Source organism: Betaproteobacteria bacterium (genome assembly GCA_016720925.1).
Classification (GTDB): Bacteria; Pseudomonadota; Gammaproteobacteria; order Burkholderiales; family Usitatibacteraceae; genus UKL13-2.
In genome coordinates this window covers 57,672-115,342 of sequence record JADKJR010000022.1, presented here as the reverse complement: position 1 = coordinate 115,342, position 57,671 = coordinate 57,672, and the positions used below count along the sequence as shown (strand labels likewise).

Annotated in this window: 54 protein-coding genes, 3 tRNA genes and 2 pseudogenes (1 of these 59 only partly in view); 24 read left to right on the top strand and 35 right to left on the bottom strand. The window is 57.1% G+C overall.

Going from position 1 to position 57,671, the window contains the following annotated elements; translation table 11 throughout:
• Positions 1-26: 26 nt before the first annotated feature.
• The 8 genes from IPP88_20665 to IPP88_20630 all read right to left on the bottom strand — a co-directional run bounded on the left by IPP88_20665 (position 27) and on the right by IPP88_20630 (position 5,540).
• Positions 27-563: a hypothetical protein gene (locus IPP88_20665; GenBank protein ID MBL0125019.1), complete on the bottom strand. Its 537-nt coding sequence runs from the start codon at positions 561-563 to the stop codon at positions 27-29.
• A gap of 17 nt (positions 564-580) precedes the next feature.
• Positions 581-901 (bottom strand): hypothetical protein, encoded by a 321-nt coding sequence (locus tag IPP88_20660; protein ID MBL0125018.1) that lies wholly within the window; start codon positions 899-901, stop codon positions 581-583.
• 4 nt (positions 902-905) lie between these two features.
• The gene (locus IPP88_20655) at positions 906-1,271 is read right to left on the bottom strand and encodes a hypothetical protein (protein MBL0125017.1); all 366 of its coding nucleotides are present in this window, start codon (positions 1,269-1,271) and stop codon (positions 906-908) included.
• A complete protein-coding gene (locus IPP88_20650) occupies positions 1,216-1,410 on the bottom strand; it encodes a hypothetical protein (GenBank protein ID MBL0125016.1) in 195 nt (64 codons plus the stop codon). Before IPP88_20650 ends, IPP88_20655 begins: the two co-directional genes overlap by 56 nt.
• An 855-nt stretch (positions 1,411-2,265) precedes the next feature.
• On the bottom strand, positions 2,266-2,529 hold the full coding sequence (locus IPP88_20645) for a hypothetical protein (protein ID MBL0125015.1): 264 nt from the start codon (positions 2,527-2,529) through the stop codon (positions 2,266-2,268).
• A gap of 14 nt (positions 2,530-2,543) precedes the next feature.
• Positions 2,544-3,755, bottom strand: a complete 1,212-nt coding sequence (locus tag IPP88_20640) for a hypothetical protein (GenBank protein MBL0125014.1) — start codon at positions 3,753-3,755, stop codon at positions 2,544-2,546.
• Between the two features lie 480 nt (positions 3,756-4,235).
• Positions 4,236-4,841, bottom strand: a complete 606-nt coding sequence (locus IPP88_20635; protein ID MBL0125013.1) for a hypothetical protein — start codon at positions 4,839-4,841, stop codon at positions 4,236-4,238.
• A gap of 369 nt (positions 4,842-5,210) precedes the next feature.
• Complete coding sequence (locus tag IPP88_20630) at positions 5,211-5,540, bottom strand: hypothetical protein (GenBank protein ID MBL0125012.1); 330 nt, start codon at positions 5,538-5,540, stop codon at positions 5,211-5,213.
• A 328-nt stretch (positions 5,541-5,868) separates the two neighbouring features.
• On the opposite strand from IPP88_20630, the gene IPP88_20625 reads away from it, so the two are divergent.
• Positions 5,869-6,507 (top strand): hypothetical protein, encoded by a 639-nt coding sequence (locus IPP88_20625; protein ID MBL0125011.1) that lies wholly within the window; start codon positions 5,869-5,871, stop codon positions 6,505-6,507.
• 74 nt (positions 6,508-6,581) lie between these two features.
• The gene (locus IPP88_20620; protein ID MBL0125010.1) at positions 6,582-7,130 is read left to right on the top strand and encodes a hypothetical protein; all 549 of its coding nucleotides are present in this window, start codon (positions 6,582-6,584) and stop codon (positions 7,128-7,130) included.
• Between the two features lie 126 nt (positions 7,131-7,256).
• On the opposite strand, the gene IPP88_20615 is transcribed toward IPP88_20620, so the two are convergent.
• The 8 genes from IPP88_20615 to IPP88_20580 form a co-directional block, all read right to left on the bottom strand.
• The gene (locus IPP88_20615; protein MBL0125009.1) at positions 7,257-7,793 is read right to left on the bottom strand and encodes a glycine cleavage system protein R; all 537 of its coding nucleotides are present in this window, start codon (positions 7,791-7,793) and stop codon (positions 7,257-7,259) included.
• Positions 7,794-7,983: 190 nt separating this feature from the next.
• On the bottom strand, positions 7,984-9,534 hold the full coding sequence (locus IPP88_20610) for a LysM peptidoglycan-binding domain-containing protein (protein ID MBL0125008.1): 1,551 nt from the start codon (positions 9,532-9,534) through the stop codon (positions 7,984-7,986).
• 323 nt (positions 9,535-9,857) lie between these two features.
• Entirely contained in the window at positions 9,858-11,180 is a 1,323-nt protein-coding gene (locus tag IPP88_20605; GenBank protein MBL0125007.1) for a TldE/PmbA family protein, read from the bottom strand.
• Between the two features lie 14 nt (positions 11,181-11,194).
• A complete protein-coding gene (locus tag IPP88_20600; protein MBL0125006.1) occupies positions 11,195-12,649 on the bottom strand; it encodes a TldD/PmbA family protein in 1,455 nt (484 codons plus the stop codon).
• Positions 12,650-12,967: 318 nt separating this feature from the next.
• Positions 12,968-13,219, bottom strand: coding sequence for a class I SAM-dependent methyltransferase (locus IPP88_20595; protein ID MBL0125005.1), 252 nt, complete (start codon positions 13,217-13,219; stop codon positions 12,968-12,970).
• Between the two features lie 106 nt (positions 13,220-13,325).
• Complete coding sequence (locus IPP88_20590) at positions 13,326-14,009, bottom strand: hypothetical protein (protein ID MBL0125004.1); 684 nt, start codon at positions 14,007-14,009, stop codon at positions 13,326-13,328.
• A 26-nt stretch (positions 14,010-14,035) separates the two neighbouring features.
• Positions 14,036-14,683: a SagB/ThcOx family dehydrogenase gene (locus IPP88_20585; GenBank protein MBL0125003.1), complete on the bottom strand. Its 648-nt coding sequence runs from the start codon at positions 14,681-14,683 to the stop codon at positions 14,036-14,038.
• Between the two features lie 78 nt (positions 14,684-14,761).
• A complete protein-coding gene (locus IPP88_20580; GenBank protein ID MBL0125002.1) occupies positions 14,762-15,010 on the bottom strand; it encodes a hypothetical protein in 249 nt (82 codons plus the stop codon).
• A gap of 487 nt (positions 15,011-15,497) precedes the next feature.
• Here IPP88_20580 and groL point away from each other — a divergent pair.
• Positions 15,498-17,115: pseudogene (gene groL, locus IPP88_20575) on the top strand (chaperonin GroEL).
• A gap of 72 nt (positions 17,116-17,187) precedes the next feature.
• Here groL and IPP88_20570 read toward each other — a convergent pair.
• A complete protein-coding gene (locus tag IPP88_20570) occupies positions 17,188-17,580 on the bottom strand; it encodes a TraR/DksA family transcriptional regulator (protein ID MBL0125001.1) in 393 nt (130 codons plus the stop codon).
• A gap of 129 nt (positions 17,581-17,709) precedes the next feature.
• Positions 17,710-18,591, bottom strand: a complete 882-nt coding sequence (locus IPP88_20565; protein ID MBL0125000.1) for a L,D-transpeptidase — start codon at positions 18,589-18,591, stop codon at positions 17,710-17,712.
• 280 nt (positions 18,592-18,871) lie between these two features.
• Between IPP88_20565 and IPP88_20560 the strand changes: the two genes are divergently transcribed.
• A complete protein-coding gene (locus IPP88_20560; protein ID MBL0124999.1) occupies positions 18,872-19,318 on the top strand; it encodes a host attachment protein in 447 nt (148 codons plus the stop codon).
• 336 nt (positions 19,319-19,654) lie between these two features.
• Positions 19,655-20,410 (top strand): helix-turn-helix domain-containing protein, encoded by a 756-nt coding sequence (locus tag IPP88_20555; protein MBL0124998.1) that lies wholly within the window; start codon positions 19,655-19,657, stop codon positions 20,408-20,410.
• Between the two features lie 29 nt (positions 20,411-20,439).
• On the opposite strand, the gene IPP88_20550 is transcribed toward IPP88_20555, so the two are convergent.
• Complete coding sequence (locus IPP88_20550) at positions 20,440-22,569, bottom strand: PAS domain S-box protein (GenBank protein MBL0124997.1); 2,130 nt, start codon at positions 22,567-22,569, stop codon at positions 20,440-20,442.
• A pseudogene (locus tag IPP88_20545) lies at positions 22,562-23,315 on the bottom strand (response regulator transcription factor). Before IPP88_20545 ends, IPP88_20550 begins: the two are co-directional and overlap by 8 nt.
• Positions 23,316-23,520: 205 nt before the next feature.
• Here IPP88_20545 and IPP88_20540 point away from each other — a divergent pair.
• Entirely contained in the window at positions 23,521-24,123 is a 603-nt protein-coding gene (locus IPP88_20540; protein ID MBL0124996.1) for a hemerythrin domain-containing protein, read from the top strand.
• An 80-nt stretch (positions 24,124-24,203) separates the two neighbouring features.
• On the opposite strand, the gene IPP88_20535 is transcribed toward IPP88_20540, so the two are convergent.
• The 9 genes from IPP88_20535 to IPP88_20495 form a co-directional block, all read right to left on the bottom strand.
• The gene (locus IPP88_20535) at positions 24,204-24,476 is read right to left on the bottom strand and encodes a hypothetical protein (GenBank protein ID MBL0124995.1); all 273 of its coding nucleotides are present in this window, start codon (positions 24,474-24,476) and stop codon (positions 24,204-24,206) included.
• A gap of 139 nt (positions 24,477-24,615) precedes the next feature.
• Positions 24,616-25,833, bottom strand: a complete 1,218-nt coding sequence (locus IPP88_20530; GenBank protein ID MBL0124994.1) for an acyl-CoA dehydrogenase family protein — start codon at positions 25,831-25,833, stop codon at positions 24,616-24,618.
• Complete coding sequence (locus IPP88_20525) at positions 25,830-26,918, bottom strand: phosphotransferase (protein MBL0124993.1); 1,089 nt, start codon at positions 26,916-26,918, stop codon at positions 25,830-25,832. Before IPP88_20525 ends, IPP88_20530 begins: the two co-directional genes overlap by 4 nt.
• Entirely contained in the window at positions 26,911-27,603 is a 693-nt protein-coding gene (locus IPP88_20520) for a histidine phosphatase family protein (protein ID MBL0124992.1), read from the bottom strand. The genes IPP88_20525 and IPP88_20520 overlap by 8 nt, the downstream gene beginning before the upstream one ends.
• A gap of 405 nt (positions 27,604-28,008) precedes the next feature.
• Positions 28,009-28,491, bottom strand: coding sequence for a hypothetical protein (locus tag IPP88_20515; protein ID MBL0124991.1), 483 nt, complete (start codon positions 28,489-28,491; stop codon positions 28,009-28,011).
• Between the two features lie 4 nt (positions 28,492-28,495).
• Positions 28,496-28,795: a hypothetical protein gene (locus IPP88_20510; GenBank protein ID MBL0124990.1), complete on the bottom strand. Its 300-nt coding sequence runs from the start codon at positions 28,793-28,795 to the stop codon at positions 28,496-28,498.
• A gap of 230 nt (positions 28,796-29,025) precedes the next feature.
• Complete coding sequence (locus IPP88_20505) at positions 29,026-30,924, bottom strand: DUF3488 domain-containing transglutaminase family protein (protein ID MBL0124989.1); 1,899 nt, start codon at positions 30,922-30,924, stop codon at positions 29,026-29,028.
• On the bottom strand, positions 30,925-31,914 hold the full coding sequence (locus tag IPP88_20500) for a DUF58 domain-containing protein (protein MBL0124988.1): 990 nt from the start codon (positions 31,912-31,914) through the stop codon (positions 30,925-30,927).
• 10 nt (positions 31,915-31,924) lie between these two features.
• The gene (locus tag IPP88_20495; GenBank protein MBL0124987.1) at positions 31,925-32,860 is read right to left on the bottom strand and encodes a MoxR family ATPase; all 936 of its coding nucleotides are present in this window, start codon (positions 32,858-32,860) and stop codon (positions 31,925-31,927) included.
• Positions 32,861-33,001: 141 nt separating this feature from the next.
• Here IPP88_20495 and IPP88_20490 point away from each other — a divergent pair, with 141 nt between their 5' ends.
• The 15 genes from IPP88_20490 to pgsA all read left to right on the top strand — a co-directional run bounded on the left by IPP88_20490 (position 33,002) and on the right by pgsA (position 46,918).
• Positions 33,002-33,919, top strand: a complete 918-nt coding sequence (locus IPP88_20490) for a histone deacetylase family protein (protein MBL0124986.1) — start codon at positions 33,002-33,004, stop codon at positions 33,917-33,919.
• 168 nt (positions 33,920-34,087) lie between these two features.
• Positions 34,088-35,881: an elongation factor 4 gene (gene lepA / locus IPP88_20485; GenBank protein MBL0124985.1), complete on the top strand. Its 1,794-nt coding sequence runs from the start codon at positions 34,088-34,090 to the stop codon at positions 35,879-35,881.
• 319 nt (positions 35,882-36,200) lie between these two features.
• Positions 36,201-37,001 (top strand): signal peptidase I, encoded by an 801-nt coding sequence (gene lepB / locus IPP88_20480; protein ID MBL0124984.1) that lies wholly within the window; start codon positions 36,201-36,203, stop codon positions 36,999-37,001.
• Positions 37,002-37,045: 44 nt separating this feature from the next.
• Positions 37,046-37,426: a DUF4845 domain-containing protein gene (locus tag IPP88_20475; GenBank protein ID MBL0124983.1), complete on the top strand. Its 381-nt coding sequence runs from the start codon at positions 37,046-37,048 to the stop codon at positions 37,424-37,426.
• Positions 37,427-37,448: 22 nt separating this feature from the next.
• Entirely contained in the window at positions 37,449-38,138 is a 690-nt protein-coding gene (rnc, locus tag IPP88_20470; GenBank protein ID MBL0124982.1) for a ribonuclease III, read from the top strand.
• Entirely contained in the window at positions 38,135-39,022 is an 888-nt protein-coding gene (gene era / locus IPP88_20465; GenBank protein ID MBL0124981.1) for a GTPase Era, read from the top strand. The genes rnc and era overlap by 4 nt, the downstream gene beginning before the upstream one ends.
• A gap of 61 nt (positions 39,023-39,083) precedes the next feature.
• On the top strand, positions 39,084-39,818 hold the full coding sequence (recO, locus tag IPP88_20460; GenBank protein MBL0124980.1) for a DNA repair protein RecO: 735 nt from the start codon (positions 39,084-39,086) through the stop codon (positions 39,816-39,818).
• Positions 39,815-40,564: a pyridoxine 5'-phosphate synthase gene (locus tag IPP88_20455; protein MBL0124979.1), complete on the top strand. Its 750-nt coding sequence runs from the start codon at positions 39,815-39,817 to the stop codon at positions 40,562-40,564. Before recO ends, IPP88_20455 begins: the two co-directional genes overlap by 4 nt.
• On the top strand, positions 40,561-40,938 hold the full coding sequence (locus IPP88_20450; protein MBL0124978.1) for a holo-ACP synthase: 378 nt from the start codon (positions 40,561-40,563) through the stop codon (positions 40,936-40,938). The genes IPP88_20455 and IPP88_20450 overlap by 4 nt, the downstream gene beginning before the upstream one ends.
• Before the next feature lie 11 nt (positions 40,939-40,949).
• Positions 40,950-41,981: a beta-N-acetylhexosaminidase gene (nagZ, locus tag IPP88_20445; GenBank protein ID MBL0124977.1), complete on the top strand. Its 1,032-nt coding sequence runs from the start codon at positions 40,950-40,952 to the stop codon at positions 41,979-41,981.
• Positions 41,978-43,105, top strand: coding sequence for an elongation factor P maturation arginine rhamnosyltransferase EarP (gene earP / locus IPP88_20440; GenBank protein MBL0124976.1), 1,128 nt, complete (start codon positions 41,978-41,980; stop codon positions 43,103-43,105). The genes nagZ and earP overlap by 4 nt, the downstream gene beginning before the upstream one ends.
• Positions 43,106-43,196: 91 nt before the next feature.
• Complete coding sequence (efp, locus tag IPP88_20435) at positions 43,197-43,751, top strand: elongation factor P (protein ID MBL0124975.1); 555 nt, start codon at positions 43,197-43,199, stop codon at positions 43,749-43,751.
• Positions 43,752-43,815: 64 nt separating this feature from the next.
• Positions 43,816-44,481, top strand: coding sequence for a uracil-DNA glycosylase (locus IPP88_20430; protein MBL0124974.1), 666 nt, complete (start codon positions 43,816-43,818; stop codon positions 44,479-44,481).
• Positions 44,482-44,487: 6 nt separating this feature from the next.
• A complete protein-coding gene (uvrC, locus tag IPP88_20425) occupies positions 44,488-46,305 on the top strand; it encodes an excinuclease ABC subunit UvrC (GenBank protein MBL0124973.1) in 1,818 nt (605 codons plus the stop codon).
• A 37-nt stretch (positions 46,306-46,342) separates the two neighbouring features.
• Positions 46,343-46,918 carry a CDP-diacylglycerol--glycerol-3-phosphate 3-phosphatidyltransferase gene (pgsA, locus tag IPP88_20420; protein MBL0124972.1) on the top strand — a complete coding sequence of 192 codons (576 nt, stop codon included), beginning with the start codon at positions 46,343-46,345 and terminating at the stop codon, positions 46,916-46,918.
• A 22-nt stretch (positions 46,919-46,940) separates the two neighbouring features.
• Here the strand turns inward: pgsA and IPP88_20415 are convergent, their stop codons facing one another.
• A complete protein-coding gene (locus IPP88_20415) occupies positions 46,941-50,630 on the bottom strand; it encodes a PAS domain-containing protein (GenBank protein ID MBL0124971.1) in 3,690 nt (1,229 codons plus the stop codon).
• A 158-nt stretch (positions 50,631-50,788) separates the two neighbouring features.
• On the opposite strand from IPP88_20415, the gene IPP88_20410 reads away from it, so the two are divergent.
• The 3 genes from IPP88_20410 to IPP88_20400 all read left to right on the top strand — a co-directional run bounded on the left by IPP88_20410 (position 50,789) and on the right by IPP88_20400 (position 51,203).
• Positions 50,789-50,864: transfer RNA gene (locus tag IPP88_20410), tRNA-Gly, on the top strand.
• An 82-nt stretch (positions 50,865-50,946) separates the two neighbouring features.
• Positions 50,947-51,020 (top strand) — tRNA-Cys (locus IPP88_20405).
• A 92-nt stretch (positions 51,021-51,112) separates the two neighbouring features.
• Positions 51,113-51,203 (top strand) — tRNA-Leu (locus IPP88_20400).
• A gap of 428 nt (positions 51,204-51,631) precedes the next feature.
• Here the strand turns inward: IPP88_20400 and IPP88_20395 are convergent.
• The 5 genes from IPP88_20395 to IPP88_20375 form a co-directional block, all read right to left on the bottom strand.
• Positions 51,632-52,831 carry an EAL domain-containing response regulator gene (locus IPP88_20395; protein ID MBL0124970.1) on the bottom strand — a complete coding sequence of 400 codons (1,200 nt, stop codon included), beginning with the start codon at positions 52,829-52,831 and terminating at the stop codon, positions 51,632-51,634.
• A gap of 281 nt (positions 52,832-53,112) precedes the next feature.
• Complete coding sequence (locus tag IPP88_20390; protein ID MBL0124969.1) at positions 53,113-54,804, bottom strand: HAMP domain-containing protein; 1,692 nt, start codon at positions 54,802-54,804, stop codon at positions 53,113-53,115.
• Between the two features lie 203 nt (positions 54,805-55,007).
• Positions 55,008-56,297 (bottom strand): protein kinase, encoded by a 1,290-nt coding sequence (locus IPP88_20385; protein MBL0124968.1) that lies wholly within the window; start codon positions 56,295-56,297, stop codon positions 55,008-55,010.
• Between the two features lie 147 nt (positions 56,298-56,444).
• Positions 56,445-57,485 (bottom strand): tRNA 2-selenouridine(34) synthase MnmH, encoded by a 1,041-nt coding sequence (mnmH, locus tag IPP88_20380; protein ID MBL0124967.1) that lies wholly within the window; start codon positions 57,483-57,485, stop codon positions 56,445-56,447.
• Between the two features lie 41 nt (positions 57,486-57,526).
• On the bottom strand, positions 57,527-57,671 hold the 3' end of the coding sequence (locus IPP88_20375; GenBank protein MBL0124966.1) for an arylesterase. Its footprint extends 476 nt past the window's final position; the window shows 145 of its 621 coding nt (coding positions 477-621); the start codon falls outside the window, past its right edge; it ends in the stop codon at positions 57,527-57,529.

Here is a 57,671-nt window from a genome sequence, read left to right as displayed (position 1 = left end):
GCGAACCGCGCATCGATCACTACGCGTCAGCCGTCGCCGCGATGGCATCCCTGAAAGCGCAGCATTGGCAGTCCGCTGGGTACCGATTTCGGAATGAGTGGGCACAGCTCGCGCGCTTTCGCGCCATCGTCAAGAAGGCTGTCGCGAACGAATTTCACGAGGTCGTTGAATTCGTTTTCAGACAAGCGCACCGGCGTGGCGAGCAGTGGATCGATGCGTGCCAGCACTGGTTCAATCGGGCCAAGGCGATGGCGAAGATCCTTGTCGACGCCAGCGCGTGACGCGTCATATTGCCGCGCGGACTCGTACACATTCAGATGGTGCCGAATTGCATCCTCGATGCGGGTAAATGCGCCATTGTGAAAAAAGGCAGGTTGTAGTGCGGCATTGCGAAGTGGTGAACTGCGGAACTTGTAGCGGTCATTGGGATTGCCGGTGATTTGCTCCAACCCGAAATCCTCGTCCTCACCCGGGCCGTCGTAGATCATGTTGCTCTTGCTGACGCCGAATTCCGGCGCGATCTGCGGCACACCGGCCACGTGCATTTTGAAGTCGCTGAACATTTCGTTCGACGTTCCGCTCACCGCGTGATGACAGCTTGCGCAATTGCCTTTACCGAAAATATGAGCGCCCCGCGTTTTTCCCGGGTGGACATCGCAGTCACCTGGCCGCGGGCAAACATGTCGATGGGTGCGTCCGCGAGTGTCAGCGAGAATTCGAATTCCGCGATTGCGCGGCCGAACATCGTGAAGTCTATTGGTGCGCCTCCCGCGACCGCCGGGAACAGTGCGCCGAAGCGCCGGCGGTACTCTGCATTGCCATTGAGGCGCTTCAGGACTTCCTGGCGAATCGGCTCATTCCGAAAGCCGGATGAATCGGGAAGCGGAACCGGGCCGCCCAGGCCGTCATCGAATTGATCGAAGCGCGGTCAATCGTGTACCCTTCGTTCCGCTGAGGCCGGCGACTTCGACCAGTTCGGTTGGGGGAATGTGCGCCTGTGCAATCAGCAGATGTTTGACGACCGGATCGTTCGCGGGGAACTGGCTTGCGCCTTCAGGAGCGGGGAAAAGAAAGCCTTGCGAGTTGTCGAATGGGTTACCCGATGGCGCGGAAAATCGGCCGTTCCACATGAGGGCAGGGTAGAACACCGTGTTCACGACCGACGGCGTGCGGCGTTGATTGCGCGGGCCCTTACGATCCGGGCCAACGACCAGATTACTCTGCACGCCGATGGCGATCGACTGTGTCGCCAAATCCACTTGCGGGCGCATGACAACCGGCGCAGGTATTGTCGTTGTTCAGCCCGCCCGAGCGGTCAAAGAAGAGCAGTTGGCCGAGTTCGGCAAGACGCGGATTGATCGCGCGACCGAGACGCGCCCCGGAAGCGTCGAATCGATGCGGCCGGTAAATCCGGCCTGCTGCAGAACAGACTTCAACATCGCGTTGAGTTTTGCGTTGCCGGACACGTCGTCGTCAGCACGTACCGCGACCGCCGGAGCGAGCGCGACTGCCAGGATCGCGCAAACCTTCGTCGCCCACTTGAAAAGCCTGAATGAGTAGCGATTCTGCGACGCAAGGGCGGTCTACAGGGTGCTCAATGCAGAAGTTTGGCGAAGGGTCATGATTCTGCTCTTGGGTTGTGGGGACGAGTTTCTTTGTTTCTTGGTATTTGGGACAATTTTCCAAAGTAATATTGAGTGATGTCAAGCTATTTTTTTTTGCCGACAGCTAACTTGAAGCTTCCAAGCGCCGCGCCGTCTAATGCTTGCATGAAGTCCCCCATCGGGAATCCATAAACCCACCGCCTTCAGGCGACGGGATCAATATGGTGGGGTGAAAGGTCACTAGACCCGGAGGCACACGGTCTGGACCGGTAAGAACCACTTGGTGGAGATGTCCGTCTGTGCCGCGGCGGTCAAACGGGACGAATCAAAACCGAAGGCGCCGGAACACTTCAAGAATTTTTGCAGCCTGCCGAGAGACGACCCTCACCGCCTTGAGCCGTAACGTAATGCCATAGCCTCAAGACGGGAGCGATCACCATGAACATGTAATAGCCTTCATGTTCCGCGGTACCGCGCACGGCAACTTTGAATGTTGCTTCGTTCAGCGAATGGGATCTTTATGAGGGGCAATCGAAGCAGACCCACAGAGTCGCTTCAGTGATTCGTGAGCGCGAATTTTCATCGAAAACCCAGCATCCACGGGCGTTTCGAGGCGAGTTGTGTCTGGAAGCCGCGCCAGTGCTTGCGTTTTAAGTCTGCTTCACGGCGCCAACGCGGTCCCCGACCGCGCCTTAACCATCGACAAGTCCGCAGCGTCTATCGCACCAGACGCATCGAGGTCCAGCATGAAATTGGTGCTGCCCAATGTCTGGCCTGATCGCGCTTTCACGCCGCTGATATCGCCCGCCGTGACCGCGTGCGAACCATTGACATCGCCAACCAGAAATCCCATCGAAGCGGCGACGTCGCTGCCAGAAACGTTGATATTGCTTAGCGTGATCTTGGCGCGCCGATTGTCCGGCACGCCGGTGAGCGTGACTACGACTTCATTTCCGGGATTGCCGGGATCGCGAATGTTGCGGAACCGACTTCAATCAGGCCGGTGGCGTCTTTCGACGTCACGCTGCCCACGGAGCTTATCGGACCATCGAACTGGAAGACGATGTTGTGCGCGCTGCCCATGGCGCGCGGCTCAACGGTAACGGCCCCGCTGATGTCGGTGCTCGCGGCGATGAGAATGTCATTGACGCCTGCCGCTCCATGTGTCTTGCGCGATTTTACGGATACCAGCGCGGGGGTGATGGTCACGGCGGCAGCGGTCATTACGCCGCTGACGACCGGCCCGGTCGCGACGGCCTTGGCACCGTTGGTCAGGGCGCTTAGCGGCGCACCATCGAAAACGGTTTGCGCGTTCATGACGATCGGCTGATTACCCATCACGAAACCGGTGGGCGTGACATTGGCCGCAAGGCCCTGCACCAACCCGAGTTGCATGTCGGTGCTGGCGAGAACCGAGCTTTCAATGGATACACGATCCGCTACGAGCGTGCCGACGACCGGTTCTATGGTCGTTCTCTTGACTTCGACGTACTTCCCGTTCGCCAGCGTGCCAGGTGCACCGTGGGACAAATCGGCTGTGCTGTAGTCCACCACTTGCGACGGGCCGATCACGAACGTTGTTCCGGTCACATTACTGATGATGCCACGCAATTCGTACTTGATCAGCGACGCCTTTTTCTCCACGCGCGACGCGGTATAGCTGCCGTCGTTGGCGTTAAAGAAGCCGCTCACTTCAACGACATCGCCCGCATTGATCGCGGCGAGATTCGCAACGTTTTCGTAAAAGGTTTTTCGATCCGTGTTGATCACCAGGCCGAGGATGTTAAGGCGGCCGTTTGTGCCGTTGATCACTGGCGTCGCATCGACCGTACCCTCGATATCGCCACCGAATTCAACCAGCGTCGCCGTACCGGTCAATCCGCCCGAATTGACGGTTCCTTCCACACGCACCGCCATGCCCAGTTTCAGTTCGCTTTCGGGCCGATTCGGAACGCCATTGATGATGATGTTGGCGCCGGAGATGAAGTACTCGACGCCGTTGACGTAGATGCTGGCGAAATCGGTGATGACGCCGAAGGAGCGGCGGAGCCGCCTGCGCCTCCACCGGGCAAACCTTTGACTGAATGCAAGCAAATGCAAGCGCAATGTAACAACGACTACGTTCCGCGTGCTTTTGCTAACGAATTTCATTGGTGCGATTCGACTCAGAGTTCGCGGGAGAGGATATCGCAATTGCAAAAGTTAATGCGGCGATGATCTGTCTACGGGGCAGCTAGCGTTGCAAGCGATGGTAAATTGATCCGTGGTCAACTAGAGGATGACCAATTTTGTAAGATGGATTCGCGAACGACAACGGGCACCTGTTCATTTGCTTTGCTCGGTGGTTTTGGCAGCAGTTTCGGCTCCAGCCTCCGATCATTCCGTAGCGTTCAAACGTGCCGGTCCGTATGACGCGAAGAACAGCGCCGCCGATATCCAGGTATCGAATTTGGTGCATCAAGTCTCGATCAAGACTTGTTAAGTTGATTTCGCGAAAATTTTTCTGATCGCCGTTCGTCCATGCTAGTTGGCCAAAGATCGCGCGACACAGTCAACTGGCGTCAAGTCACGGAATGTTGTAGAACTGGGCAACATCTCGATCTTTCGCTGCGAAGATCGCCTTTGTCTCCGCTAGACGCTAGAACGTTGTCGGCAAAACGATCTGCTGAAAAGCGTTGCTCCGGCGTCCAAACCGAAATTTGCTAACAAAGTTTGCCTGTTTTCCGCATCTGGCACGATTGTGCCTCTGGATATAAGTTCAACCTCACCGCTATCAAGTTTTCGCACCACGCCCACCCGCAACAGCTCATCAAGCACCGCACGCACTGGCATATCACCGCTATAGCGTTTAACTAGCGACGCGAAACTCCGCTCGCCCTCCAGCGGCAACGGGGCTGCATGACTTGCACTGTCTGCTTTCGGATACTCATGCCGCCACGCGGTCACGACTTTTTCCGCGCGATTGAATGACTCGATTGCGCCGGTGTTGTCTTCGACCGTCATCGCCTGCAGGCGCGCGACTTCCTTGCGATTGAGCCCCGTGATTACGGAGATGCGTGATGCGGTCTGCTTCTTGTTCGCCAACGTGAAGTCCTTTTCGGCCACGTCCACGTACACCCACCTTGCGAGATCCGCAAAAGTTTCAAAAGGCACGCTGTGGTGCAAAAGCAGCCGAACCAGCGGCCTCAGCAACCGAAGTACTGCAGCGTGCAATGTGCGCTTGATATCGTTATTCATGTTTTGGGAATATTATCCCATCACGCTAGTTAGTCAAGTGAAATTTTCATTCAAATCAAGTGCCAAGCAAGTAAATACGAAAGTTTTCTGCACGTTCAGTGGCGTCGGCGTGATTACTTTCGTGCTTTGTTGCCGGCTGCGCGTAGCGCTGGCAACGACAGTTAGCCCAGTGACCGTCTGGTCTTCCGGCAACCGATCGCCGTATTCGCAGGGACGCTGCAGGATTGGGCTTTGGCCGGGCGGGCAGCCTGAATTCGTTGAAAAATGGGGAAAATCTTCGAAAGACCGCATTTGAATTCGGCTTGCACACGCCCATGCGTGTTGGGGTTCGTCGATTGATGGGTAGACAATAGGTGACAAATCAAATACTTACAATATTTCTTGGGATAAATCAAAAATAAGCTTGACACTTTGGGAAAATAATCCCAAAGTACGGTCGTGATGTGGATTTCTGGCTAGATTCAAAAACACGCGCAGCCTGTTTTCGTACTGGCTCGCCGGGGTGCTGATGATGCGCCTGGCCATATCCGCCAAGGCCGCGGCCGTGACGACCCACCCGGTGACAACCGTGGACGCACCTTGCGGCAAGGTGCGGACGATCCCGCCGGACACATCCGTAAAGGTCGTGGCCGCGATGACCCACCTGGCGACAATCGTGGTCGCACCATGAAACAAGGTGCGGATGATCCGGCCGGACACATCCGTAAGGGTGGTGGCCGCGATGACCCTGCGAACCACGCATAGGTCATAGCAACTGTTGTGCGCTCCGGCAGGAATCAGGAATAGTGCGGTCGCCCCCAATCGCAACCGGCCTGCCGGAGAAGTTTTCCGTACTCCGCAAGCAAAAATAATCAGGACGGCACCGAACATGTTGAAAAACATTTTTCGAGCACGATACCTTTGGCTGGGCCTCGCGGCGTGGCTCGCGCTGCTCTTCCATCCGGCAATGGCGTCGGACATTGCCATCAACGTTTCCAGCGGGTTCGACTATTCGTCAGGCAAATACGGCGACACGGACAAGACTCGGTTGCTGGTGATCCCCTTTTCAGTTTCAGCCGAAACCTCCGCCTGGATCGTCGGCGCCAGCATGCCGTATCTTCAGGTTCGCAGTGATGACAACGTTCGGGTGACCGACTCAGATATTCTTGTCGGCAGCAGTGCATCGGATAACGATCAGATCAAAACAATTCGCGGCGCAGGCGACCTCGCCACCTTCGCAACCTATAAAGTGCCGGAAACCGACGCGGGCTGGCTGATTGATCTTACCGGACGCGTCAAGTGGCCAACGGCAAGCCGCGCAAAAGGATTCTCCACCGGCAAGATTGATTACGGCGCGCAAATCAATCTTGCACGGCGCGTCGATCGCTGCACCCCCCATGCGAAGGTCGCCTACCAGGTGCGCCGCGGTGAAATCGATGATGAACTGAGAAACGGCTGGGCAGCAAATGCCGGTGTGAAATACAGGCTGAACGGCACAAGCGATATCGATTTCACCTATGACTACCGCCAGCCATCTTCTGCTTTTGGTTTCAAACAGTCCGAACTCAGTATCGCGGTCGGACTCAAGGTTTCAGCGAATTGGCGAGTGGTGCTCTACGGCGTCAAGGGTTTGGCTGACGGCAGCCCGGAGTGGGCCGTGGGCGCCTCGATCGAGGTGCGCAATTGAAGCACTGCAATCATCCAATCACGCTGACCCGCCTCATGCCGATGCCTATCCACTGCGGGCAAGGGAAGAAAACAATGGACATGCATCTGAATTCCACTTTCCTGATACCCCGTCGGTCGAGCGACCGGCGCCGGCCGGGCAGTTGCGAAGCCACCGATTTTTCGTGCGTGTCGCGAAGATCCGAACGTTCGCGTCAGACACAAGCCGGGTTCGAAATACGCAATAGCATTGGAAGAATGACGCACGGCATCGAGATCGAGCTTAGCGGTTTGAGAGAGGAAGACGTTTTCCGCGCTTATTACCTCAATCGGCATGGCATGCCGGATGTCACCCGAACGCGAACGTCGATTCGTGTGCGATTGGAAACGCTCCGCCGGTCGGCTGTTCATTCGCTTTCACAGACGAACATTGTGCGCAATGAAACGGCGGCGCGCCCGTCGCAACCATTCATGTGGGAATTCGCGCTATTTGGCGGCGGCGGAAGTGAACGATTCTGTCTCGAAATGAGCACGCTTGAAGTCATCGCGACCTACCGGTGGTTGGTCGCGGCGGATTCAACCAGCCGCATACTCGTCCTTGAGAGTACGCCGGCGTTCACCCATGATTCCCGAAGCGGCGAATGACAGGCTGGCCCGATTTTCTTTCTGTCGCGTAGTACTGCTGTTGATCGCCATCAATCAAGTCAGGCCGTTCGTCAGTTGAAAGGTTCCGCAGGCTTTGCCATGCGCCGGTACTTGCTATTCATGCCACTATTGCACCGCCGCCTTGGTATCATCCAGCGACATATCAATCATCAGTTCATTGGCCAGGCTTTCGAGTCCCTGCCGAAGTTCATCTTCATCCAGTGCCTGCGGTACCAAAAGCAAGGCCTTCATCTGAAACATCTGCCCGCCCGCCATCGCGCCGCTGGCGATATGTGTTTCCAGTTTCTCGATGCTGATCTGGCGCTGAGCCAACTGACTGGAAATACTGTGGATGATGCCGGGTCGGTCATGTCCGACAAGATCGAGTTTGAGCCGGCGTGTTGAAAGCGGTTTGGCGGCGCTGGCGCCCTTGGTGACGCTGACGTGCATCTGCGGCGACTCCAGCGCACGCAACGCCGCAATCAATGCGTCACATTTTTCGGGGCGAACTTCCAGCTGCACGATGCCGGCAAACTGACCGGCAAAATTGGACATCACGCTGTCTGCCCAATTGGCGCCGAATTCAACGGCCTTGTCGGATAGCGCGCTGACGAGACCGGGACGATCCGGGCCGACGAGTGTAACGACAAGAGAAGTAGTCATGGTGGCGGATCCTTGTGTTGGCGCGACAAGTCAATTCAAGGCAATCTCATCGACTGCGTTCAGGGACATTATCGCGCTTCCGGCTGAGCGAATCCATGCGTCCTGCCGCCACATGAATCGAGCAATGGAAGCGAGAGCACGATAACCAGCGTCAGCGTTTCGTGTACCCAAGGCGGGGCTGCGTGCAGCGCTATGCCGCGATACGGATTTTGAGCCCCGGCTGAATAATCGTGCGACCCGTAAGCTTGTTCCAGCGAAGCAGGTCATCCAGCTCAACGCCGAACTTGATCGCAATGGCAAACAAGCTGTCACCGCTGCGAACGGTGTAGGTGCGTGGCAAAACCGGTCTCGACTTTACCGGTGCGCTGACCCGCACCAGTGCCGGCTCGCGTGCGGCGATAACCGTCGATGCGTTCGCATCGAAACGCACGATCTGACCCACCTGCACGCTGTTTCCTGAGAGGCCGTTTCGGGACTTGATCTGATCAATCGATACGCCGAATCTCCTGGCAATCGAAAATAGCGTGTCGCCGTTCTCTACCCGATAGGATGCAGGCATCGGTTCTGCCATGCCACCGGGTACGGGTGCTACCTGGGATGCCAGTATCGGCGTCGCGCTTGCCGGCGTATCGTCGGCGGCTAGCGCCCTTGGCGGCTGAACGCTGTTGCCGGAGCTGATGGTTTCAATGGCTGCGACAACCGTTGCTTCTGATTTTGGTTCAACGGCTTTTACCGCAGCCGGTGGCTGCGAAGCTTTTAGTGCCGTCTTCTTGTCCAGCGTCGCATTGATGATCCTCGCTTCCTTATGCATCGGCACCATGAATGATGCCGGCTGCGAAAACTTGCCCTTTCTTTCCGGCAGCGAACGATTGGTCGCGCGCAGGTAGGACGCGGTCAATCCGTAACGCCTCGCCACGGCCTCAATCGATTCCCCCCGTTTGGCGCTGGCGGCCTGCCACGAGACCAGCGGCCCATCGAGTGAGCGATACAGCGCCATATTTTCCCGGAAAGTCGCCGCCTTATCGGCGGGCACCAGGAAATAGCCGGTGCCTGACGACGCAACCGGCTTGTTGAAGGCCGGATTCAGCGCCGCAAATTCATCCTCCGGCATTTCCGCGAGTCGAGCGGCAAGCTTGACGTCGATCTTGGCGGGGGCAGCGACCTTGCTGAAATAGGGGCGGTTGTCCATGGAATCCAGCTCGATTCCATAGCTGCCTGGCGCCAGCACGATGTTCTTGACCGCAATGAGCTTGGGCACGTAATTGCGGGTTTCGGGAGGCAAATTGAGGCTGAGATAATCCGTCGGCAAGCCTTTGCGCGCATTCTTCTGGATCGCGCGTGCCACGCAGCCTTCGCCGCAGTTGTAGGCCGCGAATGCAAGCTCCCAGGAATTGAACATGCCGTGCAGCCTTTGCAGATAATCCAGCGCCGCGTGCGTGGAAAGGAGCACATCGCGCCGATTGTCGGCCATCCAGTCCTGTTTCAGGCCAAAGTGTTTGCCGGTACTGGGAATGAATTGCCACATACCCGCGGCCTTGGCCCGCGAATTCGCCTGCGGGTTGAAGGCGCTCTCAATGATCGGCAGCAGCGCGACTTCCGTTGGCATGCCGCGCCGTTCGATTTCTTCGACGACATGGTAGAGATACTTGGATCCGCGATCGACAAAGCGCTGGATGTATTCCGGGCGGGTCGAGTACCACTGTTCATGGTTCTGGACCAATGGCGTATCGAGTTCTCCCATGGCGAATCCGCGCCGGACCCGCTGCCAGAGGTCGGCATCGCTGATGGGCTTTGCAGGTACCAGTTCTGCCAGTGGCGGTTGTGCGGGTGGCGCCGCGTCGACGACGTGGGTTGCCGTCGGATGGGTCCCTGCCGGAACGTTAGCGGCGGGTCGGCGAACGCATCGTGTGAGACAAACGAGGCAAGGAATGCCGACATCGCGCACCCCAGAACACGCAGGTCCCAATGCTCAGGTTTTTGATTAAATACATTCTTTAAACATTTGTTTTATAACAAAATAACAATAACACAAATCTTACGCTTCTCGCAGAATGGACGCCTCCATCATAACGTCAATGCAAAGTCTTTGACTAGGGCGCCTGGCAAACGTGCCGAGCCCGTTGACCGTTCGCCGTAGGTTCCGGAATCGAGGATTAACTCGCGTTCTGCGGTGAGCGCAAGGAGATTGTCACCGAGCACGCGATAGGCGGAATCATCGAAGCGCATGACGTTGAGCGGCGCCTGGATCACACCTTTTTCCACCCAGAAAGTGGCAAACCGGGTCATGCCCGTCATGCGGCAAGCACGCCGGTCGGAAAAGTTGAGATAGTGAAGATTGCCAATCAGAATGCCGGTGCCCAACGTTTTGAGCACGTCATCGCGATGCATGTAACCCGCCGCCATTTCCAGCGCCTCGGGTGCCTCGGCGCTGTTTGCGCCATTGGTTTCGAGGGCGAACTCACGCGCGGAACGCGGACTGACCAGTGCCCCGGCGTGGTGGCCGCGGGAGATCAACGGCACGGTCGCCGACTTGATGAACCCGTCCGCCTGAAAGCCGGGCGCGATGCCATCCTGGCTGTTCTCCTGCAAATCAACGCTCGCGTTCAAGGCGGCCGAGCCGTCTTCCAGCTTCAGCAGCGGACTTTGCTTGTTGCGCTGCGTTTTGATGCCGAACGCTTCCCAACTCAACAGGCCGAGAATTTCATTCATGGCGGACGGCGCCAGATAGGCCCGGTACTGCCCGGGAGCGAGCTGCTTTGGGGCCCGTTTCAGGACGGCCAGCTGTTCGCTGCTCGCGGCCATTTTCCGGGCAAATTCCCCGCCATCCCAATGTGTGCCTGCGTAACTGTTCTTCACCGCCTTGTCTGCGGCGTGGTACAGGCACCACTCGAAATTGAAGTTATCCACCCGATGCCAGTTGCGCTGTCCGAGCGAATTGGCAAAGCCCTTGTAAATCGTGCCGGCGGCATAAATGCCGACCAGGTCCTTGCCCTGTCCAAGTGTCACGACCTGGTCGAGAATGTCGGCATCGGAGGCCAGCCCCGATTCGCCGATGCGCTCGGTCGATTGCGGGATCTGGTTAAAGAGCAGATAAGGATCTTCCGGCAGGTCGGCAAGGTCGCGCCGCAACGCATCGAGCGCCGCCAGGACGAGTCCACGATCGTCTTCCCGCTGTCCGGAAAGCGTCAGATGCGATTCCGCCCGGCGCTGTTGCGCGATCAGCGAAAGCGTCAGTCCGGTTTGCTTGACTGAACCGGCTTGCCGGACGAGGCACTGGTTGAAACGCACGAAGTTTGATTCCTCGGCGGACAGGTACGCGAGATAGGTCTCTTCACTGCGGGTCTGTGTGCCGATGAAATCAGCCAATTGGTAGAAGTAGGTTTGCATTTGAGTTGTTCTGGTTATGCTTCGGCGCCGAACACATCGATGTTCGCGAATTTGCATGCGGGACTGGCGTGTCCGACGCGAATGACCTGGTTGGGTTCGCCCTTGCCGCAGAAAGGCGTGCCCATCACTTCCTGTGTGGCGGCGTTGCCGACCATCGCGAGCGAGCGCCAGAATGTTGCGGAAATGCCGCGGTAGTTCGGGTTCTTGACGATGTGACCGAGCTTGCCGTTCTCGATCACCTGGCCGATTTCACAGCCAAACTGGAATTTGTTGCGCGAGTCGTCGATCGACCACGAGACGTTGGTGCGCATCAGCACGCCGCGTTCGATGGAGGCGATCATGTCATCCAGCGCGCTCGTGCCGGGCTCGATATTGAGATTGGCCATGCGGTCGATCGGCGCGCGGTTCCAGGAACACGCCCGGGCGTTGGCGACACCGCGCAGGGCATGTCCCGCCTTGAGGGCGCGTGCCTGCGAGATGCTGCCCCCCAGCGGGCGCTGCAGGATCCCGTTCTGAATGACGTACGCTTTCTCCGCGCGGGCGCCATCGTCGTCGAATGCAAAGCTCGCGAACTGCTCGGCCATGGTCGGATCATAGGTCACGTTTAGTAGCGGCGAGCCGTATTGATAGCTGCCGAACATGTCGAGCGTCACAAAACTGGTGCCGGCGTAGTTGCGTTCATCACCGAGGATGCGATCCAGTTCCAGCGGGTGACCGATGGATTCATGAATCTGCAGCATCATCTGATCCGGCATGAGGAGCACATCCATCTTGCCGGATGGGCAATTGGGTGCCGTGAGCAGCGCGAGTGCTTCTTCTGCAGTACGTTTGCCCGATCCGGGAAAACCCGAACGGGCGACAATTTCAGCGCCACCTTGCTGGCAAAAGCCGTTGTAGCGGCCGCCGAAGGAGCGCGTTTGCGCTTCACCGCCGGCAAATGCCGTCACCGACAGGGCGGGCACCATGAAATCGAATTCCTGCTCGATCATCCCGCCATCGGCAGTGACATAAAGCTGTTTGGTATGGGTGGTCCAGAAGCTTGCCGACCAATCTACTATCCTGTCGTCGATCTTGCATTGCGCGGATTCGGCCTTGAGCATGTCGATTTTTTCGCGCTTGCTGGAGAGCGCCGGCTGCTGCAATCGTGTTTGATAACGCCCCGCTGCCGCCGGCATGGCCAGTGTTGAATAGTCGATCACGCTCCGCCCGGCAGTCAGCCGCGCCCACTCGTGGGCGCGCGCAACGGCGGCGCGCAAGCCGGACTCTGAAAGATCGCTGGTCGCGGCATACCCGTATCCGCCCTTGTCAAAGATGGAAATCATCACCCCGCGATCAACGCAGGTTTGGGGCGGCTCAGTGACGTTTTGGCGAACGTTTAATTGTTCGGTGGTTTCTTCAACAAAACGCAGCGAGCAGAAATCGACTGCCGGGACAACGCGCTTGAAGGTGGATTCGAATGAGGCGGTCATGGGCGGACATCCGGGCTGAGAGTAGTGTTAGGGAAGGGCGTTGGGCCAGGAAATGCTGCGATTGAAAGGGATTGCAGCGGCGACGCGGCCAATCGTTGCAGGTGGTGAAACTGGAGGAAGGACGCTGACTTAAATCAATTTTAACATCGAGTCGGGGAGAGCCGGTCGCAGGTGACGTCGCGGGCAAAATGCGGCAGCGCATCCCCGCATGCCATGCGTTGCGCAATTTGGACGGCGCGACACAGCGCGCCGAATGTTGTCCGGAATGCGCGGGGGCTACAGATCGCATCAGAACTCAAGCATTGGCGCGCCCCCTGGCTACTTTTCGCCTGAAACACCGCGCCAGTGCTTGAGATTTAGCGCGGTTTCGATCCGCAGGCGGATCGCCCGCAAAACGGCTGCCCGATGCCGAAGCGCTTCGGCACGCGTCGCATCGTGCGGACGCAAAACCTCCACACCCCATATTCCGCATTGGACGTTCTCCATCCTTCGATCGACATTGCCGACCGTAACCAGTTCGCCGTCTGGAAAGACATATCGATTGCTGAAGTTGTCCGTGACGGGTTCCACCGTTCCTCGTCGTGGGGGAAGACATGGTTCAGGGTTCGCTGAGATCCTTGAACTGACGGCAGATCTCAAGCAACGCGCATGACCAGCGTTTGCAGTGAGACACCGCCTAAAGTAGCCCGCCTTTTGTCATCGCCTCGACAACGGCGGTGGCAAAACCCTTGACGTCGCCTTCGACATTGCTGCCGGCATCGGTGTGGGTTCGCACGGTCCAGCGTATCTTCCCGCTTGCAACATCGATAACCGTGGTGCTGGCGAGATAGCGTTGGGTGACGCGGACGTCGGCACGGCGATACAAATAGGGCCAGTAGTACCGGTACCAGCCGTCGTACAGGCCGTACCATGGTACCGGCGGTTCATCGATAGTCAGCCTCGTAATGTGTTCGTGGCCGACGACCGCGCTGGACAGAACAGTCGCCGCACCTTGAAGCCGTGCCGCATCAAGGATTGCCTTGTTTCCGTCGGCGACAAACTCACCGTGAACAACTTCATAGCTGCGCGTCACGTCAATGCCGCGCGCGGACAATTGTGCCCTGAGTTCATCTTCATAAACACGGCGCATGGTCTGGTCGCTGGTCAAGCCGACGACGAGAACCTTTCCTTCAATCTTGCGGGCGGTGAAGTCAGGATTGGACCACTGCACATCGACCGTTGTCGTCGCGCAGCCCGCCAATAGCATGGCCGCCACGAACACGCGACTGGTGGCAGCGAATGTTCGCCGGGAGACCGCGTCGATCAACCCAAGCCCGGCTGCGGCAGTACGATCCCCGTTTTTCCGCCTGAAATGATTCATGATTTCTCCTTTGAAGATGTCGCTGGTCACGACGGCGGCGTACCGCCTGACAGCGCGGCGGGATAACCAACGGTTTGTGAAAGCAGCAATTGGTGGTCAGGTGTGAGCGCCATGGCTTTTGCCAGCGCGTCGCGGTCGATCCATGCCCGAATTACCGTGGCGAGTCCGGCGGACGCACAATAAAGGTAGATGTTTTGCGCAATGGCCCCGGCGGCGACCGAGGCGTAAGACTGGCGCTGCGCGGCCGGCACCATGTAAATCAGGTCAAGCGGTGCATCGTCAACAAAATCCTGGTAGCCGGTCACGCGCCTGACGTCCTCGGCACCGGTCATCCGCAGCACATGCGCATGCGGGTCGTAAAGATATAAGCCGGAAGGCATTGCCGCATAAAGGTCAATCTCCTGCGCGTTCATCGCGGAAGGAGCGGTGCGGCCGGTGTCACTCTTCCGGTTAATTCCAAATCCTGCCCAAAGCAGATTCGATAGCACCTGTGGCGGCAAAACCTCTTGCAGAAACTCACGCCTGGATTGCCGTTGTCGAAGCGCGTCCAGCAGCGGCATACCGCCTGTTGTCTCGGGAGCGGGGAGCACAATGGTCTGCGGCCCGTCACCGATTGCGGGAAGGGGCCGCATTTTCCCCATCAGGCCCAGTGCAACTTTCGTCAAAGTACTCATCGGCGACATACCTTTTCGTCATGATGAGATGCGGATTGTAAGAGCGCGCTACTTCCTGTTTTGCGTTTCCTCAAGGAATCAGTTGAAGCCTGCCGGTACCGGACGGGAGCAGCCTTCCGAATCCCGCTCGTATTTTTCACGCAGACGCGCAAAGCCCTTCCGATACGCCTCCGCATCCCCAAACTCGAAGAAGCACAAGTGTTGCCGCGCGATGATCTCTTGCGCGAATTGCACACGTTTGCCACGGATCACAAACTCGATTTCCTCCCGTTTCTTTTGAAGCTCGTTTTCCCGCTCCTCATGCAGTCGGTGGATGCGGATGAGCAAGTCATCAATGGCTTTGGACATGTCATGCTTTTGAGGAATCGTACGGGGTCAGGTACGGGCGAAAAAAAGACTCGCCGGCCCTCACGGGCCGGCGAGCCGAGTGGAGCTCCCTTATCCAGTTTCTCAGGCTGAACAAGTCTGAAGGCCGTCTCCACCTTTGCCAATCCCATGGAATCTGCACATGGAATCCGCAAACTGACCTGGTAGCGACCAAGTCCCCTCACCTCAGTGCCGGGATTCGGAATTACCCGTCATCCACAACACGCTTTCAGAATAGTGCCGATCGATAACCCGCCTTTGCGTTTCGTCAAGATCCGTTCGTTTACTGCCTGCCAGGACAAGTCGTACTCGTCCTGACGGAGTCCTTTCGCAAATCACCGCATTGCCAGGTGGTCCCCGCTTCGCGCTGCTTTGACCATCATCAAATCCGCGGAGCAGAGTTCACCTATGCTTTTCTCCTGCTGTCTTTCACTCATCAGGAGGTTACATGTCCGCGAAGAAACTGCTGTTTGGCGACGAGGCACATGCGAGTTTGCTCAAGGGTATGACCACGCTGGCCGACGCGGTGAAAATTACGCTGGGGCCAAAGGCGCGCACGGTGGTGCTTGAGCGCTCGTTTGGCGCACCGACCGTGATCAACTCCGGCGTCATCGTCGCAAAGGAAGTGGAACTTGAGGACCGGTTCGAAAACATGGGCGCACAGATGTTGCGCGAAGTAGCGTCGCGGACATCCGAAATCGCGGGTGACGGGACCACGACTGCGACCATACTCGCCGCGGCCATGGTCAAGAAAGGCATGAAATATGTATCCGCCGGGATGAATCCCGTCGATATCAAGCGCGGGATGGATCTGGCCGTGAACACGGTAGTCGCGGAATTGCACAAGCTGGCGAAGCCGTGCGACAGTCCGAAGGAGATCGAGCAGGTCGCCGCCATATCAGCGAACAACGACCGGTCAATCGGTGAAATGATTTCCGCGGCCATGGCGCGCGTCGGGCGCGAAGGTGTCATCACAGTGGAAGAGGGCAAGGGCCTCGCCAATGAACTGGACGTGGTCGAGGGCATGATGTTCGACCGCGGCTTTCTCTCCTCATATTTTGTCAACAACCCCGAAAAGCAGAACGTCGTGCTTGAAGATGCATTGATACTGTTGCAGGACAAAAAAATCCTCTCTGTTCAGGAATTGCTACCGATGGTGGAACATGTGGCCAAGCGCGGCCAGCCGCTGCTGGTGATCGCGGAAGATGTCGAAGGAGAAGCGCTGGCAACCCTGGGTGGTGAATACGCTGAGCGGGGTGGTCCGCGCCTGCGCCGTGAAGGCGCCGGCATTTGGCGATCGTCGCAAGGCAATGCTGGAAGATATCGCCATACTGACAGGAGGAAAAGTCATTTCCAGTGAGGCAGGGCGTTCGCTGGAAAAGGCCACGCCTGAAGATCTCGGCCGGGCTCGCCGCATTGAGATCGGCAAGGACAGTACCACCATCATTGGCGGTGCCGGCGACGCGCAGGCTATTGCCGCGCGCATTGCGCAGATCAAGCAACTGCTTGAAGACGCCACCAGCGATTACGACAAGGAGAAGCTGCGTGAACGCATGGCGAAACTGGCGGGCGGGGTGGCGGTGATAAAGGTCGGCGCCGCGACCGAAACCGAAATGAAGGAACGCAAGAGCCGCACCGAGGATGCGCTGCACGCCACGCGAGCTGCGGTGGAAGAGGGCATATTGCCGGGCGGCGGCATTGCCTTGCTGCGCGTCCGGCAATCACTGGATGCACTCAGCGGCGACAACGATGACCAGCGAGCAGGGGTTCAAATCATCGTCAGCGTGCTCGACGAGCCATTGACGCAGATTGTCCGGAACGCGGGGGTAGAGCCATGGGTGGTCATGCAGCGAGTCCTGGAAGGCACCGGCAGTTTTGGCTACAACGCTGCCAACGGCGAGTATGGTGACATGTTCCAGATGGGGGTGCTCGATCCGTGCAAGGTCACCCGCTCGGCGCTGCAGAATGCGGCATCGATCGCAAGCCTCGCGCTTACGGCAGATTGCATGATCGCCCGGCTGCCGGAGAAATCGCGGACGGCAAGTGAAAGTGCGCTGGAAAGCTGAAGCGCTACGCGACTCGACGCGGCAAGGATATCCGCGAGGTACCCGCGGCTACATCCACCAGCAGGACCTGGGTTAGCGACGCCGCTGCTTCGGAGTTTGCGCGTGCTTGTCCGCGCAATGAATGCACAGGATCGCGGTGGGCTGCGATTGCAGCCTCTTCAGGCCGATGTAATGCCCGCATTCCTGGCAAGCGCCATATGTGCCCGCCCGAATGGCATCCAGGCTTTTCTCGATTGCGTTCCGCGTTGCGACACAACCGAGTATGAGGGGAGGAGCATGATCAATCGAGGCGTCGGCAACCACCCCGAAGTCGGTGCCTTCGCGATACCCGGTTGCGCCATTCTGGCCAGACGCGCGGTGGCTGAATTCTTCCAGCAGCAGGTTACGCACATCGCATTCCTCTTTTTCCAGTTGCTGCATCAGTCTCGATACCTCACTGTGCGTCAGGCCATTCATTGCGCGCATGTTCGCTTCTCCGTGGGTTGCTGTCGGCGGGATGTTCAATGTCGAAAATGTTATCGGCGATTTCTCGATGCGACTTGATAATTCTCAAACGCGCGGCGCCCGACTGTATCCGGCAATGACCGACGTCGATCAAGGCGAGGCGTGACGGGCGATCCGCCGTTTTGCGCGGTCCGCCGGCAGTGGCGCCCATGCGGGCCGCTTGCCGTGATCGGACTCCACGATCACCAGATAGCGTCCCGCCTGCGGTGAGCTGATGCGGTCGGCCCGCAATACCCAAAGCCGCTGGCCGCGCGCGACCGCGCTTTCATAGTTGGCATCGAGTACACCATAGCGATCCAAGAAAGCCGTCAGCGTTGAAGGAATGCGGATGCATCCTTTTGAATGGGCCAGTCCGAGTTGGCCCTCCAGCACGTCCGGATCGGTGGCATGCATCTGCAGGCGCATCGCGCTCTGGCCGCCGGAACCCCACCCGCGCTCCGCGAGCGTCCAGCCAAAATCAAACACGCGCATGCCTTTGCGTCCGTATCCGCGAATGCCGAATTCGTTCTTCGTGCCCTCGGCCCTGAAATCAAGGTTGTCCAGCGAATGCTCGAACACGCCGAGCGGCGTGCGGAAGTGATCGAATGCGCCTGGCTTTCCAGTCGACACCGGCGATGCGCCAATGAAGGTCCAATCATGCGGGACGGAACGCCAATAGATCAACAGCGCCTGAATATTCGGGTTCCGGTCGACGATTGCGAAATACTGCGCGGGCAAATCGCCCAGTCCGAACTGAACGATATTGTCTTCAAGCCGTTGGGCATAGGCCGATTGCTCGTCAACCGGCACGTCCAGACGCATGTCCACTTCACGCTCGAAGATCCGGGCAAGCTGAGCGACGCCCGGCTCGGGCAACCCGAATGCCAGTCCCGCACTTGTCACCGTCACGCAGAGGCCCGTCAGGCACAAGGCGAGGATAGCTGTCCGGTATTTGTGGTTCATCGCTGTGCGCCGCCTCTCGGCTAACGACATTAGCGCGGCGTCCAGGCAAGGGGCTTGCCCAATATCAAAGTCCTTGCCGATCCCTGCCTGATGAACTGGCACGCCTGGGCTTGCGAAATGTCAAATCCTCCAACGCCACGATCGATAGCATGGAAACACATGGACTTTCTTCGCTGATTCATGCTGGCGCTTTCTGCGGGAACATCGGCTGCGTTCCGGATGTTTGCGAACACTGGCGCACGACGGAAGCCGGACGTGATTTGACCATCGTGACAATGACGCTGCATTCGACGAATTGAAGGAGCAAACAATGGACAACAAAGACAAACCGAGTACCTGGATAATCCTGGCGAACTCCGCGAGAGCCATTCTGGTTGAAGACCGTGGCGCGGACAGCGCGCTGATTGTTGTCCACGTATTTCGAAATCCAGCAGGGCGGATGAATGCCGCCGGCCTTGTTACCGACCAACCAAGTCGTGCGCAAAGTCCGACCGGAACGGGCACATCGCTGGCGCCACGTACCGATCCACACCGCAACGCCCGCGATCATTTTGCAGCGGAATTGGCGAAACTGCTTGCGGAAAGCCAGCGGCGCGGTGAGTTTTCAAAACTGGTGGTGGCTGCCTCCAATCCATTCTTCGGCATTCTGCTGCACCAGCTGGATCCGCACGTCAAAAAGGTGGTGGCTCGGACTATCGAGCGTGATTTCATCAATGTGCCGCTGAACAGGTTACGTGAAAGGCTTGCGGAGGCCTGACACGGCTTACGGGATCCTCGAAATTCGAGGCGCCACGCACTGATCGGCACGCATAAGATTGCCGGTGATGTGCAATGCTGAAAGCAGCATCGGTTGCAGTCGTCACAATGTCGGGCGAGTGGCTGTCGGCAATATCAGTAAGTAATTGATTGGCTGATGGTTTTATCGCCTCCGCGACTTTACCTGTGAGGCGCCAGCGGCGGCGTTACCCACTGTTACAAAACGTTAGTGTCGGTTCATAGTTCGATGATATGCGCCTCGTAACGTGATCACCGTGGCGACAAGAAATTTGTGCGCCACGGGTTTTCACGTAGCGCCCTCGAAAGGAGAACCGTCATGCACGCCGAACAAGACTTTCTACAGCATCGTCCAGATACTTTTCATCCCGGTCTTGTCCCTGCGTTTGAATACTCGCCGGCGGTCATGGAGTCAATCAGTCCCGGTTGCAACTTGGCCAGGTTGCTGGGTTCCGATTTTCCAATTGCCCATCGACGCCTGAAGCAGGGCGACCTGCTATTTCGCGCGGGCGGCGATTTTCATTCCCTCCACGTCCTCAACGCAGGTTTCGCCAAGACCAGTTACGTATCGGAGGACGGCAGGGAGCGGACCACCGGTTTTCATTTGCGGGGAGACATTCTTGGCCTGGATGCCGTTGCAACGGGCACCTACGAATGCGATGCCATTGCCCTGGACATCTCCGACGTACTGTCGATTCCCTATGACGCCTTGATTGCGCGCGGCCAGCGCGACGCTGCGGTGGCACGCGAACTACATCGTGCATTTGGCAGCGAAATTCGCAGCGACCGGGAGCAGATGCTGAGCATGGGCAGCCTGCACGCGGAGGGCAGGGTGGCCGCCTTTCTTCTGGAGATGTCCCGGCGCTTCGGCTCGCGGGGATTCTCGGCGACAAAACTGCAATTGCGTCTGACCCGCAATGAGATTGGCAGCCTGATCGGCCTGAAACTGGAAACCGTCAGCCGTGCACTTTCACGATTTGCGCGGCTCGGCATAATCAACGTTCACCTTCGCGAAATCGAACTGCTGGATCGCGACGCGTTGCGGGACGTCGTCGCCATGTCGCAATCGCACTGACGTCGGCCTCGCGTCCGACCTTGGCGGGGTCAAGACAGGACAAATCGGGTTCCGGCGCGGCGATCGCCCAGAAGTGTTTCGATGCGCGAAATCAGTTCCGCGAGCTGGTATGGCTTTGCCAGGAATAGCGCCGGCCCAAGGTCGGCTTCGTCCAGCTTGCCATGTGCAAATCCCGACGTGTAGAGGACAGGCAAACCCGGTCTGATTTTCAGCGCCTCGGCGGCAAGCTGCGGGCCTGTCTCGCCCGCGCCGAGGACGACATCGGTGAATAAAAGGGAGATCGGCTCCGGTCCCGCCAGATACCACATCGCTTCCGCCGTGTCTGAAGCCCGCAAGACACGATAGCCGGACCGTTCAAGCAGGACTTCCGTCAGACCAAGTACCTCCAGATCGTCGTCCACAATCAGTATCGTCTCCAGTCCGGGTGGTGATTGCCGCTGGTGGCGTTGGATATCCGCTTGCGCGACGGACGTGGACGCGCGTCGATCGGCGCAGGGGAAATAGAGCTGCACTTCTGTTCCATGTCCGGGTCTGCTTTTTATCCTTATCGTGCCGCTCGATTGTCTGACAAACCCGTGGACCATGCTGAGGCCAAGGCCGGTGCCTTTTCCGATTGGCTTGGTGGTAAAAAACGGCTCATACACGCGACGCATGATCTCGGGTGACATGCCTTGGCCGGTGTCGGATACGCTGATCAGCACATAGAGTCCCGGCGCCAACTCGTGGCCGACATCGGGCGTGTCCTCGCGCAGCGTGGTGGGTGTTGCCGTAATGTACACGTGTCCGCCGTCCGGCATCGCATCGCGGGCATTCAGTATCAGATTGATGATTGCCGTGTCGAATTGCAGGGGATCGGCCAGGCAAGACGGGCAGCCGGGGGCAACCTGCAAATGCATCTCGATTGTCTCGATGATTGTCCGTTGCAGCATTTCGATGATCGCCGCAAGCGCGTTTGCCGGATCGATTGCGCCTGGCGAAAGTGACTGTCTGCTCGCGATCGTGAGCAGCTTGTGCGTCAGCTCCGCTCCCCGTTTGGACGCGCGCTGCGCGGAGTCCACCAGTTTCAGGAACTCGCCGGCACCGGCGCGTTCAATCGCCTCCCGCAGCATTTGCAGGTTGCCCAGCACGATTGTCAGGATGTTGTTGAAGTCGTGCGCGATACCTCCCGTCAACTGGCCGATGGAGTCAAGTCGCTGTGAAAAGGCCAATTGCGATTCAACTTCGGCGCGCACGAATGCGCTGACAATTACATTTCCCACCGCCTGCATGAAATAGAGTTCGTGCTCGCCAAACTGGTCCGGCTGCCGGGAATAGGTCACCAGCAGGCCGACTAGCCGCGTTTCGGTGGCAAGCGGCACTCGCAGGCTGCTACCGAGACCAAGCTCTCGAGCCAGCAAGGCATCCGCGCCGGTTTCGTTGCGATAGTCGCGAATGATGCGGGGTAGCTCCCTGGCGAGCGGGTCATTCGCTTCAATCCTGACGATGGACGAGGCTTCCAGCCGGCTCGCGTGTGCCGCGGAGACGCCATGGATGATTCGCGGACGGAGCTCATCACCGTGGAGCGTCCAAAAGACGATGACGATGTCGGCAGACAAGGTTCCGACAATGAAATCCGGCACGCTTTCGAGCATTTCATCGATACCCTTGGACCGCAGCGCGAGTGCGCCCACCTTTACCAACTGTGAACTGTAATGCGCACGCTTGGTCGCCTCCCTGAAACGCAGGGTAAAGGTCAGATCGCGAATCGCCGCCGCGACCTGCGTTTCGTGGCCAATCTTGATGTGGCTTAGCGCAATTTCCAGCGGAAATTCGGCGCCATCGCGCCGCAGGCCGACCAGTTCGCGTTCAACACCCATCGACTGCGGCTGAGTATGCTCGTGAAAATGCTGCCGCTGTTGCGGATGCCCTTCTGCAAATCGCTGCGGAACAAGCCGCTCGACGAGGGCGCCAACAAGTTCCGATCGGGGCCATCCGAACATCAGGCAGGCCTTTTCATTGGCGAACGTGATCACACCCTGTCGGTTCACGACAAGCATGGCGTCCGGAAGCGACTCAAACAAAGACGGATAGAGGGCATCCGACCCTTCTGCGAACGCCGTACCCTTATCAGTGCCTTTATCAGTGCCCTTAACCGTGCCTTTGGCCACGCCTTTAGCCACGCTTTGCTCCCGGCCTGGGCGGGCGCGATACCTCCGCGATGAACTGGTATCCCAGCCCGCGCACCGCCTTGATGATGCGCGGCTGCTGCGGATCGTCGTCGAGTTTCTTGCGCAAGCGGCCGATTTGCACGTCGATGCTGCGATCGAACGGACCGGCATCGCGGTTGTGGATGATGTCCATCAGCTGGTCGCGGCTCACGACGCGCTGCGGCCTTTCGACCAGCGCCAGCAGCAGATCGAATTCGCCACGCGTGAGCGTGACCTCGACATCGTCCGGGCTTGCAAGGCGGCGCGCGCCCTTATCCAGCGTCCAGCCTTCGAACAGGTATTTGGCCGACTCGCCATTGCCGTCAACCGCGGCCGGCAAGGCCTCATGGTTTTCACCCGAGACGCGCCGCATGACGGTTTTGACCCGCGCCAGCAGCTCGCGCAGGTCAAACGGCTTGGTCACATAATCGTCCGCCCCGACCTCGAGACCGACCACCCGGTCGATCGTTTCTCCGCGACCGGATACGATAATCACCGGGCCGTTCCAGTGTTCGCGCAGGTAGCGGGCGAGGTCGAGTCCGTCTTCGCCTGGCAGGCCCAGATCCAGGAGCACCACGTCGATTCCGCCGTCGGCGACAGCCGCTGCGCATCGCGTCACCTGTCTGCACGCAGGTCACGTGGAAGCCATATTGGCTGAAATAATTTGCAATGAGCTCGTTGACATCGATGTCGTCATCGACACAAAGCAGGTGGGGCATGCGGACGGCATTCATGCGGGCTTTGGAATGAGTTGTTCTTGTTCGTTAAGGTCTGTTTACCAATTGTCACCAAGCCTTGCGCGCGGGACACAAGGCATTTCCTACTTTAATCCTAATATTGTTCCGCAATACAGGAAAATCAAGCTTTCGGCGTGCCGACGGTGTGGTACTTGGAACTGTTGCCTGAGTGAGTGAAGGCACGGTCTTGATCCCCAGAATCCAAAAACGAAATTCCGTATTCCCCATTGAATTCGCGCTACAGGAGATATGTGCACAGCACCGGCATCTGGCGTGTGTGCTGGCGGAACTTGAGCTTCAGGCGGCGGCCATTGCGAAGGGAAGATTGCCTGCGGATTTGCGTGCCCTGTCGGCCCTGTTGCGTTATCTCGACGTGTTCGCGCATGGCGTTCATCAGCAGACGGAAGAGGATTTCCTGTTTTCCGCCATGGAGCAATGCGGGGCACCACCCCATGTCGTCGATGGCGCCATGAACGTTCACGGTACGGCCTTGAACAAGATGACAGCGCTGATGGCTGAATTTGCGGCCTGCCGGTGCCAGCCTGATTCGTCCAATAGCCGCTTCGCGCAACTGTTGCCGGAGCAGATTTCCCTGGAATTCGAGCACATATCGTACGAGGAAAGCGTGGTGCTGCCATGCGCCATCGAATTGCTTCCGGCGGACGAATGGCCGCCAATCGCCAAGGCTTTCCGGTCCCATGACGATCCGCTGTTCGGCGCGCATCCTGCGCCGGAGCTTGCATCACTTCACTACTTGCTGATCGACCGGCCGGATTCGCTGCCTCACTGACTTCAAGACTCAGGCCCGAATCGCGCCTGCGCCGGAATGCACCTGCCGGGAGAGATGGTGAATCAACTGTGCACCAAACTCTAGTACTGGAGCGGCTTCTGGCGGTATTGTGCCTCAAACGCCGCGCCAGTGCTAGAGGTTGAGCGATGGATTCGATCCGCACGAGAATCGCCCGCGAGCCGGCTGTCGCATGCAGAGCGCTGCGCGGCCTGCATGGATGCCAAGCCGCTTGCGTCTTGCCGAGATCCCGCCGCTCCCACCGCAATATCCTGCCGACGTTTCCCGGTCAGCGCGCGCCATTTCTCGACGACCGCGCGCTGCCCGGCCATGCGGTCGCAGTTGGAAATGCGCATGCTGGAAAAATCCAGCGTGATTGATCCGCGAATTGAACATCGTATTCACGGCCGGCAACACGTTGACTGCATGCCAAGCGTCCACCCGCCGCCAATCCGTGGCAGAAGATGTGATGCATCGGCGGCGCGCAGACGATGATCAGTGCCGGTATTTGCCGATTTCCCACTTGGCCAGCGCGGCGCGATGCACCTCATCCGGGCCGTCGGCGAATCGCAGCGCGCGCGCCGCGGTATAGGCATAGGCGAGCGGAAAATCATCAGACAACCCGGCGCCGCCGTGCGCCTGGATCGCCCAGTCGATCACCTGCTGGGCAACGTTCGGCGCGACCACCTTGATCATCGCGATCTCCGTGCGTGCCGCCTTGTTGCCGACGGTGTCCATCATGTACGCAGCCTTCAGGGTCAGCAGTCGCGCCTGGTCGATCATGCAGCGCGACTCGGCGATGCGTTCATGCCAGACCGACTGCGCGGCGATCGGCTTGCCGAACGCGACGCGTGACGTGAGACGTTTGCACATCAGTTCCAGCGCGCGCTCGGCAAGGCCAATCGCACGCATGCAATGGTGAATGCGCCCCGGTCCGAGCCGGCCCTGGGCGATTTCAAAACCGCGTCCTTCGCCGAGCAGGATATTTTCCTTCGGCACCCGCACGTTGCGGAAAGTCATTTCGCAGTGCCCATGCGGCGCATCGTCGTAGCCGAACACGGGAAGAGGGCGGTCGACCGTCACGCCGGGCGTGTCGGCGGGCACGAGAATCATTGATTGCTGCACATGCCTGCCCGCGTCGGGATCGGTCTTGCCCATGACGATGTAGATCTTGCAGCGCGGATCACCGGCGCCGGAAATCCACCACTTCTTGCCATTGATGATGTAGTCGTCGCCGTCGCGGACGATGCGCGTTTCGATGTTGGTGGCATCGGACGACGCAACGCCGGGTTCGGTCATGGCGAAGGCAGAGCGAATCTCGCCGGCCAGTAACGGTGTCAGCCACTGCGCTTGCTGCGCGGGTGTGCCATAAGTGGCAAATACTTCCATGTTGCCGGTGTCCGGCGCGGAGCAATTGAATACTTCCGGCGCCCAGTGCACGCGACCGGTGATCTCGGCCAGCGGTGCATATTCCAGATTCGTCAGGCCCGCGCCCAGATTCGGCTGCGGCATGAACAGGTTCCACAATCCGGCTGCCTTTGCCTTCGGCTTCAATTCCTCGATGATCGCGGTCGGCGTCCAGCGCTTGCCGGCTAGAGTATTGGCTTCCACATCGGCATGAAAACGATGCTCATTCGGATAGATGTGTTCATCGAAAAACGCGTTCAAGCGTTTCTGCAAATCGATGACCTTGGGCGAGTAGTCGAAGTTCATGGTGCCTGTGTTCCTTTGATCAGTTTTTCAGCGATTTTCCAGCCCAGTTCGGCCAGTGGCCTTGCGGCCTTGCCCATCGCCAGCGCCTGCGTGGACGCCGCGGTGCCATCAACAACGCGTTTCATGATCCCTTGCAAAATGCCGGCCATGCGGAACATGTTGTAGGCAAGGTAATACTCGAAGTTGTCGATGCCCGGACGACCGGTGCGCTGGCAATAGGTCGCCACGTACGAATTGAAATCGGGAATGCCCAGCGCCTGCAGGTCCAATCCCGCCAGCCCGCGAAATGTATTCGGCGCCACGTGCCACGCCATGCAGTGATACGCGAAATCAGCCAAGGGGTGACCAAGCGTGGAAAGCTCCCAGTCGAGAATCGCCAGAACGCGCGGTTCAGTGGGGTGGAAGATGAGGTTGTCCAGCCGGTAATCGCCGTGGACGATCGAGGTTTCATCGCCCGGCGGAATATGTTTCGGGAGCCAATCGATGAGCTGGTTCATCGCTTCAATGTTTTCCGTCTCCGAGGCGCGATACTGCTTGGTCCAGCGGGCGATCTGCCGTTCGAAATAGTTCCCGGCCTTGCCGTAATCGGCGAGGCCGATGGCGGCGTAATCGACCTGGTGCAGGCTGGCGATGACGCGATTCATTTCATCGAAGATCGCCGCGCGTTCACTGGTCGTCATGCCCGGCAGGGCGGGGTCCCACAGCACCCGCCCGGCGACAAACTCCATGATGAAAAACGCCCGGCCGATCACCGATTCGTCCTCACATAGCGCATGCATTCTCGCGACGGGGATGCTTGTTTTCCCCAGCGCATCCATCACTTTGAACTCGCGCTCTATCGCATGCGCGGAAGGGAGCAATTTCGCCGCCGGCCCCGGTTTCGAGCGCATCACATAGGTTTCGCCGGGTGTAATCAGCTTGAAAGTCGGATTGGATTGCCCGCCCTTGAATTGCTCAATACTAAGCGGCCCCTTGAAACCCGCCACATTTTCCGTCATCCAGCCTTCCAGCGCGGCGGCGTCAAACTGCTGCCTCGCGGATACCGGCATGGTGCCGGCGAAATGTTCAAAGCCCTGATCAGACATTCGCCTGTTCTCCCATTTTTCGTCGATATTTTTCGTATTGGTCGTGAAGTGTTTCCATGGTCGTTTGGCGGTTTCCCGGCTGCAGCCAGTCGAGGGGCGAGAGATTGACCATGCGCAATACCACGTCCACCCGCGCCGTACCGATATCGAGCACATTGATGCACGCGGGACTTTGCTCGAAGGCGCCCAGCAATTGCCGCTGCCCGGTGACGAGGTAGGAGAGGATCGCGCGATTGACCGCGCCATGCAGCACCAGCAACAGGCTGTCCCAGTTGGCATCCGCGCGCAGGGCGTCGATCTCCGGCAGCACGCGATCCAGCATCTCGCCGACGCTCTCACCGCCCAGGAACTTCACGTCCTCGTCAACCACCCCGTCGGTCAGCGCGGTGAAGCACTGCAACAGATCGCGTTCGGTAATGCTCGCAAGGCGTCCGCCACGGATTTCCTGCAAGCGCGGTCGCTGCTCGACGGGTCCGTGATGGCCGATGGCTGCCAGCACGTGCTGCGCCGTTTGTTCCGTACGCGCAAGCCCGCTGGTAATCACGCGATCGAAGGTGACGTCGTGTTCCGCAAACAGGTTGCCGGCCGCGCGCGCCTGTTCGATGCCGAGCTCGTTCAGCGGCACCGTCTCGGGTGGAACCGGTTTTCCGTCGGGCATGAAATAGGTGACGCTGCCGTGACGCATCAGGTAAATGCGGCGGCGGCCAGGCGTCGGGCTGAGTGTGGACATGGTGGGTGCAGGCACTATAAGAAGTAGGGAAGAAACTCGCGAGAGGTTATGTATGGCACGTCAATATTTATTTTCTTTTTCAGCGCCGAAAACTTGATTCCATTCTATCGAGTTTTTGCAATTATCCCGGCCATGCTGCTGGTTGGTGCATGCCGACTCGAAGACGTGGATGAACTGAAATGCACCGGCAATCGAATCGCCGACATGCGCAAGCTGTGATTACGTGACATGAATAAATTTCATTCACCCAAGTTGCGCGCCCGACGTGGCTTTTCAGCGTACGCCAGCGTGCCCTTTCGTCATCGCGAGACGCGAGGTTTCAATATCAAATCGAGCAATCGTGCAAGCGCGGCAATGCCGTCAAACGACGTGCGCGATGATCTTCCATGCGGCATTGCGGAAGTCCTCGGCTTCTGATTCGTCAATCGTCAAACGGATCAGCTTGTAGCTGGAGTCGATGGCGGTCAGCAGTGCTTCACGCGATGCTCCGGCCTCCTCCAGTTTCTTGACGACCTTGGCCGATTGCTTGCCGAGAACGCTCAGTGCCATTGCCTTAAGCGCTTCAAGCTGGGATTGATCGATCGGGCCGGTCGCGGCGGTATTTCCCATCGCGACAATGGGTGCACTTTTGCCGCGAACCGCCACCAGCCCGTTTGCGAGCAGTTCGATCAGAGCCGTGCGAAATTCCGGGATGACCGAGCCTTTTTCTTCCAGTTGCGCGACCGTCGAGCGGCCATCGACGAAGATCAGCGCGTGGCGCAAGGTTCGCGAAAGCCCATGATCCCTCTGGCTGAGTGCCTCCATGCCAAGGGGCGTCTTGCTGAGGACCGCGTTCGGATCCATCGTCTCAGCCCGCGAGTTCCTCGATGATGCGATAAATCAGCTTCACCGTAATCACGACGTAAATGGCGCCAAACAGGAAGATGAGTGCGACGATCAATCGCATCAGGTTTGGCGGCAGCATGCCGAAGAACGGCGTGACCAGGTAGCCCAGCGTGAACAGGACGACGAGCGCCGTCAGCGTCTTCCAGGTTTTGCCGACCACACCACCCGGAACGCTTCCACCCAGCGAAAACACCAGCCAAAGGCAGTAGAACATCACCAGTATGGCCGCAACGCTGATCATGATGCTGATATCGAAGTTCATCGTCTTTTCTCCCTGTGGGTCACATACGTCACTGGCCGGACCGCTCGCCCGCCAATCCGCTTCGCGATATCTTATCGCGCCAGGCTTTCCACCGTAACGCCCTAAATCAATGAGCTTTGACCTGCGTCAAAGGATGCGGAGGTTATTGATCTGAACGATCGGCCCGGCCGCGCCGGCCGGCCGCGCCGCAGGCGGCAGCTGGCAAATCCGTCTGGTCATGCGGCCCTGCATCAGGGCGCGTAGCGCAGCGCAACATAAGCCTCCAGCACCGGGCGCGCACGAACGGCAAGCGCAGGCCGCTCGCGTGCGAGCCGCGAGAGCAGGTCCATCGGCCCTTCACTGGGCGCACGGGAAACCCCGGCCTTGGCCAGCTTGGCGCAAAACCGCGCGTACGCCGCGACGACCGGCTCCGTGCGCGTTCGATAAATCTTCATCAGGAGAATTAGCCCGACAACCCCGCTCGATGAGACCATGCCGACGATCAGCCAAATGGCGAGTTGCCGCCAATCCATGTCGCGCACGCCTAGCCAGGATTCGAATGCGAAGCGCTGGCGCTCCTGATTGAATCCGACCACCCATTGGTTCCATTGGCTGTTGACCGCGTCCCAGGTAAATCCGATCTGCTTCAACAGGCCGAACCGGTCTGCCTGTATCAATCCGTTGAGCACACCCTGCGGGCCCAGCGCCTCGGTCATGCCGCGATTGATTCGCAGCGGCGAGACGGCAAAGGTCGGATCGGCGCGCACCCAGCCCAGGTCTTCCAGCCAGACTTCGGACCAGGCGTGCGCTTCGGATTGGCGCACCACCAGTTGGCGGGAAATGGGGTTGACCTCGCCGCCCTGATAGCCGGTGACGACGCGCGCGGGAATGCCGGCGGCGCGCAGGATCAGGACGAAGCTGCCGGCATAGTGTTCGCAGAATCCCTTTTTGGTATCGAACAGAAACTCGTCGACCGGATGAAGACCGAGACGAGGGGGTTCGAGCGTGTATTCGAACTCGCTGTTGTAGCGCGCCATCAGTTTTTCGATCAGCACTTTCGGATCGGGATTGTCTTCGCGCAGTTTCTTCGCGTAGGCGATGGTTCGCGGATTGATGTCTTCGTTGTATTGGAGATAGGGGCGCAGCGCTTCCGGCGGCAGATCAGTGCCGACGCGGTAACGCAGGTGTGACGACATTTCGTAGGACCGGAGGCTCGTTACCAGGCCGAATGAGCGCAGTTGAAAATCGCCCAGAATACTGGCTTCGGGGGGCGCGGCGGCGGGAAGGTCCAGTGCAAACAACCAAGGTTTGTTGCTGGGTTGAAGCGTGACGCGGTATTTGACGGGGGGCGACAGCGCATCGTATTGAATGCGCGGCGCGGCACGGACCGGATACATTTTCCACGAGCGGCCAACCTGCCGGCCGAGCACCGGCCCGCGCCAATACAAATCCTGCGTTTCCGGTACGGCCGCATCGAAATCCACGCGAAATGCCACCGCATCCGACAGCGAGAGCTTGCTGATATCGCCCGGTGACATTTCATCGGACAGACCGCTGCCCGCCGAATCAGCGCCCGGCATGCGCCACAACGGGCCGGATAGCCGCGGAAACAGGAAAAACAAAACCAGCATCAACGGGATCGCCTGAATCAGCAGCCAGAAAGCCGGGACCAGCCGTTCCCGAACGGTGGCCTCGGTATTGATGCGATTGAATCCCACGAGCGTGGCGACGAAAATCCACACGCAGGCGAGCATGTAAAGGCCCATCAGGATGGTTTGGGAATACAGGAAGTTGGTCATCGCCAGGAAGAAGCCCAGGAAGATGGCGATGACGACATCGCGCTTCATGCGCATCTCGAGGACCTTCAGGCACAACATCGCAATCAGCAATGTCACGCCGACCTCGCGGCCGATCAGTTGCCGGTATTCAACCAAGGCACCGGCAGCGACCGCCACGGCAAGCATCGCCATGATCCACCACGGCGGCGTGCGCAGTCCGCGGCGGGCAATCCACCAGCGCGCGAGTCCCGCGCCCACACACACAGCGCTCACCCATATTGGCAAGCGCGTGACGTGCGGCGCGATGACAAACGCCATAGCCGCCAGCAACCACGTGATGTTGGCAAGTGTCAGGGCGCCCTGGTTGAGCATCTACATCGGCTCCAACGTGGGCTCCAAAATGCCGTACAAGGCCAGCGCCTCCAGACACTCATCACGATGCCGGCTCCCCGCTAGTGGACGCACAACGCGATTCGGCAACCGAAGGCCGTAGGGTACTTGCGCGCGTTCTGCTTCCATGACCCACCACGTCAGGCGCGAAAGCCGCTCCTCCACCGCCAGGCCCTGCAACATTTCAAAATCCAGCCACAGATCGGCGCTGGCAGTGGCGCCAAATTCCTTCACCAGCAGGCCCTGGCCGCGGGCTAACGCCTTCCAGGCAATCTGGCGCAAGGTATCGCCCGGCCGGTAGGCACGCAACGACTGGAATTCTTCGTCGCCGCGAATCGGGATATTGCCTTGGCCGGTGGCATGCGCGTCCAGCGGCAGCGCACCCGCACCCGGATCGGGCCGCGGATAAACGAGGCAGCGCGTGCCAAAATCGACGTATGACCAGGCGTGGAAAAGGCCGGTCGGATATTCGGTGAAGATTTCCACGCGATCGCATTGCAGCCGGCCGCGCCGCTCTGCGCGCATTGCCAGATGCAGGGTCGTGCTGCCGCTTTCACCGACATCGGCAAAGACAGGTTCGGCGGCAACGAGCCTTGCACGCTTCGCGCCCAGGGAAAATCGTGGCATGCCGGGATTGGTGAATACCAGCGCAAATTGCGCGGTATCGCCGGCAAACACCGGCTCAACTTTGCCTGGGCTGATGGACAGTCTCGCCAGATTGCGAAAGGTATGCAGCATCGACACGCCGCCCATGCTGGCCAGCAGGAATGTGAGCAGGAAGCCCAGCGACAGGCTGTAGTTGATCGAGGCGATCAGCAGCAGGATCAGTACGAACGCGAAGAAATAGCCTGTGCGGGTTGGCAGGATGAAAATCCGCCGCTGCGTCAAAATAATCGGCGGTTGTTCCGGAAAACGCGCGCGGAAAATCCAGTCGGAAATACGCTGGCGAAGACTGAGATTGATGCTGGCCATCAACTTCAAATCAGGGAATCGCGACCGACCGAATCAGCTCCATCGCGGGATCGAGGATTTTTGCATCGCCATTCGCGACTGCACGCAGGCGGTGACCGACCACCGCCGGAATGATCGTTTGCACGTCTTCCGGCAAAACCTGCTTGCGCCCGGCCATCAGTGCCCAAGATTGCGCGGCACGCAATATGGCCAAACCCGCGCGGGGCGACAGGCCCATCTCGAATCGCGCCGAATCGCGCGTGTAGTTCACCAACGCCTGCACATAGTCGATCAACGCGTCGGACGCAAAGACCTGTGCGACCTCCTTTTGCAGCAACAGCAGGTCTTCTACCGTCATCGCCGGCGTGATTTTCGCAATCAGTTCACGGCGATCTTCACCTTTCAGTAATGCGCGCTCACCGGCCTGATCGGGATATCCCAGACGAATACGCATCAGGAAACGATCGAGCTGCGATTCCGGCAGCGGAAAGGTGCCGACCTGGTGCGAAGGATTCTGCGTGGCAATGACAAAAAAAGGCTCCGGCAGTTTCATGGTTTTGCCGTCAGCCGTCACCTGGTGTTCTTCCATCGCTTCGAGCAGGGCGCTTTGCGCCTTGGGCGAAGCGCGATTGATCTCGTCAGCCAGAATGACCTGCGAAAAAACCGGCCCCGGATGAAAGCGAAACGTGCTGGATTCGCGATCAAAAATAGAAACGCCAACGATATCGGCAGGGAGCAGATCGCTGGTGAACTGGATGCGCTGGTAATGCAGCCCCAACATGCTGGCGAGCACATGCGAAAGCGTGGTCTTGCCGACACCGGGCACGTCCTCGATCAGCAAATGCCCCCGTGCCAGAATGCAGCACATCGCCATGCGAATCTGCTGGTCCTTGCCGAGGATGATCTTGCCCGCTTGCTTCAGGACATTGGTCAGTGGATGGTTCACCGTTTGTTTTTCGAAAAGCATGCGCGTCATTGAATGATTGGAATGATGGAGATTCTACGCTGGCCCGCGCAGCCCAATTTCTTGGATGCTGCCATTGCGCCGCGGTCCCGACTGTGACAGGCTTATGTTCACTTTGATTCCCGACGGGCTGCGAACGAAATCATGACGACCGCTTTTATTACCCATCCTGACTGCCTCAAGCACGAAATGGGCGCACACCACGCGGAGAGCCCGGCGCGCCTGCAGGCGGTTTATGACGCGTTCAACGAATCGGGTTTAATGTCCCGGCTAAAGGTGGTGGAGGCGCCGCTGGCGACACGTGCGCAACTCGCGGCAGCACATGCGCCGGAATATGTCGATGCCATTTTCAATGCCTCGCCGCATCATGGTTACGCATACCTCGACCCGGACACCTCGATGAACCCGCATTCGCTGGCCGCCGCTTGCCGTGCGGCGGGCGCTGTCGTGAAAGGCATCGACATGGTCATGGCGGGCGAAATCGACAACGCGTTCTGCGCTGTCCGCCCGTGCGGGCATCACGCCACGCACAATCGTCCGATGGGGTTTTGCATTTTCAATAACGTGGCGGTAGGCGCCAAACACGCCTTGCAGGCGCATCAGTTGGCGCGCGTTGCGATCCTCGATTTCGACGTACATCACGGCAATGGCACGGAAGACATTTTTCACGAAGACGATCGGGTGATGCTGTGCTCGAGCTTTCAGCATCCCTACTATCCAGGTACCGGTTCAGACTCCGCGAACGCACACATCATCCCGACGCCCCTGCCGGCGCGAACCGGTGGCGCAGCATTCCGCGCCGCGATCGAAGCAACATGGTTCCCGGCTCTTGAACGTTTTCAACCCGAGCTGATCATCATTTCGGCCGGCTTCGATGCGCACGCCGACGATCCCCTGGGTTACCTGGAATTGCATGAAGACGACTACGTTTGGATTACCAGTCAAATTCGCGAAATGGCGAGCGAATTTGCCGAGGGACGAATTATTTCGGCGCTGGAAGGCGGATACAACTTGCCTGCGTTGGGACGCAGCGCGGTTGCCCATGTCGAGGCATTGCAATAGCGTCAAAACCGTCGTAACTCCATGACAAACTTCGCGATTTTCCTCGCGAAAATGCCTGCCATGCCGTAAAATAGCGGGCTGAACAGGACTCCAATAAAGGGCACCCCGGGTGCCCTTGTTTTTGTGGGTCGCCAAAGCAGCTCATCGGGCATGACAACGCATAAACACATGAATCATATACGTAATTTTTCCATCATCGCGCATATTGACCACGGTAAATCAACTCTCGCTGATCGCATCATCGAACGCTGCGGGGGACTGTCATCGCGGGAAATGGAATCGCAGGTACTAGATTCAATGGACCTGGAACGTGAGCGCGGCATCACCATCAAGGCGCAAACAGCCGCGTTGAAATACACGGCGAGAGATGGAATTACCTATGATCTCAACCTGATCGACACGCCCGGCCACGTCGACTTTTCCTACGAAGTGTCGCGTTCGCTTTCTGCTTGTGAAGGCGCGTTACTGGTTGTGGATGCGTCGCAAGGCGTCGAAGCGCAGACGGTGGCGAATTGCTATACCGCCACCGACTTGGGTGTCGAAGTCACGCCGGTGCTTAACAAAATCGATTTACCCAGTGCCGATCCCGCCCGCGTGATCGAAGAAATTGAAGACATCATCGGTATATCCGCGGCAGGTGCCGTGCAGTGCAGCGCGAAAACCGGGCTGGGCATCGAGGATGTGATCGAAACCGTTATCGCCAAGGTGCCGCCGCCAAAAGGAAATGTGGATGCGCCGTTCAAGGCGCTCATCATCGATTCGTGGTTTGACAACTATGTTGGCGTGGTCATGCTGGTTCGCGTTGTTGACGGCGTATTGAAGGCAAAGGACAGGATTCTGCTGATGGCGACCGGTGCGCAGCATCTGGTCGAGCAGGTCGGTGTATTTACGCCACGTTCGCAGGTGCGGAGCGAGCTGTCAGCAGGCGGCGTGGGCTTCATCATTTCCGGCATCAAGGAACTGAAAGCGGCCAAGGTTGGCGATACGGTGACGCTGGTGGACCGGCCCGCCTCGGCGCCGCTACCCGGCTTCAAGGAGATTAAGCCGCAGGTGTTTGCGGGTTTGTATCCGATCGAATCGAACCAGTACGATTCGCTGCGCGACGCCCTCACGAAATTGCAGTTAAATGATTCCTCGCTTCGCTTCGAACCCGAAACCTCGCAGGCGCTGGGTTTTGGCTTCCGCTGTGGTTTCCTCGGCCTGCTGCACATGGAAATCGTGCAGGAGCGTCTGGAGCGCGAGTTTGACCAGGAACTCATCACCACCGCACCCACCGTGATCTATCAGGTCATGCTCCGTGGCGGCGAGGTCATCGAAATCGAGAATCCATCACGGCTGCCGGAAATCTCGAAAATTGAAGAAATTCGCGAGCCGATCATTACGGCCACCATGCTGATGCCGCAGGAATATGTCGGCACCGTCATGACGCTTTGCAACCAGAAGCGTGGCCAGCAGATTGACATGGAATATCACGGTCGCCAGGTCATCCTCAAATACGAGATGCCGATGAACGAAGTGGTCATGGATTTCTTCGACAAGCTGAAATCCTCCTCGCGCGGTTATGCTTCGCTGGACTACGAATTCAAGGAATACCGTGCATCGGACCTGGTCAAGCTCGATATTTTGATCAACGGCGAAAAGGTCGACGCGCTGTCGCTGATCGTGCACCGCGCGAACAGTCAGTATCGCGGCCGCGATCTGGCGGCGAAAATGCGCGAACTAATTCCAAGGCAGATGTTCGATGTCGCCGTTCAGGCAGCCATTGGCGCCAATATCATCGCGCGGGAAAACATCAAGGCGTTACGGAAGAATGTGCTGGCAAAATGCTACGGCGGCGATATCTCGCGCAAGCGCAAACTGCTGGAAAAGCAGAAGGCCGGCAAAAAGCGCATGAAGCAAGTGGGTAATGTGGAAATTCCGCAAGAGGCTTTCCTGGCCATTCTGCAGGTTGAAGGCAGATGATCTCCATCGCCACTGGTACTGTTAAATCGCGTGTTCGTCGCATCCCGACTTCCAAAAATTCGGTTCCGGGGCACAATCGGGCAAATATTTTCTTGAAGGCATCGGCAAATAAATGAATTGGGAAACTATCGGTTGGCTGGCATTGGGCGCGAGCGGACTCCTCATCGCGGCCAGTTTTTTCATCAGCAAGAAGACTGCGTCGGCTGGTAGCAAGCCACCGGGCGACGGGGAAAAAGTTCATCCGTTGCATGCCTGGCTCGAGATCGCCTGGCCTGTCTTCTTCATCGCCGTCATGGGAATGCTGACGCTGAAGGAAGTCATGGGGTTTGCGGCGGTCCTGCTGTTAGCGACCACCATTACCGGGGTGGTCTGGGGCATCGACAATATGATGTTCAGATCCAGGCGCGCCGCCGAAAACGAGCCTATTGTCGTGGAAATGGCGCGGAGTTTTTTCCCGGTCATCCTGATTGTCTTTTTGCTGCGCTCATTCCTGTATGAGCCCTTCAAGATCCCCTCGGAATCGATGTTGCCGACACTCCAGGTGGGTGATTTCATTCTCGTCAACAAATTCACCTACGGCGTACGGCTGCCAGTGATCAACAAGAAAATCGTTGAAACCGGCTCTCCCCAACGCGGCGATGTCATGGTCTTTCGCTATCCCCCGGACCCGACCAAGGATTTCATCAAGCGCGTTGTGGGCATTCCAGGCGACAAGATTGCGTATACACAAAAGCACCTGACGATCAATGGCAAGCTGATCGAAACCGAGAGCCTGGGCACCGCGACAGAAGTGGACAAGGGTCTTGGCTTTCGGCGTTTTGAGTCGTTCCGCGAAAAGTTTGGCGAAAAGAACCACAAAATCATCGTCGATGCGGACATGCCAGGCGTACGCCTTGGCGGCGTTCGTCAGTTCCCCAATCGCGGCAATTGCGAATACAATAATGACGGTGTTGTATGCACGGTTCCGGACGGGCACTACTTCATGATGGGCGACAACCGCGACAACAGCGACGATAGCCGGTATTGGGGTTTTGTCCCGGAGCAAAATATCGTCGGCAAGGCCGTCTTGATCTGGATGAATTTTGGTTCGTTCAAGCGTATCGGGTCATCGATAGAGTAATTTGCACGGCAACCTGACAACACCTATTCGTTTCAAGGATCCTCATGAAATCACCACAGAGAAATCTTCACAACCAGCAGGGCATGGGTTTTATCATGCTCATCTTTGTTTTTGCGGTGTGTGCGGTGGTCCTGATGCTGGGGTTAAAGCTCTTTCCGGTCTACAGCCAGTTGTTTAATGTTAAGTCGGTTTTCAAGGCCATGGCCGCATCAGAGGAAGTCAAAACCGGGACGGTTGCGGATATTCGCAAGAGTTTCGAGAAGCGCGCGACTATTGGTTACGTTGAAGTGATTACCAAGGAAGACCTGGAAATTACCAAGGAAGGCGGCGAAACTGTTGTCACCGCCGCCTGGCAAGAGAAAATACCGCTTTTTACCGGCTATACGTTGGTCGTTGACCTGAGTGTAAGCACGGCAGATAAATAGCCGGGGCCGAAATGAGCCCTAATTGAGCGCCAGCGCACTTGAAACCCGGCTCGGACACCAGTTTGCCGACGCTGCGTTACTTAAACAGGCGCTCACCCACCGCAGTTTCGGTGTTCCTCACAATGAACGGCTGGAATTTCTTGGTGATAGCGTATTGAATTGCGCCATAGCGGCATTGGTATATGCCCAATACCCCGACATGCCCGAGGGTCAACTAAGCCGGCTGCGCGCCAACCTGGTCAACCAGGCTTCCCTCGCCGCGATCGCGATTAACCTGGAACTGGGCGATTTATTGCGCTTGGGAGAGGGTGAACACAAGACTGGTGGCAACGGCCGCCCCTCAATTCTCGCGGATGCCGTGGAAGCACTGCTAGGGGCCATATTTCTGGATGCCGGATTTGATAAGGCGGCAGCGACCGTGCGATTGCTATTTGCGGCGCGGCTCGAATCCGCGGACGAGGGCAGTCCTGCGAAGGATGCCAAAACCGCATTGCAGGAATGGTTGCAGGCACGCCGGTTGCCGCTGCCCGAGTACACCGTTCTCAAAATTGAGGGCGAAGCGCACCGTCAGAAATTTCACGTGCGATGTGAAATCCCATCACAAGTGGTGACGGCCATTGGGCAGGGGCACAGCCGCCGCGCGGCTGAGCAAGACGCCGCGACCCAGGCCTTTGCCATGATTAATGAACAATCCAGTGGAAAAACACGATGAACCCGGCATTTCGATGTGGCACGGTGGCAATTGTCGGCAGACCTAATGTGGGGAAATCAACCTTGCTCAATCATCTGATTGGCCAGAAGGTCAGCATCACCTCAAACAAGGCACAGACGACCCGCCATCGCATCACCGGTATTCTTACCGATGAGCAGACACAATTCTTGTTCCTGGACACCCCAGGATTCCAGAAGACCCATGACAACGCATTGAATCGCGTCCTGAATCGCACGGTCAGCCAGGCGGTCAGTGATGCTGACGTCGCGCTTTACATGGTGGAAGCACTTCGATTTTCCGACGCTGATGAGCCCGCGCTCAAGCAGTTATCCGGCTTCAAGACTGTCCTGTTGCTGGTGAGTAAATGCGACAAGGTCAAGGACAAATCAAAGCTTATGGTTTTCCTGAAAGAGATGCAGACCAAGGCGAACTTTGCGGCGATCATTCCCGTTAGCGTGAAACAGCAAAAATCACTTGAAGAACTCAAGAAGGTCATCCGCAGCTACCTGCCGGAAAGTCCACCCGTGTTTGGCGCGGAAAGTTTTACTGACCGGTCCGAGCGCTTCATGGCGACCGAATTCATTCGCGAAAAAGTCTTTCGGCAACTCGGTGACGAACTACCCTATGCGGCCAACGTGATTATCGACAAATACGAAGAAGTCGGTAATTTACGACGTGTCTTTGCCAGCATCATCGTCGAGAAAGCCAGCCAGAAAGCAATATTGATCGGCGAAAAGGGTGAACGCCTGAAGCGCATCGGCACCGATGCGCGCAAGGACATGGAAACAACATTCGGCGGCAAGGTCTACCTTGAATTGTGGGTGCGCGTCAAGAAAGGATGGGCAGATGACGATGCGCTCGTCCGTCAATACGGGTATGAATGACCTGCCTGCAGATAATGTTCCGGAAACACCTCCCAAGGCTCCAAGACCGACGAGACCTGCAATGGGCGAAACGGATCGCGCGTTCGTTCTGCACACCTATCCGTATCGCGAAACCAGTCTGATTGTCGAAGCCTTTACCAGTTCGCATGGCCGCGTCGTACTGGTAGCGAAAGGCGCGAAGCGTCCCCGTGGCGCGATGCGTGGACTTTTGAACCCGTTTCAGGCGCTGATGCTGGACTGGTTCGGCAAGTCTGAAATGAAAACCCTGAAGACGGTCGAGCAGGAACGCATCATCCCGCAACTCTCGGGTTCGGCGCTGTTGTCCGCGTTCTACATGAATGAGTTGCTGCTAAAACTTACGCATCGCGAAGATCCACATGAGGGGCTGTTTGATGCATATGGCGACGCAGTAAGCTGTCTGGCCGGATTGTCCCTTGGCAAGAATGGCGTCCGCGAAATTGCCGTCGTTCTCCGGCAGTTTGAGGTCAGGCTACTGCAGGAACTCGGCTACGCGTTGCAACTGACGCAGGAAGCCGATTCGCTCGTGCCGCTCGATCCATCGGGATCGTATGTGTATCAGGCCGAACGCGGGCCGGTGCGATGCGAAATGGCGCGGCTATCGTACAACGAGGATGCCTTACAATTGGCGGGTAAAACCCTGATTGACATGTCAAACAATGACTATGGCGATCCGCAGACACAGGCACAGGCAAAACAACTCATGCGCAAAATGATCAACCATCTGCTGGGCGACAAGATTCTTCACACCCGTAATCTGATGCGTGAGTTGAAATGATTGAACTTGGCGTCAACATCGACCACGTCGCCACGATCCGGCAGGCGCGGCAAACCTACGAACCCGATCCAGTGTGGGCGGCGGTGGAAGCGCATCTGGGCGGTGCTGATGGAATTACCGTGCATCTGCGTGAGGATCGTCGGCATATCCAGGATGCCGACGTGCGGCGCCTGCGCGAACTCACCCACATCAAGCTCAATCTGGAAATGGCGGCGACCGATGAAATGGTGAATATTGCGTGTGCGCTCAAGCCCGAGATGGCGATGCTGGTACCGGAAGGCCGCCATGAAGTAACGACGGAAGGTGGTCTGAATATTGTTGGCCAGGAAGACCGGCTGAAGGCGGCGGTTGCTCACCTGACCGACGCCGGTATCGTTTGCAGCGTTTTTATTGACGCGGAGTTGCGGCAGGTGGAAGCTGCCTATCGTATAGGCGCGAAAGTGTGCGAACTGCACACCGGGCCCTATGCGCATGCATTCTATGAAAAAGGGCGCGACGCGGAAAGTGTTGCCGTGCTCGCGGAGCTTGAGAAGATTCGCCTCGCGGGCAAAGCCATCCGCGATGCAGGCATGCGATTCAACGCCGGACACGCGCTCAACTATACAAACGTCACGCCGCTTGCCGCGATACCAGGCATTCGTGAATTGCATATCGGCCATGCCATTATCAGCCGGTCGGTTTTTGTCGGGTTACGCGAGGCAGTGCAGGAAATGAAGCGCCTGATGGTGGAAGCGGCGCGACGATGATTCATGGTGTTGGTACGGATCTGGTCAGCGTCAAACGCATCGAGGATGCCCTGTTTCGCTTTGGTGACCGGTTTCTGCATCGTGTCCTGAGTGAAAGCGAAGTCACCGAATACGCACAATCGAGCCAGCCGGCGCGTTTTCTGGCCAAGCGTTTTGCCGCGAAGGAAGCGTTTTCCAAGGCGTGGGGAACCGGCATTGGTGAGGCAGTCGGCTGGCATGATGTCAGCGTCGCGCACGACGCTCGCGGTAAGCCACTGATTGCGCCCAGCGCGGCACTATCGGAGAAGTTCGTGAAAGAACACATTGTGGCGGCTCATATTTCGCTTTCAGACGAAAATGATCACGCCCTGGCCTTTGTCGTACTGGAAAAATAATCACGATGAATATGGAACTCCCCCTTGGACCGGTGATGACGGATGTGGCCGGATTGGTCTTGTCGGACGACGACATCGGGCGACTACAGCACCCTCTAGTGGGTGGCGTCATTTTGTTCGCGCGAAATTTTGAGTCGCCGGAACAGTTAAAGCACCTGACCGCCAGTATCCACGCATTGCGCAACCCCGCGCTGCCGATCGCGGTAGACCATGAAGGTGGTAGGGTACAGCGCTTTCGCGATGGCTTTACCGCGATTCCGCCCATGCGGGCGTTGGGGGAACGCTGGAATCAATCACCGGAAGACGCGCATCGAATTGCGGAAGCTGTCGGATATGTCATTGGCGCGGAATTAATTTCCCACGGCGTCGATTTCAGTTTTGCGCCAGTATTGGATATCGACTGGGGAGAATCAGGCGTCATTGGTGATCGCGCATTTCATTCGCGACCGGAAGTGATCTCGCAACTGGCCAGGGCATTGATGTCGGGCTTGGCGTCAACGGGCATGATCTCGGTGGGAAAACACTTTCCCGGCCACGGCTACGTGCGCGCAGACTCCCACCACGAAATTCCGGTGGACGAGCGCGCATTTGAGGATATCTGGAATGCAGATATGGTGCCCTTTCGCGATCTCGCGGGTGGCATCATGTCGGCCGTAATGCCGGCGCACGTGATATATCCGGCTATCGATGACCGGCCAGCAGGATTTTCGGCAAAATGGCTCAAGGACATTCTGCGCGGACGCATGGAGTTTGACGGACTCATTTTTAGTGATGATCTGTCGATGGAGGGCGCCAGCGTCGCTGGCAATATCACCCAGCGCGCCCTGGCCGCGCTGAATGCAGGCTGCGATATGGCGCTCATCTGCAATGATCCGGTGAAGGCGGATGAAATGCTCGCCGGCTTGACTGCTGATGGCGTCACGCCAACGATCGACCTTTCGCGGCGATTGCAACGCATACATACGCTGTCAGCCGCAGGCAATGTCGACGCAACGCACTACGAGGCGGCGCGCAACGCCATCGCAGCGCTCGGGCTTGATTGACCTCTCCGCCTTTCCAGCAGTCGTCGCCGTTCACTTGTGACATCTTTTGCAGGGTCATTGATAACTACGGCGATATAGGTGTTGCCTGGCGTCTGGCACGTCAGCTTGCCACGGAATATGGGGTGACGGTCAGGTTGATCGTCGATGACCTGATCAGCTTTCAAAAACTGTTCCCCGCCGTTGTGCCGGATCTGGCGGAACAGTCGGTTGAGGGGGTCGCCGTTGTTTTTTGGTGTGACACACTGAACTTGTCGAGTGCGTCTGACCTGATCATCGAGGCGTTTGGTTGCGAGCTACCTCCATCGTACTTGGCGCAAATGACATATCGCGAGACGCGGCCGGTATGGATTAACCTCGAATACCTCAGTGCCGAATCGTGGGTGGAAAATCATCATCTCCTGCCTTCGCCACATCCAATTCTGCCTTTGACCAAGTTCTTCTTCTTCCCAGGTTTCACACCTCGCACCGGTGGGTTGATTCGTGAAAGGGATTTGATTGCCAAGCGCGATACAACTGCGTTATCACCAAACGCGAATATGCTGCACGTGCTGATTTTTGGCTACGACTGGGCACCCGCAGAAGCGCTGTTGGTTGCGATAGCACAGACGAACAAACACATTAGCTGCAGCGTTGCGGACGGCGGTTTGGGGCAGAAACTCAAGCACTGGCGCGGAACACCAGGCAAAAACACGCCAGGAGCCGCGCCAGACGTAGAGTTTCACATTGTTTCCTTCGTCGCCCAGGATAAATTCGATTATCTGTTGTGGCACCAAGACGTGTTGTTCGTCCGCGGAGAAGATTCTTTTGTGCGGGCCCAATGGGCCGCGAAACCTTTCGTCTGGCAAGTCTATCCGCAGGCACATGGCGTCCACCTGATCAAGATGGACGCATTCCTTGGCCGCTATTGCGCCGGGCTGGCTGCACCGGTCGAAGCTGCCGTCCGTGAATTGTGGCGGGCGTGGAATGACCCAAATACGCAGGAAATCGGGCCCGTTTGGGCGGCGTTCGTCGACCAGTTGCCGGTGTTGAACGCGCATGCGAAGCGTTGGGCGCACCACCTGTCGGAAATGCCCGATCTGGCATCCAACTTATTGAGTTTTTACGGAAAAAACGTTAAAATTTAAAGCTTTGCCGCAACGTGATTCCTCGTGAAATGTCTATCCCGGAAATCGCGTCCATGAGGCCAGAAATCTTTCCAACGTCCTAGGTAATCCAATGAAAATCGCTCAAGAACTCCGCGCCGGCAATGTCGTCATGATCGGCAAGGACCCAATGGTGGTCCAGAAGGCTGAATACAACAAAGGTGGCCGCAGTGCCGCCGTCGTGAAGTTGAAGCTGAAAAACCTGCTCTCCAATTCCGGCACGGAATCTGTGTACAAGGCCGACGACAAATTCGAAGTGGTCAATCTCGACAAGAAGGAATGTACTTATTCCTATTTTCAGGACCCGATGTACGTATTCGTGGACAGCGACTACAACCAATACGAAGTCGAAGCCGACAATATGGGTGACGCACTCAATTACCTCGATGACGGCATGCCATGCGAAGTCATTTTTTATGACGGCCGCGCCATTTCCGTGGAGATGGCCAATAGCGTCGAGCGAGAAATCGAGACCGAGCCGGCTGTTCGTGGTGACACCTCCGGCAAGGTACTGAAACCCGCACGTATCAAGCCAACCAATCACGTCGTCAATGTTCCGTTGTTCTGTGAAAGTGGCGACCGTATTGAAATCGACACGCGCACCAACGAATACAAGCGTCGCGTTTGATTCACAGGCTTTGCGGTCGTATCAAGGGGCACGTCCGCGTGCCCTTTTGTTTTCATGGATTGCGATGACAAAGAAAAAACTGCCACGTACGCCCGCTTCAACGGCGTCTTATGACCCCGATTGCCGTGCCTGCCCGCGTCTCGCAACGTTTCTCGATGACGTGCGCGACGATCATGCGGGATATTTCTGCTTGCCAGTACCGCCGTTCGGAGTTGGGAAGCCGAGATTGCTGATCGTCGGGCTCGCTCCCGGGCTTCATGGCGCAAACCGTACCGGCCGACCGTTCACTGGCGATCATGCGGGCATCTTGCTGTATGAAACGCTTCATAGGTTCGGCTTTGCCACCGGGTCCGTGTCAATCAGCGCTGACGATGCTTTGCGATTGAAAGACTGCCGCATTACCAATGCCGTCAAATGCCTGCCACCACAAAACAAACCGCTGCCCGTCGAAATCCGCGCCTGCAACCACTACTTGCAAAATGAAATAGCCAATCTGCCGCCCGCGACTGCCATCCTGGCGCTGGGCACGGTTGCCCATGACGCCGTGCTCACGGCGCTAGGCCTGAAATCCGCGCACTGCAAATTCGTGCACGGCGCCGGTCACTCATTGCCTAACGGCCAAACGCTTTTTGATAGCTACCATTGCTCTCGCTACAATACCAACACGCGGCGACTCACCGAAGAGATGTTTCATGCGGTGTTTGCCGGTATCCGCAAGTTTCTGACCTAGCGACGCATGCCCTTCGACCCCAAGCCGATTCTGCAACAACTCCCAAATCTGCCGGGCGTCTACCGCATGAAAAACGCGGCTGCGGAGGTAATTTATGTCGGCAAGGCGCGCGATCTCAAGAAGCGAGTGTCTTCCTATTTCACCAAGCAGCATGCCAGTCCCCGCACGGCGCTGATGGTCTCTCACATAGAGGGCATTGACACCACGGTTACGCGTAGCGAGTCCGAAGCGCTGCTGCTGGAAAATAACCTCATCAAGTCGCTGGCCCCGCGCTACAACGTGCTGTTCCGAGACGACAAGAGCTACCCCTATATCATGGTAACCGGTCATGCCTTTCCGCAGATCCGCTTCTATCGCGGCGCACACGTCAAGCCCAATCGCTATTTCGGCCCGTTTCCGTCCGCTTGGGCTGTCAGGGACACGATCAATCACCTGCAAAAGGTTTTCAAGCTTCGCACCTGTGACAACACGGTTTACGCGCATCGTTCGCGTCCCTGTTTGCTGCACCAGATCGGGCGGTGCTCGGCCCCCTGTGTGGGACTGATCGATGCGCAAGAGTATGCGCGCGATATCCAGAATGCCGAATTATTCCTGCAAGGTAAAGAAAATGAAGTGCTGGAAACGCTGAGCACCAAGATGGAATCCGCTTCAGCCGAGTTGCACTTTGAAAAGGCGGCGGCCTACCGGGACCAAATCAGAACGCTTCAGCGAATCCTGACCAAACAATTTGTTGAGTCGAGCAGCGATCGTGATGTCGATGTGATTGCCGCCGTGGAAATCTCCGGCACCTGGTGTGTCAATCTGGTCATGGTTCGCGGCGGTCGCCATTTGGGCGACAAAAGCTTTTTTCCGGGCAACGCCGCGGATGCCGACCTCCATACGGTCGCTGATGCATTTATCGCTCAGCATTACGCGTCACAATTGCCACCGCCAAAAATCATGCTCGATGGGGAGTTTGACAAGGCTGAATGGGAAGAAACGCTGTCGGAAACTGCTTCAAGGCAGGTTCGCGTCGTGACACATCCGAGCGGTGAGGGCAAAGTATGGATGGGAATGGCCATCAAGAATGCCTGTTTCTCCATCGAGCAACGCCTTGCCGACAAAGCTTCGCAGGAAATGAAACTTGCCGCAATGCAGGAAGCACTGGGCATGGAGCAGGTCCAACGTATCGAGTGTTTTGATATCAGCCACACCATGGGAGAGGCCACTGTCGCATCGTGCGTGGTGTTCGATCGTGGCGCCATGCAGTCTTCTGAATACCGGCGGTACAACATCGTCGGCATTACACCGGGAGATGACTATGCTGCAATGCGCGATGCGTTGACGCGACGCTATCAAAAACTCGCTGAACAGTTGGACGACGAAGCGCTGCCGCGACCAAGGCCTGATTTGATCCTGATCGATGGCGGCAAGGGCCAATTGGGTGTGGCTGAAGAAGTCATGACCGATCTTGGGCTGGCGGACATCGCGTTGGTGGGTGTGGCCAAGGGCGAGGATCGAAAGCCCGGCCTGGAAACGCTCATCATAGGCCTAAGCCGAGCTGAACTGCATCTTGAAAAAGACAATCCGGGCTTTCACCTTATTCAGCAGATTCGCGATGAAGCGCACCGTTTTGCAGTCACCGGACATCGCGCCAGGCGTGCAAAAAAACGAAATACTTCGCGGCTGGAGGATATCTCAGGTGTCGGCCCTAAGCGCCGCAAGGCCTTGCTGGCACAGTTTGGTGGCCTTCAGGGCGTGGCGTCGGCCAGCGTGGATGACCTGACAAAAGTCGACGGTGTCAGCAAGGCGCTAGCCGAAATAATCTATAACGGCTTTCACTGACCGCCGGTTGTTACGATTTCCCAAGTACACTATTGGCGTGAAGTTCAATATCCCGAATATTCTGACCTGGTTACGCATTGCGGCAATTCCACTTTTCGTCGCGGTTTTGTATGTTGACGAGCCTTGGTTGACTACCGCGCAGGCAAACATCATCGCGACCGGAATTTTTGTCGCTGCGGCGATCACCGACTGGTTCGACGGCTACCTCGCCCGCAAGTGGAATCAGACCTCGGCATTCGGGGCGTTTCTTGACCCGGTCGCTGACAAACTCATGGTGGCCGCCGCGTTAATCGTGCTTGTCGAACTTGGACGAACCGATGCAATTGTTGCGCTGATCATTATCGGACGAGAAATTACCATTTCTGCCTTGCGTGAGTGGATGGCGCAAATCGGTCAATCAAAAAACGTCGCGGTTTCCATGCTCGGCAAAGTAAAAACCGTTGCGCAGCTGGTGGCCATTCCATTCCTGCTATTCGACGGGACCCTTTTCGGTGTTATCGACTGCCGCGTGGCGGGACGGATTCTGATCTGGTTGGCGGCGGTGCTCACCGTGTGGTCCATGTTTTATTATCTCAAAGCCGCCTTTGCCGGCAGTACTGCCAAGCGGAACTGATTTGCCTGGAGCCTCCTCAGGTCTATTTGCGTATTGCTGTACGCGCATGCATTAGCAGTAGCGCCTCAAACTCTCGGGCAGGCAAAGCCCGACTAAACAGGTAGCCCTGATACGCATCACAGCCCTGCGCTGCCAGCATCGCACGCTGCGCTTCGGTTTCAACACCTTCGGCGATCACCTCAATATCGAGTGCGCGCGCCAATGCGATAACCGCTGATACGATCGCAGTATCATCGTGATCGGTCATGATGTCCGCCACAAAAGACTTGTCGATCTTTAGCGTATCGATTGGAAAGCGTTTAAGGTGTGACAAGCTGGAATACCCGGTGCCAAAGTCGTCAATTGCAACGCGAAGCCCCATCTCTCGTAGCGCCGCCAACGTCCGACCGACACCCTCAGGATCGCGGAGCATGCCGGTTTCCGTCACTTCAACTTCGATCGATTGCGGCAGGCAGCCTTCGCGAATCATGCGCTCGCGTATTCGCTCGGCGAGGTTAGTGGCACGAAACTGGCCGGCGGCAAGATTGATCGCGAGTCGCAAATCAGTGAACCCCGCATCATGCCAGCGTCGCGCTTGGGAGAACGCTGCATCCAGTACCCAGTCGCCAATTTCATGCACCAGCCCGGCATCTTCCGCCAAGTGCATGAATTCGCCCGGCGCCACGGTGCCACGCGTCGGATGATGCCAGCGCAACAGTGCCTCGGCGCCGGTGATGCGAGACGATTGCATGTCAATTGTCGGCTGGTAATAGAGCTCAAGCTCGTTTCGCACGACGGCGGATCGCAATGCGTTTTCCATTAACCGCGCGGCTGTACCATTAGCTGCAAGGTCGGCCGAGAATATCTGGTACGTGTTCTTGCCAAGTTCTTTGGCACGATACATTGCCATGTCAGCATTCTTTAGCAGGGCATCAACATCCTCGGCGTCGTCCGGAAACAGGCTGATGCCGACCGAACCGGAAATGTGAATATCATGCCCGTCAATACGCGAGGGCTGACGAATTTCATCCAGCAACTTTTCGGCGACAAATCGCGGCGATTCCAGATCAGTGACCTGTTCAAGCACTACCATGAATTCATCCCCCGACAGGCGCACAAGTAAATCGCTTTCACGCACCACGCGAGACAGACGCGCCGATATTTCACGAAGTAATTCATCCCCAATGCGATGCCCCAATGTATCGTTCACGTCCTTGAAACGGTCGAGATCGATAAACATGACGGCTATACGATGTCCGCCGCGGCGGGCACGGGAAATGGCCTGGCGCAGACGATCCTGCAGCATGGCACGGTTGGGTAACCCCGTCAGGTTATCGTGTGTGGCCTGATGCACGAGCTGTTCTTCGGCGAGAACACGTGTGGTGACATCCTGCGCGAGCGACAGAATGGAAATGATATTTCCCGCATCGTCACGCAGACTGGAGTTGTACCACTCACACCAGATAACGCGGCCGTCCTTGCGGTGATTGCGGTGGAGACTGGTGGCACGAGGCTCCTTCTGGCTAATCAGTTTGGCGCTCACGGCATCTGCCTGCGCGACATCACCGTCGACGACAAAATCCCACTCGCTATAGTGCTTTCCCGTCAATTCAGATTCTTGCCACCCAAAGGTTTTCTCCGCTTGCGGCGACCAGCGGCGTACGCAAAACTTCGGATCCCACTCAATGACCGCGAGCGGCGTATTCTCGAAATGTGAAGACAACAGCCAGTTGGCGCGCCGCAAATCGAGCTCGGTACGCTTCAGTTCGTCGATATCCGTCGCGGCCGAATAAAAACCGATGACATTGCCATCGCCATCGCCATCGCCATCGCCGTCGAAGCGAGGCGTATAGCGCACGGTCATCCAGCGCTGCGTGGCGGGATCGGTGCCAGTCAGGCGCTCTGCCGCAACGGTCTCTCCCGCCAATGCGCGCTGAAGTAATGGCAGGGCATCGGAAAAGCGCTTTTCCCCGTAAACCTCCCGCAAATGCTGTCCAAGCAATTCCTCTCGCGACTTGCCAAGCGTCGCTGCAAGGCATTTGTTGACCATGCGAAAACGAAACTCGCGGTCGATATATGACATGGGGTAGGGCAGGCTGTCCATGGCAAAACGCAACTCCGCCTCACTGATTTCAAGTGTGGCCTGCACCATCTTGATATCGTGAATATCCGTGCCCACCACATAAATGCCCTGCGCCTGGGCGTTGCGATCCAAGTCGGGAACCATTCGCACCCTGAACCACCGTTCTTCGCCATCAACCATTGGTACTAAGCGCTCATAGGTGACGGTTTCGCCTGCCAGCGCCCGTGCAACGTAGGGCGCCGCAAGCTGGGCGGTCTCAATACCAAGTACTTCTTCGCTCGTCCTTCCGACTATTTCATGGCGGGATTTTCCGCGTTGCCGAAGGAAGGTATTGTTGACAAACTTGTAGCGCCTTTTGGTATCGATGTAGGCGATGGACTCGGGAATATTGTCGGTAAACAGGCGTATTTGACGTTCCTGCTGCAAAAGGTTGTCGCGCATCAGGACGTCGTCATGGATGTCAGTCAGCACTGTGTAGACACCGGCGACACTGTTATCTTCCCGGCGATCCGGCACCAGATGGCCACGTATCCACCGCAGCCCTCGACGCGGGAAGTCAGCGAGCCGCTCGTAGGATACGTGTTCGCCCGCGAACGCCTTAATCAAATAGGGCCGGACAATACCTACTACATTCTCGCCGAACGCCTCGTTAATGGGCTTTCCCAAGACATCTTTCTCGAGGATGCCGGTCCATTCCTCGCCGGTTTTGTTATAAAAGCCGACAAACTCATCGGCCGTGACATAGCTGATTGGCAAACCGATGCTATCCGTGATCAGGCGCAGTTGTCGTTCACGATGGATGATCTCCTGCCTCAGGCGGTGATCCTGCTCGAAATCCGTGATCACCACATAAACGCCCGTGACCTGTTCAGTCGAGTCCCTGAACGGCATCATCTTGACGCGGATATGACCGTGAGGATGGCCAGGGAACCGGGCAAATCGTTCGTAGAACACTGTCTCACCAGCGAGCGCCCGCTCGGCATACTGCTGAATCTGCGCAAACTGGTCATCGCCGATGACGTCGAGCCACGTCCGCCCGATTATGTCTTCTTCGCTACGGTTAAACCATTCGCAAGCGACCTGGTTGACATACAGGTAGCGCAGATTGCCGTCGCTTTTTGAAAGTGGCATGCCAATACTGTCAGCCAAGGAGCGAATTTCAAGCTCTTTGGCGACAAGACTCTGGCGAAGTTGAACGTCCTCTTCAATGTCCAGTGCCAAGACATAAATGCCGACGATTTTTCCATCGGAGCGTGCGTGAGGGTAAAACGATACGCGAATATGCGGGGATGACCCAACGCGCACGCGGGAAACTGTTTCCACGGCACATGACTCTCCAGCCAGCGCCCGAATGAGATAAGACAGATAAAACTGGTAGGTCTCGACGCCAAAGACAGCGGAGGCATGCTGGTTGAGGATTTCCGATTCATCCTTGCTGATCCATTCTTGAAATGGCTTGTTGGTGAAGCGCACAACATGGCGAACATCGATATACAGGATCGGGCGTCCGGTGTTATCGGTCAGGTGCTGAAGAAATCGTTCACGTTCGATCGGGCTTTGGGCGAGGGCCAAATACGCCGATGAAGGAGAATCCTTTGCGGTGGCAGACTCCGATCGCGAATTGGGGGGCTTGGCGGGCGTTGGGGCCATGGAATTCAAGGGGTTCGGGAGAAGCCGCCAGTGGCGGGGCATGCACGCACACAGTGTATCGCAATCCCTGATTTCGCCAAACTCGCCCTAGCGCAGGTCGTTCTCAATGCCTCCTTCGCATTGACGGCCGCGATTTTTCCGCTATAATGCGACGCAATGCGGGAATAGCTCAGTTGGTAGAGCGCAACCTTGCCAAGGTTGAGGTCGAGAGTTCGAGACTCTTTTCCCGCTCCAAAACACTTCGGGGAAGGTGCAAGCCTTCCCCGAATCATTTAAGTTGTCCAAACAACAACTTGGCCGAAAGTTCAGCCAATTCGGCGGGTTAGCAAAGTGGTTATGCAGCGGATTGCAAATCCGTAGACATCGGTTCGATTCCGGTACCCGCCTCCAGTTTTTTGTCCTCCGCAGTCTTGCATCGGCAACACTTAGTGAAAATGCCCACCGGGCTGGCAGCGGGATTCGCCTCTTATAATTGCCTTTCGGCCTGGGTGGTGAAATAGGTAGACACAACGGACTTAAAATCCGTCGGCGGGTCAAACTGCCGTACCGGTTCGATTCCGGTCCCAGGCACCAAAAAAGCGTTTTAAGTACACCAACGAAATACATTGAAGCCGTTTTCTCATAGGGAAACGGCTTTTCTATTGTCCAACGGGCGTTTTCGGCCTTCAATTTGACCGCTTTTGCGGTAGTAGGGCGTCAGCAAAAAGTAGAGGCCCCCAAGCTTTGCCCCGCATACACGCCGTGGCACACCGAAGTTTGGAAGAGCTCCGCCCCCCCCAAGGAAATCTCTTGCCTGCCTGCAGCGAAAACGCGCATCTCCGGCACCTTTTTCCGATGCAACGAGATCGTGGCAACGTAACGGGACTGCCGGATGGCTCAATCAGAACGTATCCGCACAATGCAAATTGTCAGCAAAACTGATTGCATTGAGAGTCGATGGATTGCGAGAAATACAAACGTACTGAGCGAAACGAGAAGAGCGGATATCGCTCTAGTGTGCGCTATGAGGCGTGAAGAGTTTGGTACTGTCTGCTCGACTGCGCCCACGCGCCTGCCCAGGCAAGAAATTGCTCGGCAGGCATCGGCTCCGCAATCAAGTAACCCTGAGCCTCTTGTGCGCCGTTGCGCACGAGGAACTCCCAATCGCTTCGGGATTCGACGCCCTCGGCGACAACCTTAAGACTAAGGCGACGCGCCAAGTCGATGCATGAGCGAACCACCGCTGCCTGCCGCGGTGTTTGCGAAACCCCATGTACGAAGGACCGGTCGATCTTGAGTTCGGTGAAAGGAATCGTTGAGAGCTGCTCGAATGAAGAAAAGCCAATACCAAAGTCATCGATTGCCAAGCCAAAACCATTCAATCGCAGACGGGTCATGATTTCCAACGTGCTTCCCACATCGGTCATTGCGGCGGTTTCAACAATTTCAAACGTAAGGTCTTGCGGCGTAATGCCGTGCTCGCCCAGTAGGGCCAGCGTTTCTTCGCAAAATAAGCGATTGTCCATTGCAGACAGCGACAGGTTTATGTTGAGCCCTAATCTGCTACCCTTGTCTTTCCACTTCGACGCGTTTAGGACTGTCGACGCAACAATGGCGTGTGTCAGTTGCGGTAGCATGCCCTGCGATTCGATCAGGGGCAAGAAATCCACAGGCCGCAAGGTGCCATGAAGTGGATGAATCCACCTGGCCAGTGCTTCGACTCCCGCCAATTTCGAGGTTGTCAGATCAACCTTTGGCTGGAAATAGGGAACGATCTCACCGTTTGCGAAGGCGCGATCAAGTTCCGATGAAGTCAAATCAGCGGTTCGCCGGTGCGGCGCAGAAGCTGGTGCCTGGTGGTACCCGCGGAGGAGCATTTCCATGGTCGCCACCTCGACTGGCTTCGGCAGCGAACCGAGAACATTGAGGCCAACCGCTTTTGCCATCAATTCCACGCTACACATGATGCCCGCATCGGCCGCGCTCGAGATGATTATCGCCGGGCTGTGACCGCATTCGCCTATGCGTCGGAGCAACGCCATGCCATCCATCCCGGGCATTTGCAAGTCACAGATTACCAAGCCGATCTCGGCTGGTCGCGCAAGAAGGCACTCAAGTGCCTCCTGGCCGCTTGCTACCGCACAGATCACGGTCTCCCCGACACGTCGCAAGACCTGCGATAGCCGCTCCCGTTGAACACAATCGTCATCAACGACCAGCACGCCCCGCGCGAATACGCGCGGGGCGGACGGCGCTGTAGGGCGCGTGTTTATGGCGTTATTTACCATTGGATTGCATCAGCAGTTGGCTAATTATCTTTGTGCCTCGAGATCGGCCGGCTAATGTCAAACGGCATCGCCGACGCGAACTTGCAGAGTTGATCATCATGATTGTGTGATGTCCGGTCGCTCCGTGCAACTCGCGAAACAAAAGTTGACAATTGGAGCGCGCATTGCGCATTTACGCTTCTACACTTTGCAAAAAGAGACTTCGAATACCTTGGCTAGAACTCTTCCCACTCGCCCTCAAGGTCCTTCGGAAGCGCTGGCGCCTTATTGCGTGGTTCGCTCCCAAGACGAGTTGTCGGCGGCCCCTTGACGGGACCGCTGTCAGCCAATGCTGCCGTTCGGCGCGCGCGTGTCTGATCCTCGCGCAGTTTGGCATCATCCAGTTTGAATCTTGATACCAGCTCTGATAGCACTTCCGCCTGTTCGCGCATCGACTCCGCGGCGGCAGCAGCCTCTTCAACCAGCGCGGCATTCTGTTGCGTGACTTCTTCCATTTGCACAATGGCGCGATTCACTTGCTCGATACCCGTCGCTTGTTCATGTGAGGCCACGGATATTTCGTTGTTGATCTCGGTTACCTGCTGGATACCGACAACGATGTTCTGCATCGCCGTTCCGGCCTCATTGACCAGTTGTGTGCCTTCGCTGACCTGATCGACGGAATTCCGTATAAGTTCCTTGATTTCCTTGGCAGCTGCGGCACTTCTCTGCGCGAGCGCACGAACTTCGCCGGCAACCACGGCAAATCCGCGGCCTTGCTCGCCCGCGCGCGCCGCCTCTACTGCCGCATTCAGCGCGAGAATATTGGTCTGAAGTGCAATGCTGTCGATCACGCTGATAATTTCGCCAATCTTGCGAGAACTGGAATTTATGGCGGCCATTTTTTCAACGGCTTTGATCGCGACACTGCCACCCTTGCGGGCGGCGTCAGAGGCGGAGAGCGCCAGACCATTCGCAAGCTTGGTGTTCTCTGCATTTTGGCGGATGGTCGAAGTAAATTCCTCCATGCTAGACGCGGTTTGTTCCAATGTTGACGCTTGTTCTTCTGTGCGAGCCGAGAGATCCGTGTTACCCGCACTGATCTGACGTGCGGCATTGGCGATTTCGCCGGCATTGATCGCAACTTGCGCAATAAGATCGTGCAATTGGCTGACAAATCCGTTCATTGATCTTGATAGCTGACCAAATTCGCCCGACATTGCCGGCAGCTTGCGCGTCAGATCACCTTCGCCGGTCCGTAAGTCTTCGGTGGCGCGCAGAACTTGGTCGATGGGCCGGGAGATAAGGCGATGTGTCCACCAAGCTACCGCTCCGACGGCAATTAGGCCAATAAATACAGCCAGGGCGACCATGATGGCCGCACTGCCTGCCATAGACTGACTCTGCTGCTGAAAGGCAGCGTTCTCTCTTTGTACGGCTTCGGAAAGCTTGCTTAGCACGTCACCCGCCCGATTGAAAGACCTCTCGAACTCCGGAATTTCTGCGATCACGCCGATAAGATTACTTTTGGCATCGACGATTCGCTTATCGGCATCGCGCACGTACGCTTCAAGTACCGGTTTGGCGGCGGAAATCGCTGCTCGAACTTCAGGCGACACTTGGACCGCATCGGTGGCTGCCAGCGCACTCAATATTGCCCTTTTGTCGGCGGCGTATTTTTTCTCGGTGCGATCCAGCCAGTCGTTCTCACCCCGCTCAAAAGCGAGGATGTAAGAAATGATATTGCCGCGAATCGAGTCGTGCATCTTGCCAATGTCCCCCGTGTGTTGCTGGAGGACGGCATTGCTGGTCGATTTCTCGACGATCCCGCGAAACGAACCCGCAGAGTTGTAGGCGATCACGCCGACAATGATGAAAATGAACGCAACAATGCCACTGAAAATGGCGAGCGTCACCTTGACCGACATTCCTTTGGAAATCTTCATTATTCTCGTCATCCCATAATCGATTTAGACCGCACTTTTGAGTTTCTCGACTTCGTGCAGCGTTGATGCTCCGCCATGGTGCACACCGGTGTGAAAGCCGGATTATTTCACGCCATGCCAAGGGCGCGAGTGATTGTCGTGCACATCAGAGAGATATGCTAGGTCAGTCGAGCAATCTAGGAAATCTACTTCTTAACTTGGGCAAGTACGTTGCTGGTCCACGCTAGGCGCTCAATGAGCGTCTTCAAGAACTGGCGGTTGAAGCGCAGTTGGCAAGCATCGGACAACTGTTCCAATTGAACATCCTGCACCTTCAATAATTGCACTTCGGAGACTGAAATAATGGAAGCGGTTCGCCGAGCTTTGTCACCCGACAAATAGGCCATTTCGCCGAAGCAATCTCCGTCCTTCAGGACGTTTAGTAACTTGCCGTCCTTAATTACTTTCACTTGACCGGAGACGATGATAAAAAAGGCATGGCCAATGTCGCCCTCCAACAGCAGGCTTTGTTCACGCGAATGATGCTCCCAGATCGCGCCTCTAAGTACTTCCCAGAGCTCTGAATCCCGAAAGTCGCGGAAAAAATCAATTTTTCGTAGTGCGTTGAACTTCTCCGCCGACGATATTTCGAATGAGTACTTCTCAAGTTGGGGAAAGGTCTCTGCCAGATCGCGCGCCATCGCGTACCAAGCGGGGTAGCGTTTGGTGGCGTCCCGAGCCATCGCCTTTTCGACGATTTCCACCAGCTTGTCCGGAATATCGGGACGTATCGATTTGAGTGGAGTAGGGTCCTCATTGAGGATCTTGTTGATCATCGCCACGGAATTCATTGCCTGGAAAGGCAGTCGCCCCGCAAGCAGTTCATACATGGTCACGCCAAGGGAGTAGATATCGGTTTGCACCGAAGGCGGTTCCTCGTTGATTTGCTCCGGCGCCATGTAGGCAGGAGAGCCGACAAAACCGTCGATCTGCGTATGCGTTGAATGGGAAATCTGTGCGGTGCCAAAATCCGAAATCTTGATGTCGTCGCGATCGGACAACAAAATGTTGGCGGCCTTTATGTCGCGATGTATGACGCCATTCTGAAATGCGTAATCCAGCGCACGGCATGCCTTGAAAATGATCAATACGGCCTGTCGGACTGGTAGCAGGTTAGTCTCAGTGCAAAACTTTTTTAGGTTGCCTCCGCCCACGTACTCCATGACGATATAGCGCAAATCACCCTCAACGACCGCATCGTAAACACCGACAATATTGGGATGAGAAAGCTTGCCGACCATGGCGGCTTCATTGAGGAACAGTTTTTCGAAGCGTCGCGCCTCGTCCGGGCCCATACCCTCGTCGCTTGTCGCTACCTTGATGGCGACCTTGCGTTCATTGAACTGGTCCTCACCAAGATAGACGACTGCGGTAGCGCCACGGCCCAGTTCACCACTGATATCGTATTTTCCAATTCTTGTCGGGCGGCTATGCATGTTTTTGTGTTCTTGCTTTTGACCTGCGTGGTATATCGTCAAAATAAGTTAGAAAATCAGTGAAGTATCAACCGTTAGATACTGATTTTCAACGAGTTTAACTGATTGGAAGTGGGATGGCGACAGTTATTTTACAGGTGGCACCCTTCAACCAGGCAACGCGCGCGCGACATTAAGAAAGCTCGAAGCCGAGATACTTGCGATTGGCAAAGGCGTCGCTATTTCCGCGTGGATGTAGTTCCTAAACATCGATCGCCGATAAGCAGGATCGTAGTGGTGAACCAGCATATCCGCAACGAATTCATCCCAGCGCGCACTGTGCGCCAATGATTTCCATGCATCAATCCGATCAATCGAATGCAGCGCCTTCAGGCAATCAAGTTTGGCAAACAGCAGGTCGGTATCCGCGATCAGGTGGGTGTATTCCTCTCGCAGCAACTGTACCCGCAGCGCTTCCGGTGTCAGCACGTCGTAACATGGGCTGATGCGCATGCGCTGAATTAGTGTCTCGGGTACTCTAAGGCTTCCGACTTTCTTGCTTTCTGCTTCGACGTAGACCGGTTTCGCCGGGTTAAAGCGCGACAGTTCCACCCAGATACGACTTTCAAACATCTTTTGCGCAGGCTGTGCTTCGTCCGGTAAATCACCCAGAACGGATCCCTTGTGGGCGGCCAGTTTCTCCAGATCTAGCACCTGTTGCCCATTGCTCGCGAGCGCGTCGAGCAGGCGGCTCTTCCCGGACCCGGTGCGCCCGCAAATGACCTGATACCCATATTTTGCAGGCAGGCTCTCCAGATCAGAACGTACTTGGCTGCGCCAAGCCTTGTATCCGCCCTCCAGTTGCAGGGTTGGCCACCCAATGCTGCGCAGGACATGTGACATTGCGCCTGAGCGTGAGCCACCTCGCCAACAATAGACTAGCGGCTTCCAGCGCTTGGGTTTGCCCAGAAATGACACTTCAATGTGCGAGGCGATATTCCGTGCGACGATCGCCGCGCCGATTTTCTTCGCCTCGAAGGCTGAACTCTGCTTGTACAAGGTCCCGACTCTCACGCGTTCTGAGTCGTTGAGCACCGGGAAATTTACGGCGCCCGGCAAATGGTCCTCCGCAAACTCGCTTGGACTTCGCACATCAATTATTGCATCGAAGCTGCCAAGATCATCCAGAGAAAGCGGTAGTAACCGCATGCCAGTTTTGACGGGAACTGTGAAGTGTTTGTCCAGGGCAATCATGGTTTGGCATCGGCCTTCGTCGCGGATGCAGTCTTGTTGAGTACTTTCCGTATAGTGGGCAATACATTCTCCAGGATTGCCGGTTGTGCTTCTGCTTTCGGATGCAGACGATCGGCTTGAAACAATTCCAGTTTGTCGGCA

Excerpts from the sequence above, each read along its gene's own strand:
- IPP88_20665 (MBL0125019.1), bottom strand. The coding sequence starts at position 563 with ATGTTCAGCGACTTCAAAATGCACGTGGCCGGTGTGCCGCAGATCGCG.
- IPP88_20655 (MBL0125017.1), bottom strand. The coding sequence starts at position 1,271 with ATGCGCCCGCAAGTGGATTTGGCGACACAGTCGATCGCCATCGGCGTG.
- IPP88_20640 (MBL0125014.1), bottom strand. The coding sequence starts at position 3,755 with ATGAAATTCGTTAGCAAAAGCACGCGGAACGTAGTCGTTGTTACATTG.
- IPP88_20635 (MBL0125013.1), bottom strand. The coding sequence starts at position 4,841 with ATGAATAACGATATCAAGCGCACATTGCACGCTGCAGTACTTCGGTTG.
- IPP88_20620 (MBL0125010.1), top strand. The coding sequence starts at position 6,582 with ATGGACATGCATCTGAATTCCACTTTCCTGATACCCCGTCGGTCGAGC.
- IPP88_20615 (MBL0125009.1), bottom strand. The coding sequence starts at position 7,793 with ATGACTACTTCTCTTGTCGTTACACTCGTCGGCCCGGATCGTCCCGGT.
- IPP88_20610 (MBL0125008.1), bottom strand. The coding sequence starts at position 9,534 with ATGGGAGAACTCGATACGCCATTGGTCCAGAACCATGAACAGTGGTAC.
- IPP88_20605 (MBL0125007.1), bottom strand. The coding sequence starts at position 11,180 with ATGCAAACCTACTTCTACCAATTGGCTGATTTCATCGGCACACAGACC.
- IPP88_20600 (MBL0125006.1), bottom strand. The coding sequence starts at position 12,649 with ATGACCGCCTCATTCGAATCCACCTTCAAGCGCGTTGTCCCGGCAGTC.
- IPP88_20590 (MBL0125004.1), bottom strand. The coding sequence starts at position 14,009 with ATGAATCATTTCAGGCGGAAAAACGGGGATCGTACTGCCGCAGCCGGG.
- IPP88_20585 (MBL0125003.1), bottom strand. The coding sequence starts at position 14,683 with ATGAGTACTTTGACGAAAGTTGCACTGGGCCTGATGGGGAAAATGCGG.
- IPP88_20570 (MBL0125001.1), bottom strand. The coding sequence starts at position 17,580 with ATGCGCGCAATGAATGGCCTGACGCACAGTGAGGTATCGAGACTGATG.
- IPP88_20565 (MBL0125000.1), bottom strand. The coding sequence starts at position 18,591 with ATGTCGTTAGCCGAGAGGCGGCGCACAGCGATGAACCACAAATACCGG.
- IPP88_20560 (MBL0124999.1), top strand. The coding sequence starts at position 18,872 with ATGGACAACAAAGACAAACCGAGTACCTGGATAATCCTGGCGAACTCC.
- IPP88_20555 (MBL0124998.1), top strand. The coding sequence starts at position 19,655 with ATGCACGCCGAACAAGACTTTCTACAGCATCGTCCAGATACTTTTCAT.
- IPP88_20535 (MBL0124995.1), bottom strand. The coding sequence starts at position 24,476 with ATGCGCATTTCCAACTGCGACCGCATGGCCGGGCAGCGCGCGGTCGTC.
- IPP88_20530 (MBL0124994.1), bottom strand. The coding sequence starts at position 25,833 with ATGAACTTCGACTACTCGCCCAAGGTCATCGATTTGCAGAAACGCTTG.
- IPP88_20525 (MBL0124993.1), bottom strand. The coding sequence starts at position 26,918 with ATGTCTGATCAGGGCTTTGAACATTTCGCCGGCACCATGCCGGTATCC.
- IPP88_20520 (MBL0124992.1), bottom strand. The coding sequence starts at position 27,603 with ATGCGTCACGGCAGCGTCACCTATTTCATGCCCGACGGAAAACCGGTT.
- IPP88_20515 (MBL0124991.1), bottom strand. The coding sequence starts at position 28,491 with ATGGATCCGAACGCGGTCCTCAGCAAGACGCCCCTTGGCATGGAGGCA.
- IPP88_20510 (MBL0124990.1), bottom strand. The coding sequence starts at position 28,795 with ATGAACTTCGATATCAGCATCATGATCAGCGTTGCGGCCATACTGGTG.
- IPP88_20505 (MBL0124989.1), bottom strand. The coding sequence starts at position 30,924 with ATGCTCAACCAGGGCGCCCTGACACTTGCCAACATCACGTGGTTGCTG.
- IPP88_20500 (MBL0124988.1), bottom strand. The coding sequence starts at position 31,914 with ATGGCCAGCATCAATCTCAGTCTTCGCCAGCGTATTTCCGACTGGATT.
- IPP88_20495 (MBL0124987.1), bottom strand. The coding sequence starts at position 32,860 with ATGCTTTTCGAAAAACAAACGGTGAACCATCCACTGACCAATGTCCTG.
- IPP88_20490 (MBL0124986.1), top strand. The coding sequence starts at position 33,002 with ATGACGACCGCTTTTATTACCCATCCTGACTGCCTCAAGCACGAAATG.
- lepA (MBL0124985.1), top strand. The coding sequence starts at position 34,088 with ATGAATCATATACGTAATTTTTCCATCATCGCGCATATTGACCACGGT.
- lepB (MBL0124984.1), top strand. The coding sequence starts at position 36,201 with ATGGGGTTTGCGGCGGTCCTGCTGTTAGCGACCACCATTACCGGGGTG.
- IPP88_20475 (MBL0124983.1), top strand. The coding sequence starts at position 37,046 with ATGAAATCACCACAGAGAAATCTTCACAACCAGCAGGGCATGGGTTTT.
- era (MBL0124981.1), top strand. The coding sequence starts at position 38,135 with ATGAACCCGGCATTTCGATGTGGCACGGTGGCAATTGTCGGCAGACCT.
- recO (MBL0124980.1), top strand. The coding sequence starts at position 39,084 with ATGGGCGAAACGGATCGCGCGTTCGTTCTGCACACCTATCCGTATCGC.
- IPP88_20455 (MBL0124979.1), top strand. The coding sequence starts at position 39,815 with ATGATTGAACTTGGCGTCAACATCGACCACGTCGCCACGATCCGGCAG.
- IPP88_20450 (MBL0124978.1), top strand. The coding sequence starts at position 40,561 with ATGATTCATGGTGTTGGTACGGATCTGGTCAGCGTCAAACGCATCGAG.
- nagZ (MBL0124977.1), top strand. The coding sequence starts at position 40,950 with ATGGAACTCCCCCTTGGACCGGTGATGACGGATGTGGCCGGATTGGTC.
- efp (MBL0124975.1), top strand. The coding sequence starts at position 43,197 with ATGAAAATCGCTCAAGAACTCCGCGCCGGCAATGTCGTCATGATCGGC.
- IPP88_20430 (MBL0124974.1), top strand. The coding sequence starts at position 43,816 with ATGACAAAGAAAAAACTGCCACGTACGCCCGCTTCAACGGCGTCTTAT.
- uvrC (MBL0124973.1), top strand. The coding sequence starts at position 44,488 with ATGCCCTTCGACCCCAAGCCGATTCTGCAACAACTCCCAAATCTGCCG.
- IPP88_20415 (MBL0124971.1), bottom strand. The coding sequence starts at position 50,630 with ATGGCCCCAACGCCCGCCAAGCCCCCCAATTCGCGATCGGAGTCTGCC.
- IPP88_20390 (MBL0124969.1), bottom strand. The coding sequence starts at position 54,804 with ATGTCGGTCAAGGTGACGCTCGCCATTTTCAGTGGCATTGTTGCGTTC.
- IPP88_20385 (MBL0124968.1), bottom strand. The coding sequence starts at position 56,297 with ATGCATAGCCGCCCGACAAGAATTGGAAAATACGATATCAGTGGTGAA.
- mnmH (MBL0124967.1), bottom strand. The coding sequence starts at position 57,485 with ATGCGGTTACTACCGCTTTCTCTGGATGATCTTGGCAGCTTCGATGCA.